The organism is Mucilaginibacter pankratovii (assembly GCF_014773265.1).
GTDB classification, from domain to species: Bacteria; Bacteroidota; Bacteroidia; order Sphingobacteriales; family Sphingobacteriaceae; genus Mucilaginibacter; species Mucilaginibacter pankratovii.
Map to the genome: position 1 here is coordinate 1 of NZ_JACWMY010000022.1, position 40,436 is coordinate 40,436.

The 40,436-nt window shown below is 45.4% G+C and carries 34 protein-coding genes and 2 tRNA genes; 24 read left to right on the forward strand and 12 right to left on the reverse strand.

Translation table 11 applies throughout. The annotated features are described in order from the left end of the window. A partial coding sequence (locus IDJ77_RS27140) for a 6-phosphogluconolactonase (RefSeq protein WP_262892807.1) occupies window positions 1-1,401 on the reverse strand: 1,401 nt, incomplete at its 3' end. 86 nt (window positions 1,402-1,487) lie between these two features. On the opposite strand from IDJ77_RS27140, the gene IDJ77_RS27145 reads away from it, so the two are divergent. From IDJ77_RS27145 to hflX, 7 genes are all read left to right on the forward strand, one after another. Beyond that, window positions 1,488-2,681: an anhydro-N-acetylmuramic acid kinase gene (locus IDJ77_RS27145; protein ID WP_317174376.1), complete on the forward strand. Its 1,194-nt coding sequence runs from the start codon at window positions 1,488-1,490 to the stop codon at window positions 2,679-2,681. A 325-nt stretch (window positions 2,682-3,006) separates the two neighbouring features. After that, window positions 3,007-3,453, forward strand: a complete 447-nt coding sequence (locus IDJ77_RS27150) for a cytochrome B (protein ID WP_191192146.1) — start codon at window positions 3,007-3,009, stop codon at window positions 3,451-3,453. A 211-nt stretch (window positions 3,454-3,664) separates the two neighbouring features. Beyond that, window positions 3,665-5,074 carry an anthranilate synthase component I family protein gene (locus IDJ77_RS27155; protein WP_191192147.1) on the forward strand — a complete coding sequence of 470 codons (1,410 nt, stop codon included), beginning with the start codon at window positions 3,665-3,667 and terminating at the stop codon, window positions 5,072-5,074. Window positions 5,075-5,159: 85 nt separating this feature from the next. Further along, window positions 5,160-5,729 (forward strand): anthranilate synthase component II, encoded by a 570-nt coding sequence (locus IDJ77_RS27160; RefSeq protein ID WP_191192148.1) that lies wholly within the window; start codon window positions 5,160-5,162, stop codon window positions 5,727-5,729. A 139-nt stretch (window positions 5,730-5,868) separates the two neighbouring features. After that, window positions 5,869-6,651 (forward strand): indole-3-glycerol phosphate synthase TrpC, encoded by a 783-nt coding sequence (trpC, locus tag IDJ77_RS27165; RefSeq protein ID WP_191192149.1) that lies wholly within the window; start codon window positions 5,869-5,871, stop codon window positions 6,649-6,651. Window positions 6,652-6,656: 5 nt separating this feature from the next. After that, on the forward strand, window positions 6,657-7,079 hold the full coding sequence (locus IDJ77_RS27170; protein ID WP_191192150.1) for a hypothetical protein: 423 nt from the start codon (window positions 6,657-6,659) through the stop codon (window positions 7,077-7,079). A 315-nt stretch (window positions 7,080-7,394) separates the two neighbouring features. After that, window positions 7,395-8,579, forward strand: coding sequence for a GTPase HflX (gene hflX, locus IDJ77_RS27175; protein ID WP_191192151.1), 1,185 nt, complete (start codon window positions 7,395-7,397; stop codon window positions 8,577-8,579). A gap of 146 nt (window positions 8,580-8,725) precedes the next feature. On the opposite strand, the gene pepT is transcribed toward hflX, so the two are convergent. Beyond that, window positions 8,726-9,979: a peptidase T gene (pepT, locus tag IDJ77_RS27180; protein ID WP_191192152.1), complete on the reverse strand. Its 1,254-nt coding sequence runs from the start codon at window positions 9,977-9,979 to the stop codon at window positions 8,726-8,728. 76 nt (window positions 9,980-10,055) lie between these two features. Between pepT and IDJ77_RS27185 the strand changes: the two genes are divergently transcribed. From IDJ77_RS27185 to IDJ77_RS27200, 4 genes are read left to right on the forward strand one after another with little or no spacing between them, the layout of a single operon-like run. After that, a complete protein-coding gene (locus tag IDJ77_RS27185) occupies window positions 10,056-10,775 on the forward strand; it encodes a hypothetical protein (RefSeq protein ID WP_191192153.1) in 720 nt (239 codons plus the stop codon). A 1-nt stretch (window position 10,776) separates the two neighbouring features. Continuing rightward, entirely contained in the window at window positions 10,777-11,133 is a 357-nt protein-coding gene (locus IDJ77_RS27190; protein ID WP_191192154.1) for an MmcQ/YjbR family DNA-binding protein, read from the forward strand. A gap of 35 nt (window positions 11,134-11,168) precedes the next feature. Beyond that, complete coding sequence (locus tag IDJ77_RS27195) at window positions 11,169-12,911, forward strand: M14 family zinc carboxypeptidase (protein ID WP_191192155.1); 1,743 nt, start codon at window positions 11,169-11,171, stop codon at window positions 12,909-12,911. Next, on the forward strand, window positions 12,908-13,513 hold the full coding sequence (locus IDJ77_RS27200; RefSeq protein ID WP_191192156.1) for a rhomboid family intramembrane serine protease: 606 nt from the start codon (window positions 12,908-12,910) through the stop codon (window positions 13,511-13,513). The genes IDJ77_RS27195 and IDJ77_RS27200 overlap by 4 nt, the downstream gene beginning before the upstream one ends. On the opposite strand, the gene IDJ77_RS27205 is transcribed toward IDJ77_RS27200, so the two are convergent. Beyond that, window positions 13,510-14,499 (reverse strand): hypothetical protein, encoded by a 990-nt coding sequence (locus tag IDJ77_RS27205; protein WP_191192157.1) that lies wholly within the window; start codon window positions 14,497-14,499, stop codon window positions 13,510-13,512. The genes IDJ77_RS27200 and IDJ77_RS27205 overlap by 4 nt on opposite strands. 61 nt (window positions 14,500-14,560) lie before the next feature. Between IDJ77_RS27205 and IDJ77_RS27210 the strand changes: the two genes are divergently transcribed. The 3 genes from IDJ77_RS27210 to IDJ77_RS27220 all read left to right on the forward strand — a co-directional run bounded on the left by IDJ77_RS27210 (window position 14,561) and on the right by IDJ77_RS27220 (window position 18,197). Continuing rightward, entirely contained in the window at window positions 14,561-15,106 is a 546-nt protein-coding gene (locus tag IDJ77_RS27210; RefSeq protein WP_191192158.1) for a hypothetical protein, read from the forward strand. A 2-nt stretch (window positions 15,107-15,108) separates the two neighbouring features. Beyond that, window positions 15,109-16,119 carry a dipeptide epimerase gene (locus tag IDJ77_RS27215; RefSeq protein WP_191192159.1) on the forward strand — a complete coding sequence of 337 codons (1,011 nt, stop codon included), beginning with the start codon at window positions 15,109-15,111 and terminating at the stop codon, window positions 16,117-16,119. Window positions 16,120-16,217: 98 nt separating this feature from the next. Continuing rightward, window positions 16,218-18,197, forward strand: a complete 1,980-nt coding sequence (locus IDJ77_RS27220) for a glycoside hydrolase family 97 protein (protein ID WP_191192160.1) — start codon at window positions 16,218-16,220, stop codon at window positions 18,195-18,197. 359 nt (window positions 18,198-18,556) lie between these two features. On the opposite strand, the gene IDJ77_RS27225 is transcribed toward IDJ77_RS27220, so the two are convergent. Together IDJ77_RS27225 and dinB are read right to left on the reverse strand one after the other, a co-directional pair. Continuing rightward, on the reverse strand, window positions 18,557-19,855 hold the full coding sequence (locus tag IDJ77_RS27225) for an ammonium transporter (RefSeq protein ID WP_191192161.1): 1,299 nt from the start codon (window positions 19,853-19,855) through the stop codon (window positions 18,557-18,559). Window positions 19,856-20,587: 732 nt separating this feature from the next. Further along, the gene (dinB, locus tag IDJ77_RS27230) at window positions 20,588-21,640 is read right to left on the reverse strand and encodes a DNA polymerase IV (RefSeq protein ID WP_224751263.1); all 1,053 of its coding nucleotides are present in this window, start codon (window positions 21,638-21,640) and stop codon (window positions 20,588-20,590) included. Between the two features lie 119 nt (window positions 21,641-21,759). Between dinB and IDJ77_RS27235 the strand changes: the two genes are divergently transcribed. From IDJ77_RS27235 to IDJ77_RS27245, 3 genes are all read left to right on the forward strand, one after another. Then, the gene (locus IDJ77_RS27235) at window positions 21,760-22,329 is read left to right on the forward strand and encodes a thiamine diphosphokinase (protein WP_191192163.1); all 570 of its coding nucleotides are present in this window, start codon (window positions 21,760-21,762) and stop codon (window positions 22,327-22,329) included. A gap of 379 nt (window positions 22,330-22,708) precedes the next feature. Next, entirely contained in the window at window positions 22,709-23,833 is a 1,125-nt protein-coding gene (locus IDJ77_RS27240) for a DUF6515 family protein (RefSeq protein WP_191192164.1), read from the forward strand. Between the two features lie 446 nt (window positions 23,834-24,279). After that, on the forward strand, window positions 24,280-25,467 hold the full coding sequence (locus IDJ77_RS27245; protein ID WP_191192165.1) for a class I SAM-dependent rRNA methyltransferase: 1,188 nt from the start codon (window positions 24,280-24,282) through the stop codon (window positions 25,465-25,467). Between the two features lie 164 nt (window positions 25,468-25,631). Here IDJ77_RS27245 and IDJ77_RS27250 read toward each other — a convergent pair whose 3' ends face one another. Then, window positions 25,632-26,108, reverse strand: coding sequence for an Lrp/AsnC ligand binding domain-containing protein (locus IDJ77_RS27250; RefSeq protein WP_067188338.1), 477 nt, complete (start codon window positions 26,106-26,108; stop codon window positions 25,632-25,634). 150 nt (window positions 26,109-26,258) lie between these two features. Here IDJ77_RS27250 and IDJ77_RS27255 point away from each other — a divergent pair. Then, window positions 26,259-26,370, forward strand: a tRNA-Asp gene (locus IDJ77_RS27255). 309 nt (window positions 26,371-26,679) lie between these two features. On the opposite strand, the gene IDJ77_RS27260 is transcribed toward IDJ77_RS27255, so the two are convergent. Both IDJ77_RS27260 and IDJ77_RS27265 read right to left on the reverse strand, forming a co-directional pair. Then, window positions 26,680-29,205 carry a WG repeat-containing protein gene (locus IDJ77_RS27260; RefSeq protein WP_191192166.1) on the reverse strand — a complete coding sequence of 842 codons (2,526 nt, stop codon included), beginning with the start codon at window positions 29,203-29,205 and terminating at the stop codon, window positions 26,680-26,682. 341 nt (window positions 29,206-29,546) lie between these two features. Then, complete coding sequence (locus IDJ77_RS27265) at window positions 29,547-30,134, reverse strand: porin family protein (RefSeq protein WP_191192167.1); 588 nt, start codon at window positions 30,132-30,134, stop codon at window positions 29,547-29,549. A 180-nt stretch (window positions 30,135-30,314) separates the two neighbouring features. Here IDJ77_RS27265 and IDJ77_RS27270 point away from each other — a divergent pair, with 180 nt between their 5' ends. The 3 genes from IDJ77_RS27270 (at window position 30,315) to IDJ77_RS27280 (ending at window position 33,099) form a co-directional block, all read left to right on the forward strand. Then, entirely contained in the window at window positions 30,315-30,530 is a 216-nt protein-coding gene (locus IDJ77_RS27270; RefSeq protein ID WP_191192168.1) for a hypothetical protein, read from the forward strand. A 63-nt stretch (window positions 30,531-30,593) separates the two neighbouring features. Further along, window positions 30,594-32,339, forward strand: coding sequence for a S41 family peptidase (locus tag IDJ77_RS27275; RefSeq protein ID WP_191192169.1), 1,746 nt, complete (start codon window positions 30,594-30,596; stop codon window positions 32,337-32,339). Between the two features lie 223 nt (window positions 32,340-32,562). Then, a complete protein-coding gene (locus tag IDJ77_RS27280; protein WP_191192170.1) occupies window positions 32,563-33,099 on the forward strand; it encodes a hypothetical protein in 537 nt (178 codons plus the stop codon). A 59-nt stretch (window positions 33,100-33,158) separates the two neighbouring features. Here IDJ77_RS27280 and IDJ77_RS27285 read toward each other — a convergent pair whose 3' ends face one another. From IDJ77_RS27285 to IDJ77_RS27295, 3 genes are all read right to left on the reverse strand, one after another. Then, window positions 33,159-33,773 carry a hypothetical protein gene (locus IDJ77_RS27285; RefSeq protein ID WP_191192171.1) on the reverse strand — a complete coding sequence of 205 codons (615 nt, stop codon included), beginning with the start codon at window positions 33,771-33,773 and terminating at the stop codon, window positions 33,159-33,161. 138 nt (window positions 33,774-33,911) lie between these two features. Then, window positions 33,912-35,612, reverse strand: coding sequence for a sodium/sugar symporter (locus tag IDJ77_RS27290; RefSeq protein ID WP_191192172.1), 1,701 nt, complete (start codon window positions 35,610-35,612; stop codon window positions 33,912-33,914). Window positions 35,613-35,753: 141 nt separating this feature from the next. Beyond that, window positions 35,754-37,265 carry a xylulokinase gene (locus IDJ77_RS27295; protein WP_191192173.1) on the reverse strand — a complete coding sequence of 504 codons (1,512 nt, stop codon included), beginning with the start codon at window positions 37,263-37,265 and terminating at the stop codon, window positions 35,754-35,756. A gap of 177 nt (window positions 37,266-37,442) precedes the next feature. Between IDJ77_RS27295 and IDJ77_RS27300 the strand changes: the two genes are divergently transcribed. Together IDJ77_RS27300 and IDJ77_RS27305 are read left to right on the forward strand one after the other, a co-directional pair. Then, window positions 37,443-37,516: transfer RNA gene (locus IDJ77_RS27300), tRNA-Asp, on the forward strand. A 250-nt stretch (window positions 37,517-37,766) separates the two neighbouring features. Next, window positions 37,767-39,002, forward strand: a complete 1,236-nt coding sequence (locus tag IDJ77_RS27305; protein ID WP_191192174.1) for a site-specific integrase — start codon at window positions 37,767-37,769, stop codon at window positions 39,000-39,002. A gap of 668 nt (window positions 39,003-39,670) precedes the next feature. Here IDJ77_RS27305 and IDJ77_RS27310 read toward each other — a convergent pair. After that, window positions 39,671-39,880, reverse strand: coding sequence for a helix-turn-helix transcriptional regulator (locus IDJ77_RS27310; protein WP_191192175.1), 210 nt, complete (start codon window positions 39,878-39,880; stop codon window positions 39,671-39,673). Window positions 39,881-40,187: 307 nt separating this feature from the next. Between IDJ77_RS27310 and IDJ77_RS27775 the strand changes: the two genes are divergently transcribed. Continuing rightward, window positions 40,188-40,436: hypothetical protein (locus IDJ77_RS27775; protein ID WP_224751264.1), on the forward strand; the 249-nt coding region annotated here is incomplete at its 3' end.

The following is a 40,436-nucleotide window of genomic DNA, read 5'->3' on the forward strand; positions in this document are numbered from 1 at the left end:
TTTACGGATAAACCCTTTCACGTTGCGGATCTCCTGGGTATCTATCTGATTAGGCAATTTATTCTCGATAAAATGGCGCATCTCGCCGTACAATTTCTTCAGTTCAGCTGCATCCTCACCAACGCTTTCTTTAAAATCGATGGCGAACTCTACATAGCGTAATACATCATCATCCCATACCGCAGTATTACCCGATGTTTGGTAAGCCACATGCACATCATGCCCCTGATCAACTAAACGGATAAAAGTACCACCCATGGAGATTACATCATCATCGGGGTGAGGAGAGAATACGATAGAACGTTTGCGTGCAGGCTCGGCACGCTCCGGCCTTTGACTATCATCAGCACCCGGCTTACCGCCCGGCCAGCCGGTGATGGTATGCTGTACCTGGTTAAAAATGTCGATATTGATATTGTAAACAGGCCCCTGCTCCACAGCCAGTTGTGCCATACCATGATTGTTATAATCCTCTTCGGTCAATTTCAGGATGGGTTTGCCCACCGTTCCCGAAAGCCAGATCACCGCTTTTTTCTTCAACTCATTCTCCCAAACACAATCTTTCACCAGCCATGGGGTATCAAAGCGCGTTAAAGCTGATGCAGCACCCTCATCCAGCACAAATTCCACATGGTCGGAGAGTTGTAAGAAGGTAGCAGGCACTTCACCCGAGATCTCGCCTTCCACGGCTTTGCGTACGATGGGGGCCTTCTTGGCGCTCCAGGCCATCAGGATAATTTCGCGGGCTTTAAAAATGGTACCCACACCCATGGTGATGGCCTTCGTTGGTACATTCTGCTTGCCACCAAAATCGCGGGAAGCATCACGACGGGTCAGATCATCCAAAGTCACCAAGCGCGTACCCGAGTTGGGCGCAGAGCCCGGCTCGTTAAAACCGATGTGGCCGGTACGGCCGATACCAAGCAATTGGAGGTCCAAACCGCCCAATTCCGACAGATGCCTCTCATAATCCAAACAAAAAGCGGCCACCTCATCCTGATCCAAGGTGCCGTCAGGGATGTGCACATTATTCTTATCGATATCTACATAGTCGAACAAATTCTCATTCATGAAAGTGACATAGCTTTGCACGGCATCGGGTTTCATGGGGTAGTATTCGTCCAAATTGAACGTGATCACATCCCTAAACGACAGCCCTTCCTCATGGTGCAAACGGATGAGCTCGGCATAAACACCGATGGGCGTAACGCCCGTTGCCAGCCCCAAAACGGTTTGCTGCCCTGCTGCCTGCTTATCACGGATCAGTTTGGCTATCCTTGCTGCTACTGCCAGCGATGCGGTCTTTTGGTCCGCATAAACGCTCACCGGCAGCTTCTCGTAACGTGTCTCTTCCAGTAAATTTAATCTTGCCATGTTGGTTTGGGTTGTATTGGTGTACAATGGGTTAAACAAATATATAGGATATTTACAAACAGGGCATTTTAATTTACATTTGCTATGCTGCCCAAAACTGGTAAATTACACGCATGCCGCCATTGAACAAAAACCTGCAAGAACTATTTGCCGTTGCCCAAAAAGAGGAGCGGCTGGGCATCGGGCTCATGTCGGGCACCTCGCTGGATGGTTTGGATATTGCCCTGTGCAGTTTCAGCGGCAGCGGTCTGCAAACGCAATTTAGGCTTATCAACTTCATCACCACACCTTACAAAGAAGCTTTTAAAAAAGAAGTACAGCAGGTGTTTGCCCAAAAGCAGGTAAGTTTGGAAAAGGTGACCCTGCTGAATGCCTATATCGGCAGCTTCCATGCGGAACTGATCTTACAGGCACTGGCCGAATGGCGCATTAACCCAGCCGAGGTAGATTTTATCGCCAGCCACGGGCAAACCATTTATCATGCGCCAAAGCGCCTGCATCAGCACCAAAACTACGGCAACGCCACCCTGCAGATCGGCGATGCCGACCATATTGCCGTTAAAACCGGCATCTTAACCATCAGCGATTTCCGGCAGAAACATATCGCCGCCGGCGGCGAGGGGGCACCATTAGCCTTATATGGCGACGTATTGTTAGGCAGCAAACGCGGCGAAAACCGAATTTTGCTCAATATAGGCGGCATAGCTAACCTTACCTATCTCCCAGCCGATGCCGATTATACCAACGTGATGTGTACCGATATAGGCCCCGGCAATACGCTGATAGATGCTGCCTGCCGCGCGTACTTCGATAAGCCTTTTGACGAGGATTCGGCGATAGCCTATTCGGGTACGGTAAATGAAACCCTTTTAGATGCCCTCTTGCATCACCCGTTCTTTAACGAAAGCCTGCCCAAAACCACCGGACCGGAGCTGTTCAATTTAAACTTTGTTGCAGATGCCCAGCAAGCCACCCGCACTTTAAATTTAACCAAAGCCGATTTAGTGGCCACCCTCAGCACATTCACCGGGCGAAGCATCGCCAATTTTATCCGCGCAAATTTTAACGAACCCGATATTAAACTTTTCACCAGCGGCGGCGGGGCCAGGAACCCCTTTGTAGTGGAATATATTAAGAAGGCGCTACCAAATGTGACTATCGCCAATACCAGCGAATTAGGCATCGACCCGGATGCAAAGGAGGCCATATTATTTGCCCTGCTGGGGAATGAGGCTTTGTGCGGCGAGCCAATTGCGATAGGCAATAATCCGAAAGTGCTGATGGGGAAATTTAGTTTCCCTGAGTGAGTTTTACCGCAAAGCGCCTGCATTAGGGATTGCAGTGAAAACCCCGGAACGAGGCGCTGCTTCTATCAGCAGTACCGAGTGAGGAGTTGTAACGGAAAGCCCGGGCCGAAGGCAATGCCATAATTTTTACTCTTTTTAGATAACACAGATTTAAAAGAAGATAAGCCAAACATTAAACGAGTAAGTCAAAGTCCTACTAAAGTTTGTAATCTTATAGATCACTATGTGTACCTGAACCACCTTTCTATTTTACGGCTAAATATCCATCGTATCTACCCATCCATATCAACCAAAACTTTTATATTCGAACCAAATTTTCACTCCAATGACTTTATATAAACTCACACTACTGCTGCATTCCGGTTTCCGGTACATCGTAATGGTATTATTGCTGCTGGCCGTTCTGCAATCGTTTGCCGGCTGGCTTAGCAAAAAAGAATATACAGAAGGTAACCGCAAGCTTAACCTGTTTGCTTTGATATCGGCACACACGCAGCTTTTGATAGGCCTGGCATTGTATTTTATCAGTCCGTTTGTAGTGTTTGCCAAAGAAACCATGCACGAAGCAACCGCCCGTTACTGGACGGTGGAGCACATCAGCATGATGATCTTCGCTATCGTGCTCATCACCATCGGGCACTCCAAATCGAAGAAAGAAACCCTGCCCGAGAACAAGCACCGCACCATCGCCATTTTTTATACACTCGCTATAATAGTGGTAGTTGTGGCAATTGTACAGAGCAAACGCGCCTTTTTTGGCATGAGTAATTAAAAAAAAGCAGAAAAAGTTTGCAGTATCAATTTTCTTTATAAATTTGCTCCCCGATCATGAAAAAAACTTTGAACAATATCTATTGGTGGCAACAAACAAAATTTGGCAGCCGGATAGTTTTTGACATGCATTACTAATCAAATATAAACCTATATTGAAACCCGGCGAGCACCAATTCGCCGGGTTTTTTCGTTTTAACGACTATTGAAAAATGACAACTTTTAAAATAAATACCACACATAAAAAGCTGCTTGCAGATACCACCACGCCGGTGAGCATTTACCTGCGCCTGCGCGATGTTTTCCCAAATTCGCTGCTGCTTGAAAGCTCGGATTATCACAGCCGCGAAAACAGCCTAAGTTATATTTGCTGCGCGCCCATCAGCGGTTTTGTGCTGGATAATGATGAGCTGAAAAAGAAATTCCCGGATGGCAGCACAGAAGTGAGCGCGCCCGGTACCTTTGAACTAACGGACGAGATCAACAGCTTTTTAAGCCGTTTTGAAACCGATGCGCAAACCGGTAAAGTTATTTCTAATGGATTGTTTGGTTATTTTACCCACGAGGCGGTGGAGCATTTCGAGACCATCAAACTGAAAGAAACTGCCGATAACCCGCGCAAGATCCCGGTGATGCAGTACCACATCTACAGTTACATCATAGCGGTAGATCACTTTAAGAACGAACTCTATATTTTCCATAACCAGGTAGAAGGCCAGCCGGAAACCAACGGACTGGAAAAACTGGAGTATCTCATTAAAAACAAAAACTTCCCGGAGTATACTTTTGAGAGCAAGGAAGCCGAGCAATCAAATTTGACCAACGAGGAATTTATTGCGATAGTTGAAAAAATGAAAACGCATATCTACCGCGGCGATGTTTTCCAGATAGTACCATCGCGGGCGTTCTCGCGCAAGTTTTTGGGCGATGAATTTAATGTATACCGGGCGTTGCGTTCTATCAACCCGTCGCCATATTTGTTCTATTTCGATTTTGGCGATTTCCGCATCTTTGGCTCATCGCCGGAGGCGCAGATCACCATCAAAAACCGCGTCGCCAGCATCTTCCCGATAGCCGGCACCTTTAAGCGCAGCGGCGATGATGAAAAAGATGCCGAAATAGCCCGTCAACTCGAGGCCGACCCCAAAGAATCTGCAGAGCACGTAATGCTGGTTGACCTGGCACGTAACGACCTGAGCCGCCATTGCGAGCAGGTGAGCGTAAAGGCTTTTAAAGAAGTGCAATATTATTCGCATTTGATCCACCTGGTATCGCACGTAAGTGGCAAACTAAAACCGGGCGTAAGCTCCTTTAAAATTGTGGCGGATACTTTCCCGGCGGGTACGCTGAGTGGTGCGCCAAAATACCGCGCCATGGAAATTATCGACGAGAACGAAAAAAGCAAACGCAGCTTTTACAGCGGCGCCATCGGCTACCTGGGTTTCAACGGCGATTTTAACCACGCCATCATGATCCGTTCGTTTTTAAGCAAGAACAACACCCTGCACTACCAGGCGGGTGCTGGTATTGTAGCCGGCTCGATTGCCGAAAGCGAGCTAAAAGAAGTAGATAATAAAATAGCTGCATTGCGCAAAGCGATAGAGTTGGCGGAAAGTCTTTAGAGATTAGAGGCTGGAGAATAGAGATTAGATTAAACACATTGGAATCAGGGAAATCCCTTAATCCGAAAAATCAAGGTTCAGACAAATGAGCAATATATTAATAATAGACAATTACGATTCGTTCACCTATAACCTGGTGCATTTGGTTAATGAGATTGGCCTGGAATGCGATGTTTGGAGGAACGACCAGTTTAAGATAGCCGACGTGGACGCTTACAGCCATATCATCCTGTCGCCGGGGCCGGGCGTACCATCTGAAGCTGGTTTGCTGCTGCAGGTAATTGAAAAATACGCACCAACCAAAAGTATTTTTGGTGTGTGCCTTGGTCAGCAAGCAATTGCCGAAGTTTTTGGAGGCAAGTTGTACAACCTGCCGCAACCTATGCACGGCATTGCCACCCCCATAAAGGTGACAGACGGTACCGAGCAGCTTTTTAAAGGACTGCCCGAAAGTTTTAAAGTAGGCCGCTACCACAGCTGGGTAGTGGAAAAAGATCTGCCGGAAGTGCTTACCGTTACCGCCATTGATGAGGAAGATAACTCCGTGATGGCTTTAAGGCATAAAGAATACGATGTGCGCGGTGTACAGTTCCACCCCGAATCGGTACTGACCGAATATGGTAAGGAAATGATGGAGAACTGGTTAAAAGGATAACGCGTTCAATAACTTGTCATTTCGAACGATAGTGAGAAATCTTGTTCGATATAACAAGTGGCGAGTTTTGCAAGCCGTATAAGATTTCTCGTCGCTTCGCTCGCTCGAAATGACAATTGTTATTTAAATTTGAAATGGCATGAACATACTCGATAAAATAGTCGCACATAAAAAAAGAGAAGTTGACCGCGATAAGCGCGAAACCACTTACATCGAACTGGAGGAATCTGAATATTTCCACCGGGAAACGTATTCCTTCCGTGATTTTTTATTAGCGGAAGACCGCACGGGCATCATCGCCGAGTTTAAACGCAAATCACCCTCCAAAGGCATCATCAATGATGAGGCCCTGGTAAAAGAGGTGACCAAACAATACGCCGATGCAGGCGCTTCGGCACTATCCGTACTTACCGACCGTAATTTCTTCGGTGGCCGTAAATTAGACCTGAAACGTGCCCGCCGCGCCAACACCATCCCGGTGCTGCGCAAGGATTTTATGATAGACGAGTACCAAATTGTAGAGGCAAAAGCGTTAGGCGCCGATATTATCCTGCTCATTGCTGCAATCCTTACCCCCGCAGAAATAAAAAACTTAGCCGCCCTTGCCAAAAGCCTGGAGCTGAATGTGCTTTTAGAAGTACATAACCTGGAAGAACTGGAACGCAGTATCGATACCAACCTGGATGCCATTGGTGTAAACAATCGCAACCTGGCCGATTTTACGGTATCGGTGCAAAACTCTTACGACCTGGTGGAGCACATCCCCAGCGAATTTTTAAAGATCTCGGAAAGCGCTATCAGCGATACGCAAACTATTAAGGACTTGAAGAAGGTTGGTTTCCAGGGTTTTCTCATCGGCGAAAACTTTATGAAACAGGCCGATCCGGGGAAAGCGATGCAGGAGTTTGTGAAGGGGTTGTAATAAAAATGATGAAGCAGATAGTTATAAAGTTTGTTGTTCCGCTTACAATCGTTTCTTTTTCATTAATTACTATGCGATCAATCGCATTTGTAGATGACATTGGGTCGATCGATTTTACCGGGTTTCCTTTTCTTTACACATGCAAAGGCTTTCACACATCAATGTCTCAGCAATTCTTTTTATTGCCGTTGCTTGTTGATCTTGTAGTTTATCTGCTAATTTGGTTTGTCATTTTTTTAAGCCTTAAAAATTTTGTGGATATCAATAAGGCTCCGCGATTTATACCGGTTACTTTAATTTTATTGGCGACAGTTTTTTTTGCAATAAATATTCTGCTTGCAAACAATCCGGATAATATTTTTCTTTTAAAAAGGGATTTTGAAATCAAGGTGGAACAGCGTGATTTTTATGTAGTTTCTTGGTTTTAACAACCTTAATTGTTGCGATAATCTGTGAATGTTTGTAATTAACTTCGCTTTCCATATCTTTGTGCCATCATGTTAATGTAATACTCCATACCACACTTTCAATTTAGCCGGGCCTGTGATGGTTTTGCACGAAAGTCTTTGTTACCAACTTACCTGTTTGTAACGCTCACCTTATTTAATGCTTCTTAATATTTATTAGAAGCGATATCGTTAATACAAAACAATTTTGCGCTATGTGAACATAACCACCACCCCGTGAGTTATAATAAGGTAAATTACATTTACCTTTATGGTTAAATGTTAATCATTTTTTGAATGAAACAGAAATTTTATGATACTGCTGTGAAGCAGGAAAAAGTTGTGCTGGTGGGTGTGATAACACCCAACGAAACAGAAGCACGAGAAAAAGAATACTTAGAAGAATTGGAGTTTTTGGTTGCCACAGCCGGCGGCCTCACCGTAAAGACCTTTACCCAAAAATTACAGCGCCCGGAACGTTCCACCTTTGTGGGGACGGGTAAGCTGGAAGAAATAAAAGAATATGTTGTTGCCGAAGAAATAGACATCGTCGTTTTCGACGATGAGCTTACACCCTCGCAAATGCGCAATATAGAGCGTGAGCTGCAGGTGAAGATCCTGGATAGGAGTAATCTTATCCTTGATATTTTTGCAAACCGCGCGCAAACGGCGCAGGCAAAAACGCAGGTGGAATTGGCCCAATTGCAATATTTACTGCCACGATTGACCCGTTTATGGACCCACTTAGAGCGCCAGAAGGGCGGTATTGGTATGCGTGGCCCGGGTGAAAGCCAGATAGAGACCGACAGGCGTTTGATCCTGAACAAGATCTCCCTGCTGAAAGAACGCCTTAAACTCATCGACAGGCAGAACGAAACCCAGCGCAAAAACCGCCAGCAACTCATCCGCGTGGCGTTGGTGGGTTATACCAACGTAGGTAAATCTACCATCATGAACATGCTGGCAAAATCTGATGTGTTTGCGGAGAATAAGCTGTTTGCCACGCTGGATACCACGGTACGCAAAGTAGTGATAGAGAACGTGCCATTTTTATTATCAGACACAGTTGGGTTTATTCGCAAATTGCCTCACCATTTGGTAGAGTGCTTTAAATCTACCCTGGATGAAGTGCGCGAAGCGGATATCCTGATCCACGTGGTGGATGTATCACACCTTACTTTTGAGGACCAGATCCGCACGGTAAATGAGACCTTGAAGGATTTGAAAGTGGTTGATAAAAAAACAATCACCGTGTTCAACAAGATAGATGCTTTTAACCCCGCCGACCACAACATCGACATAAAAGACACACCACTCACTATGGACGATTTTAACCACAGTTGGATGGCTAAGAATAACGCCCCGGCCATATTCATCTCCGCCACCGAAAAAGAGAACGTGGAAGAATTTAAAACGATGTTATACGATGCCGTAAAGAAGATCCATACGGAGAGATACCCGTATGATAATTTGCTGTATTAAGAGTTCTTTTCGCTTTGTCATGTTGAGCGATAGCGAAACATCTATTAACCAAATGCAAAGTAGCCACCATGCTGTCGCCGATAGCATGGTGGCTATTAGATCCTTCGTTCCTCAGGATGACAAGGGGCTCCGCCACTCTTCAGGGCCTACGTTTTCTCTTCCCAAATACTGCACAAATGCAATATTGTTTCCACTGCCTTTTGCATGTCCTGTACACTCACCCATTCCTGTTTGCCATGGAAGGCATGCTCCCCTGCAAAAATATTCGGCGTGGGCAAACCCATAAATGATAACCTCGAGCCATCCGTGCCGCCGCGGATGCTGCAAAGTTTAGGTTCCATACCGGCGCGGCGAATGGCCTCCATGCCGTAATCTACTATTTGCGGGTGCTGTGCCAGTACATTTTTCATGTTGCGGTACTGGGCTTTTACATCGAGGGTGTAGGTGGAATTAGGAAAACCTTTTAATACTTCTTCGGTAATTTTCCTGATCGCGTCCGCATGATTCTGTAACAATTCTTCCTCAAAATCGCGGATGATAAAATCTACCGTAGCGGTTTCTACGTGCCCGGCAATATCTACGGGGTGTACAAAACCCTGCATACCTTCGGTGCCCTCCGGCGATAGATCATAGGGAAGGGCGGCAATGATCAGGCCCGCAATTTTTATAGCGCTTTCCATTTTGCCTTTGGCGAAACCGGGGTGAGAGCTTACCCCGTTGATGGTCAGCCGCGCGCCATCTGCCGAGAACGTTTCATTCTCCATATTCCCCGCACTTTCGCCATCAATGGTATAGCAGGCAAAGGCGCCTATCTTTTCAATATCGGCTTTATCAACGCCGCGGCCTATCTCTTCATCGGGCGTAAACAGGATCTTAATATCGCCGTGCTTTATTTCGGGGTGATTAATGAGCTGGTAGCAGGCATCCATAATTTCGGCAACACCGGCTTTGTTATCGGCACCCAAAAGGGTAGTGCCAGATGCGGTGATGATGTCGTTACCCATCTGATTCTTCAGATCCGGATGCCCGGCCATGCGTAAAACCTGTGCGGTATCATCGGGCAAAACAATATCCGCACCGGTATAATTGCGGTGGAGCAATGGTTTTACATCCTTGCCGCTGCAATCGGGCGCGGTATCCATGTGCGAGCAAAAGCATATCACCGGTACGTCTATCTTATCAGTATTGGCTGGTATGGTGGCGTACACGTAACCAAATTCGTCCAGATGGGCATCGGTAAGGCCTATAGCTAACAGCTCTTTTACCAATAGTCGGCCAAGATCTTTTTGTTTGTCTGTTGAAGGGCAGGTTGGCGATGCCGGGTCGGATTGTGTATCGATGGTTACGTAGCGCAGAAATCTTTCGGTAACAGTAAAACTTAGCGGTGTGTTAAAATCCATATAAAGCCTATATTAGTGAAAATTTTTTGTGAAGCGTTCCGGGTACAAAATTGTAAATAATCTTAACTTAATTATTTTGAAAAAGTACATATTATTGGTTGCTGTTACGTTTGCTTCCTTTTTAGCGAAAGGCCAGGGCGGCTATAACTATAATTCTTTCGGTTTTGGTGTTGGGGCCAGCTATATCCACCCGCTTGCCGATCTGAAAAAAGGGTATAGCGACTTTGGCTACAGCGCCAACTTTACCTACTATTACAACCCTTACGTGCCAATTGTGTTAGAATTTCAGACGGGGAAATTAAGAGGCGGTGGTAATACCGTTGCCGAAGATAAAGACACCCGCCGGTTCGAAAACAAATATAAAGCCCTTATTCTACATGTAGATTATCAATTGGGAGATGCCATAGATTACTACCGCAGCGGGTTCTTAAATATCCTGAAGAATTTTTACGGCGGTATAGGTGTCGGGGCGATGTTTAATGATGTAAACACCAACAGGTTTAGCCTGATAGACCCGGGCTACCAGTTCCCGGGGAAGCAAAAAACGGTAAACATTGTTGTGCCTTTGCGGTTTGGTTACGAGTTTAAGATATTTGATTATACCGGTGTGCCAAAATTTGGTATTGATATCGGCTACCAGCATAATGTAACCTTTGGAGAAGGCCTGGATGGCTACGAGGACCCAACCTCTAAATTTAAAAATAACGCGCCCGACCAATACCGCCAGATAACCATCGGGCTGAAGTACAACTTTGGGGCAGAACATTCTTACGATAAATCTATAAGCGGCAACTAAGTTGAATATAGAAGAACTGCGCGATTATTGCCTTGCTTTGCCAGCAGTGGAAGAAGGTTTCCCCTTTGGGGAGGATACTTTAGTGTTTAAAGTTGGCGGAAAAATATTTTTGCTGGCCGGTTTGCAAGACGGGCACCATTTTAATGCCAAGTGCGACCCTGAACTTGCCATAGACCTACGAGAGCGCTATACCGAGGTGAAACCCGGCTACCACATGAACAAAGCCCATTGGAACACGGTTTACATGAACGGTACACTCACCCGCAAGCAACTTTGCGAAATGATAGATCATTCGTATCACCTGGTTTTTAAAAGCCTCCCAAAAAAGTTACAGGCAGAAATATCGCCCGCCAAATAATTATTCAACGCCTATTTTATATTTGCTGTACCGATATGAAAAGATCCCTGTTACTGGTGCTGCCCCTGTTTTGCTTTATACAGGCGCATGCCCAGCTTACCCCATTCGAACTCAGCAAAAATAAGAACTACTCGGCCACCCATGCCGAAGTAATTACTTACTACCAAAAACTGGCTAAACAGTACCCGCAGATGCGCACCGTCAATTACGGGATGACGGATGTGGGCAAGCCCTTAACGTTGGTGGTTTTATCTAAGGACAAGGTGTTCGATCTGGCGCGTATAAAAAAGCAAAACAAACGGGTGCTGCTCATCAACAACGGAATCCACCCCGGCGAACCCGAAGGCATCGATGCCAGCATGATGCTTACACGCGACCTGCTCAAAAACAATAAGTTGCCTGAGGATGTGGTGATCTGCATCATAGCCGTATATAACATTGATGGGAACATGAACCGGGGGCACTCCCGCGCTAACCAGAACGGGCCCGACGCTTATGGTTTCCGTGGCAACTACCGCAACCTGGATCTGAACCGCGATTTTATAAAAGCCGATAGCCGTAACGCGCTGGCCTTTGCGCAAATACTAAACACCTGGCAGCCCGAAGTACTACTGGATAACCACGTAAGCGATGGTGCCGATTACCAGTACGTGATGACGCTAATAGAAACGCAAAAGGATAAACAAAACCCGCTGCTGGCAGATTATACCGCCAAAGTAATGACGGCCGACCTGTACAAAGGCATGAAGAAAAGCGGCTTTGAGATGATCCCCTATGGTGCCGGCGAAAGCGGCCTGCCGGATTCGGGGATCGTAAGTTTTATGGAAACACCAAGGTTCTCCACCGGTTTTGCGGCTCAGCATAACATGATCAGCTATATGACGGAGACGCACATGCTGAAACCGTTCGACAAGCGCCTGTATGCCACCTATAACTTTATGGAGCACCTGATAGCCATTTGCCAGCGGGATGCAAAAGCAATAGGCGACCTGCGTAAAAAGGTAGATGCTGAAGTGAGTCAGCAAAAAACATTCGCCCTGGCCTGGGGCTTAGATGAAAGTAAAGTAGATACCATTACCTTTAAAGGCTACGAGGCCGGGTACAAAACCAGCGAGGTAAGCGGCTTGAAACGCTTGTATTACGACCGCGATAAACCTTACACTAAAATCATTAAATTCTTTAATACCTACAAAGCAACCGCCACAGCCGAAAAGCCGGTGGCTTACGTTATCCCGCAGGCTTGGGGTAAGGTGATAGAGCTGTTTAAGCTGAACAGGGTAGCCATGCGCCAACTGGCGCATGATACCACGCTGAGCCTGCAGATGTATTACATTGCCGATTATAAAACGGGCACCCGCCCTTACGAAGGGCACTATATCCACAGCGGTGTAAAGCTGAACCCTGTGGCTAATAAAATTAAATTTTACGCCGGTGATTACGTGGTATATGTAAACCAGCCCATTAACCGTTACATTGTAGAAACGCTGGAGCCGCAGGGCGTGGACTCGTTCTTCGCCTGGAACTTTTTTGATTCGGTGCTGGGGCAAAAGGAATATTTTTCCGACTATGTGTTTGAGGATATTGCCGCCGACCTGCTAAAAAAAGACCCGGACCTGCGCAAAAAACTGGATGATGAAAAAGCAAAGGACCCTAAAATGGCAAACAGCGCCGCGGCCCAGCTCAATTTTGTTTACCGTAATTCGCTCTATTTCGAAAAAACATACCTGCGCTACCCGGTAGGCAGGTTGCTAACTGATACCAAACTCGACCTTAAATGATAGAATACCTAACGCTGGCCCCCGTGGCTTCCTTTATATTTGTACTAACGCTTGGCACTTCGCTTTTGGCGTTCTCTAACCAAAACATCTATGCCAAATTTATCCTGAACCCTTACGAGGTTTCGCGCGGTTACCGGGTATATACCATCATCACCAGCGGATTGATCCATGCCGATTGGAACCACCTGTTCTTTAATATGCTGTCGTACTACTTTTTCGCCTTTCAGTTAGAGGCGGTGCTGGGGCACTGGCAGTTTGGGGTATTATACCTGGCAACCATGATACTGGCCGACCTTCCATCAATTTATAAGCACAAGGAAGATTCCTGGTATAACACCTTAGGGGCATCGGGCGCTATCAGTGCAGTAATTTTTAGCGCGATATTGTTCAATCCAAAAGGGCAAATGGGGCTCATATTTTTGCCCTTCATGATCCCCGCCTGGATCTTTGGCATCCTTTACCTGGTGTACTGCCACTTTGCATCCAAACACGCACGCGATAATATCAACCACGATGCCCACTTGTTTGGGGCCTTGAGCGGTATTTTAATAACCATCATACTGCATCACGGTATCATCAACGAATTTATCGCGCAGTTTTAGCGGGGCAATTCAATTGTCGATGCAGCAATGCGGGTGCCATCCGGGGTAAACAAAAAGCTCATGGGCTGGTTGGGGTTTTTGATGATCTCGAGCAGTAAGAAGCCCCAGTTTTTCCAAAAATTCTCCAGCACCTGGCCGTAGGTTTTATTCATCCATTCGTCAAACAAAGGCTTGCTGTTAAAGCCTCGCAGGGGCATGGCCTCTATAAAAATATCCTCGCCCAAGGGCATCACCTCGTACTCGGGCAGGCGGTTAAACAGGTAATTGGAGTAAAACACCCGTCCCGAAAACTCCTCGAATTGTATAGGGTGCAGGGTTTCGTCTTTTATCTTATCAAACAGTTCGCGATGATAATTGCCATTAGCACCATTATCCTGCAGGCACATCACAAGGCCAAAGTCTTTTATCCGCAGGGCAAAGGTTTGGGTGTTTATCTCGTCGCGGTAGCCAAATTCCTTCTCGTTATTATCTACCTTAAATAAAAACAGGCTGTAGGGCTTAAAATCTTCAAACTGTATAGGCAGGTTAATGCTTTGCAGCATCAAATGCAAATGGCCGAACTTGTGGATAATGGATTGCGAGATATTAAACTCCTCGCCCTGGGTGTGCTGCATTTTTATGCCGGCCTGCAATTCGTTAAAAATAATGCCGTACATCAGCTTGGCCACCCATAGAAAAAGCCGGTGTTCATCCAGCGCTTTCACCCCTTCGTAGCCCTTGCTAAAGGCCGCGGCTATCTCGGCCTCTAAGGGCTCTAAAAACGCCTCGTTAATGGCTGCAGAGCAGGGGATCTTGAGGTCTTTGTAGGTGGCGATGCTTTCATCGAGCAGTTTAAAGGGCTGGTCCTGCAGGTTGTACATGCTCATGAGCCATTGCGGAAAAACCTGGATCTTTTCTTCAGTGGTGCTGAGCGGCTGGCCGGTTAAAAAGCATTTAGTATTACCGAAGCTGAAATTGCTGAAAGGGTGATAAATTTGTACCGCCATGGCCGCAAAGATAAGCAGCTTTTAGAAGTATTATTTTAGCTTTGAGTTTTATGTAGTAAAAATGACTTTATCCCTTTTAAGCCTGTCGCAAAACGAGCATGAGATCTATAAACGGACTCAATATCGCTTGAATAGCGATGCATCGACTAAAGATGACTGGCAGGACGATAAACTGGTGTTGGATAATTACAAGGCTATACATGGTGAATACCTGAAAGTCTTCCACGAAGCGGATGATGAGTCGACGAAGCTTGAAGCCATGAAGAGATTGATTTACCTAAACTGGGAGTCGATAGTTGAACCCGACTGGCTCACCGGGGTAGACGACCTGGACGAGGCCGCAATCTTCGAATCCTACAGTATCCTGAACGACTACATGACCCAGGGAAAATTTGATGCGGAATTCACCTGGATGCTGAGCCACTACGCCGTTTGGGATTACGCCATTCTGCAGTTTGTGGAGGGTAAATTATTCGAGCTAACGCAGTTTGTAAAAACCATAGATATCTCCAAAAAGAAATTCCCCCAAGAACTCCCTGCCGGCACGTTTGAAAACCGCGGGCAAATGGGCATCTACTGGGAGCTAATGATCAAAACAGAAGAATAAGAATGAAGCTTACTTACCAGCAATTCGAACTCACTTTAAAACATACGTTCACTATCGCTAAATTTTCGCGCACCAGTACGCCGGTTATGCTGCTGCAGGTGGAGCATGAAGGTGTTGTGGGCTATGGCGAGGCATCTATGGTGCCCTACATGGGCGAGAGCTACGAAACCGCTAACGAATTTTTAAGCAAGGTAGATGCCGGGCAATTTCAATACCCCTTTGATTTTGGTTCTATCATCAGCTACCTGGATAGCATAGCGCCCGGCAACCCGGCTATCAAAGCGGGCATCGATATCGCCCTGCACGATCTGGATGGCAAACTGCAGGGCAAGCCCTGCTGGGAATTGCTGGGCACCGATCCGGCAAAAATGCCCATCACCAGCTTTACTATTGGGATTGATACCAAAGAGGTAATTATTCAAAAGCTGAAGGAAGCCGCGGATTTTAAAATTATCAAAGTAAAGCTCGGGCGCGATAACGATAAGGAGATCATCCAAACCATCCGCTCGGTAACCAATGTGCCCCTTTTTGTAGATGCCAACCAGGGCTGGACCGACCGCAAACAAAGCCTCGACCTGGTGTACTGGCTAAAAGAACAGGGCGTGGTTTTGATAGAGCAGCCCATGCTAAAAACCGATGTGGATAGCAACGCCTGGTTGACAGAGCATAGCCCCCTGCCGCTTATTGGCGATGAAGCCGTACAGCGCCTGGCCGATGTGGAGAAGGCCAGCGGTGTTTACCATGGCATCAACATTAAGCTAATGAAAGCTGCCGGCATGTACGAGGCTAAACAAATGCTGAATAAAGCCCGCGAACTTGGCCTGAAGGTAATGATAGGCTGCATGACCGAAACCAGCTGCGCCACCCTCGCTGCCGCAGCACTTGCCCCGCAATGTGACTGGGCGGACCTGGATGGACCTTTTCTTACGAGCAATAACCCTTATCAATTGCCGCAGTTTACCGATGGCAAATGGGTGCTGAATAATGCGCCGGGGTTGGGGATAGCGGTTTAAGTACCATTTTGAGCAAAATTGAACTATAAATGGTTAAATATTAACCGTCATCAAAACAATAAAAAACTTATTTTCATCCACCAATTTTTAATTCGCCCATGAAAACAAGAATATTACTGCTGCTGGCTGCCATGCCGTTCTTCGCCACGGCACAAACGCAAACAAAAACCTATCACATCAAATCGCCGGATGGCAAAATTGATATGACCGTGAACGCGGGTGCAACCATTAACTGGGCAGTAAAATACCAGCAAACGGATGTGATCATGCCGTCAAACGTATCGTTGGTGCTCAACAACGGCTCCGTTTTGGGATTAAACGCCATTGTAAAAAGCGACAAGACAAGTGATAAGGACGAGTATTTTAATACGCCCATATACAAGCGGGCAAAGGTGCATGATCAGTACAATCAGCTTGCCCTAAAATTCAACGGCGATTACGGCCTCATCTTCCGGGCGTACAATGATGGTGTAGCCTACCGCTTTACAACCGAGTTTAAGGAAACCATCACCTTAAAGGACGAGGAAGCCAACTTTAATTTTGCCACCGATACTAAAGCCTACCTGCCCTTTGTAAATGATTTCCGCGCAAAGGATAAATACAATACCTCGTACGAGGCACACTACGATACGCTGAAATTATCAACCGTAAAAAAAGATACGCTTGCTTTTTTACCGGTTTTAGTAAACGTAAACGATCAAATAAAAGCCGCCATTTTAGAGGCTGACATTGAAGATTACCCGGGCATGTATCTCATCAGCGGAAAAGGCAACAGCCTGCGCGGCACTTTCGCGCCCTACCCGCTGGAGCAGGCTGCGGGTGGTTATGCCGATATGAACTATGTGGTAAAACGCCGCGCCGAATACATGGCCAAAACAACCGGCACCCGCCAATACCCGTGGCGCGCGGTGGTCATCAGCACGGAAGACAAACAGCTTGCCGATAACGACATGGTGCAAAAGCTGGCATCGCCATCGCGCATTGCCGACCAAACATGGATAAAACCCGGCAAGGTTGCCTGGGACTGGTGGAACGACTGGAACATCACCGGTGTTGATTTTAAAGCCGGCATCAATGTGCCTACCTATAAGTATTATATCGATTTCGCTTCGGCTAATAAACTGGAATATATTATTATTGATGAAGGCTGGTCAAAGGATACCGATCTGAACCAAATCTCGCCGGATATCAATATTGAAGAATTGGTGACTTATGCTAAAGAAAAAAATGTAGGCATCATTTTATGGGCAAGCTGGTACGCCACCATGCAGCAAACCGAAGCCGTTTTTGATAAGTACGAAAAAATGGGCATCAAAGGCTTCAAGATAGATTTTATCGACCGTGACGATCAATTTGCCGTAAATTCCTTATACGAAATAGCGCAAAAAGCCGCCAACCATCATTTACTGGTAGATTATCATGGCATGTACAAACCATCGGGCCTGCAGCGCACATTCCCCAATATCCTCAACTTTGAAGGTGTAAAAGGCCTGGAGAATATGAAATGGGGCGTAAACAACCAGCCGGTTTATGATGTGAGCATCCCCTTTATCCGGATGCTGGCCGGGCCGATGGATTATACCCCCGGCGGGATGCGAAACGCCTCCAAAGCCAGTTTCCGCCCGGTTAACGGCAACCCCATGACACAGGGGACCCGTGCCCACCAGCTGGCCATGTTCACCATATTTGAGGCGCCGCTGCAAATGATGGCCGATAACCCTACCGCTTATAAAAAAGAGCAGGAAAGTACAGATTACATCGCATCGGTACCCACTACTTTTGATGAAACCGTAGCATTGGATGGCAAAGTTGGCGATTTTGTAAGCATCGCCCGCCGCAAAGGCACCACCTGGTATGCCGGCGCCATGACCAACTGGGATGAAAGAGAAATTACGATAGACCTCTCGTTTTTAGGCGAAGGAAGCTATAAAGCCATTTTATTCAGCGATGGGATAAACGCCAATCGTAACGGCGAAGATTATGTACGCAAAGAAGTAACACTAACCTCAAAGGATAAATTAACTGTAAAGCTGGCATCCGGCGGTGGCTGGGCAGCTAGGTTTGAGAAGGTGAATTAACGTGATGATGTAGAGATAGTTAATCCCCGCTGTCATTTCGATAGAGCAAGTGGTGGGTGTAAGCGGTGGCGCGAAAGAGAAATCCTATACGCGCCGCCGTTGCATTCTGCAAACCCGCTGTGCGTATCGCATAAGATTTCTCCTCACCCCATTTCATGGCCCTGCGCTTCTGTTCGTTCGGAATGACATCGGGTTAACACGCCCTCCCTCATATAAATAGACAAAGACGCGAAGTATCGTGTCTCTATGTTAAAATTTCGCCTCTCATCGAAGGGAAACCACCCCAAGCACCAATCCGCTGTAAAACAAAAAAGGGACGCAAATTGCGCCCCCTTTTTATAAACACGTTCGATGTATAGTTATAGCTCTTCGTCGTGCTGGCTCATATCCAGACCAGCGAGTTCGTCGGCTTCAGATACACGCAACTTGCTTATCATATCGGTGATCTTCAACAATAGCAAAGACCCGAAGAAAGCAAATGCGGAAACAACAACCAGTGCAATAAGGTGCTTTACAAATAATGATGTTTCGCCATAAGCTAAACCATCTGCACCTGCACTGTTAACACTTTTTGTAGCGAATACACCTGTTAAAAGCATACCCATCATACCACCAACACCATGGCAAGGGAAAACATCCAGCGTATCATCGATGTTTGTTTTCGAGCGCCATATAACTACTAAATTACTTACCACAGCGGCAACAATACCAACTATTAACGAGCTTGATACGGTAATGAAACCGGCAGCAGGGGTTACAGCAACCAAACCTACTACGGCACCTATACAAGCACCCATTGCAGACGGTTTTTTGCCTCTTAAAATATCAAAAAATATCCATGACATGGCAGCCGCAGCAGATGCGGTTGTCGTAGTTGCCAATGCAGTAGCAGCAAGCTCACCAGAGCTTAAAGCAGAACCTGCGTTGAAACCGAACCAGCCAAACCAAAGCAAGCCTGTACCTAATATTACGTAGCTGATACGTGCAGGCGTGTGAGCCTCTTCTGCTACGTTACGTTTTTTAAGGTATAATGCCGATGCTAATGCAGCCCAGCCAGCGCTCATGTGTACCACGGTACCACCGGCAAAATCCAGCACGCCCATTTTAAAGAAGTAACCCTCTGGATGCCAGGTTGCGTGTGCAAGCGGGATGTAGATGATTACGATAAAAAGGGTGATGAAAATTAAGTAAGAGTTGAAACGGATACGCTCTGCAAATGCACCGGTGATTAACGCTGGTGTGATAACCGCGAATTTCAGCTGGAACATTGCAAACAATACAACCGGGATAGTACCCCATGCAACACCAATGGTATTGCCCATCATAAAGAATGATTTAGGGTTACCAATAATACCGTAACCGCCAACGTCCTCGCCAAATGCCATGCTGAAACCAAATACTACCCAGATGATAGTGATAAGGCCCATACAAACAAAGCTCTGCAGCATGGTAGAAATAACGTTTTTCTTACGAACCATACCGCCGTAAAAGAAGGCGAGGCCCGGGGTCATTAATAATACAAGTGCGGTAGAGATAAGCAACCAGGCAACATCGGCTGGTGCAAATTCGGCTGGTTTGGCGGCGGCTACGTTACCCGGGTATATAAACGCCAGTATAACTACAATTACAAGTATGCCAAATGGTACAATTTTTTTCATTTTGTTGTTGTGATAAGTGATTAAATTAAATAGTCGGGGAGCCCTGGTGGTGGGCATTAAACAAAAGTGGAAACAATAACGGCATGTTATTTCCGGGTACTTTCAAAACGGTTGGCTACGTAAAGAGGCTTTTTGGTAATGTCAGTTCAGAAAAACTTGTAGTTTGTTGCTCCCTTGTTACCCTACCAAAAGGAATGGTACGGAAACAGCATCAGTTTAGTAAGCCGCCGGGCGGTTTGGTTATACTGACGGTAATCACTTCTCAGGAAAGAGAACCCTGAAGTTAAAATTGTGGATGCTTCCTTTTGTATGGATTGGAAGCGAATCCTATGCGTTTGAAAACTGTTCGACCGGTTTTTTAAATAAAAAGCCGCGCTGATGTGGCGTTTTTCTTGATTGACTCTTTGATTTGTAAGCGAATCAATAGAAGAGTTTTCTTTTTGTTCAAAAAATGGCAGGGATAATAGAAAAAGCGCCTCGCAGAGCAAGAAAAAAGTTAAAATATGTTTATATTTTCTTAGAGGCATAATCTAAAAGTAGAATAATAAAATGAAAATGACAAAAAAAATGACAAAAAATTGTTATTTTCTTACAAGGAATAAAATTTAATGCAAATTTCACTAAAATAACTACTAAAAAGATATAGCATATTGTTAAAATGATATCATAAGCTGTATTTATCAGTAATTTTATTAAAAGCAGTTATTTAGGAAGCTTTTTGGGGTAAATTGATCAGAATAATTTCAATTGAGTGGGTATTCCCAATGGTTTTATTTCTGCGGTGTTAAAATTTGATACCGTAATGCCCAGCAACCTTACCCGGCTGTTGTCTGCATCGGTGGTAAGCAGTAAGTTTTTGGCGATATCCAATATCATTTGCATATCATCCAGGCAATCGGGGTAAGATTGGCTGCGCGTTATCTGCCTGAAATCGCTGTATTTTATTTTGAGGGTGACGGTGCGGCCCTTCAACTGGTATTTAAGCAGGCGCTCGTTCACCAGTTTGGCTATCTTCTCCAGTTCGGCGTTCATTTCTTCCACCGTGGTAAGGTCGTAAGCAAAAGTATCCTCGGCACCCATGGATTTTGTTTCGCGGTGGGGCTGCACTTCGCGGTCATCAATACCGCGTACTATATTATAATAGAAGGCGCCGGCCTTACCAAAGTGCCCGGTGATCTGCTCCAGCGTCAGCTGTTTCAGGTCGCCCCCGGTAAAAAGCCCCAGCTTCTTCATTTTTTGGGCGGTGACTTTGCCCACGCCATAAAATTTTTCAACCGGCAGGTTCTCTATAAAGCTTTCGATAGATGAGGGGCCGATGAACGTTAGTCCGTCGGGCTTTTTCATGTCCGAAGCTATCTTGGCCACAAATTTATTTATAGACACACCAGCGGAGGCCGTAAGGTTCAGCTCATCTTTTATAGCCTGCTTTATTTCTTTCGCAATATCAATGGCCGAGCCGATGTTCAGCTTATCATGCGTAACATCCAGGTAGGCTTCATCAAGCGATAGGGGTTCTATCAGGTCGGTATAACGGCTAAAGATCTCGCGGATATGCTGCGATGCTTCCTTATATGCGGCAAACCGCGGCCGCAAAAAAACGGCATGCGGACAAAGCTGCAGGGCCCGTTTGCTCGACATGGCCGATCGGATGCCAAACTTCCGCGCCTCGTAACTGGCGGTTGCTACCACACCGCCGCGCCCCTCGGGCAGGCCGCCAACAACCAGCGGTTTGCCGCGCAGTTCCGGGTTATCGCGCTGCTCTACCGACGCGTAGAAAGCATCCATATCAATATGAATAATTTTTCGCCGGGCCGGTGTTTGCTTTTCTTCCACTGTGATGTGCTAACAAATATTAAGCTATTTATTTAAATTACCTTTGTTAAACAACACGGTTTTTATAAAAAATGTCGTCACACCACATCGTCCGCGAAAAACAGGAACCCGCCTTATTGGTCCTTGGGTTGGATACCTTTGATGCCGAATTGCTGGGCCAGCTGCTGGAGTGGAGCCCAACGGTAATTACCACGCCCGCCACCGCGGAGCAGATAAACGCCTACGGCATCAAGATAGATCTCGTTGTTGCTGATGCTTTGGAACCCGAAACGCAGTCTGATGTAAAGCTAATAGCGGCAGGCGGGGGGAGCACAGTAGAAACGGCTTTAAATTATTTGATAGCGGCGGATTATTCGGCCGTAAACATTGTTACCGATGAATTTAAGCTGGGCGATTTTTTATTTTATGCCGATAAAATAAACCTGGTGATATTTTGCCGCAATAAAAAGATCTTCCCGGTAACATCGGGTTTTAGCAAATGGAAACCTGCAGGGGAGCGGGTGGAGTTGCTTTCGGCAGCAACCGGCATAACGACCGAAGGATTAACAGCGGAAAGCGAAGCGGTATATATTACTACAGCAGACGGGTTTTATACGCTGCAATTTGAGGAGCCATTTTTGTTTGTGGCGGAGGAAATATAGAACCGAATGAGACGCTATGTTTTGCTTCTAAAATGAGTTACGACTGCTCGGAACGTAAACAGTCGTCATGTTGAACCTGTTTCAACACCCCATCATGAAAGTATCCACTACAACTTACTGCTAATGCATGCTGATTACCTACCATATGGGGTGCCGAAATAAATTCTGCATGACGGCATTTTGTAACTCTTCCGAACATCTGTGGCGACAACACATCAATGGTAAGAATAGGCAGTGCAGCAGCGCTTAAAATAGTCATAAAACCGCCTCATAATTTTCTTCAAAAAATAATTAAACAGCAATTAAACCGTTGATAATTATCTTAGTCTATACAATACATCGGTTTAAACACCGGTCGTTTACAATCATTCAAAACAAAATGACATATAAAAAATTCCTTTCGTTTGCTTTTGGTGCCCTTTTGTTGGGCTCATTAGCTTTACCTGCAGCTGCACAACGCAGAGGCGGCGGTGGTGGCGGCGGCTTTAGTCGCGGTGGTGGTGGATCGTCGGGCGGCGGGTTTAGCCGTGGAAGTAGCGGCGGCGGCGGTTTCAGTCGTGGCGGTTCTTCCGGTGGCGGTGGATTTAGTCGTCCGCAAGGGAGCGTTAGCCGTCCATCAGGCGGCGGTGGTTTCAGCAGGCCAAACAGCGTAGGTGTAGCGCCGCAACGGGGTGGCAGCTATTCGCAGGGCGGCGGTTTTAGCCGTGGTCCGCGTACCAATTCTGCAGGTGGTTTCAGTCGCCCGCAGGGTAGTTACAACCGTGGTGGTTTTGGCCGCCCGGGTGGTACTTATGCATACCGTGGTGGCAACTATGGCCGTGGGGCTAATGGCTACCGTGGTGGCGTTTACAGTTATCGCGGCGGTACTTACCGTGGCGGTGTGTACAGGGGCGGCACTTATGGCCGTTACTACGGCCCGCGCTACTTTAACCGTGGCTATTATAACTACCGTGGTTACTACAATTCTTACTACCGTCCGCGTATTGGCTTTAGCATAGGCGTATTGCCTTTCGGCTACTATCCGTTCTATTGGGACAATTACCAATATTACTATAACGACGGGCTTTACTATCGCCAGTATGGCGATCAATATACCGTAGTTGAACCGCCGGTAGGTGCAGCAGTAAACTCGCTGCCATCTGGTGCGGAAGAGATCACTATCAACGGCGAGCAATATTACGAAAGTAACGGTGTTTACTACCGCCAGGTAACCAAAGACGACGGTACCGTGGTATACGAGGTTGCCGGCAAAGATGGCGAGCTGAATACAGGCGATGCCCAGGACGATCAATCATACTCATCAGCAGACGATGCACCTTTAAAGATAGGCGATGTGGTTGACCAGCTCCCACAGGATAGCCGCAAAATAAAGGTAAACGGCGAAAAGCTATACGTAGCCCCTGATGGCACCTACTTCCAGGAAGCGCTTGACGAGGACAACAACAAAGTTTACAAAGTAGTGGGCCTGCCAACAGATGAGCAGCCTGCCGACGACCAAAAATAATTCTTAGTACTATGTTTTTATAAGGGCGCCCCGGATTGCGGGGTGCCCTTTTTTGTTTTGCAGTCAGTAATCACCGCAGGCGGGCGTAGTCTAACTTCGCTATTGCTAATGGCGTAAAGTGTAAATGCAGATCAGGATCTATGCTTCAGGTGTCCCACTTTTCAAAGCGGGACACCTGTTTTTCGTAAATAATTGTTTGTCAATTAATTGCAGTTTTTTAGTGAAACACTTTGGGACATCCCTGTTGTTTAATTGATAGCTGTAATTGTGTGATTATAAGCTATTTATTAAAAATATACTTGTTGGCCAAAACGGGAGCGGGCCGTAAAAGTGGGACACCAGTGCCCATTAATACTTCGAAGCGATAGTGCCATGGGGTAAACTGGGCAATACCACGGTACGCATATTATATACAACAGGTATCCGATGTTTATTAACTTTGCCGCATGATTGATGTGGTATTAAAAAAGGGAAAAGAAAAAGCGGTGCTGCACAAGCACCCCTGGGTATTTTCCGGAGCGATAGATAAGGTACAGGGCAAACCTGTTAATGGTGAAATTATCCGGTTGCTGAGCAGCCAGGACGCTTTTTTGGCTTACGGTTTTTATAATGATCAGTCGCGCGTGGCGGTACGTTTGCTGGAATGGGATGAAGCCGTTGCAGTTGATGCCGATTGGTTCCGCCAAAAGGTATGCACCGCTGTTGCCGGTCGCGCCCATATTTTGGCTGATGGCGATACGGATACCTGCCGGCTCATCTTCAGCGAGTCTGACTACCTGCCGGGGCTTATTGTAGATAAATATGCCGGGCATTTGGCCGTACAGGTGCTTACATCGGGTATGCAGAACGCCATGCCTGTTATTATAGCGGAATTGAACGCGCTGCTTAGTCCGCTAAGTATATTTGATAAAAGTGATGCCACATCCCGCGCACACGAGGGGTTGGAAACCAACAACGTATTACTTGCCGGTACTGAGCCGCCGGAATTGGTAATGGTAAAAGAAAACGGCATTACCTATGGCATCAACATCGCCGAAGGCCAAAAATCTGGCTTCTATTGCGATCAGCGCTATAACCGCAAATTGCTGGCCTCCTACGCCAGGGGCAAAAAAGTGCTGGATTGCTTTAGCTATACAGGCGGTTTTACCTTAAACGCCCTGCGCGAAGGCGCGGCATCGGTAACCAGTGTGGATAGCTCTGCCCTGGCCATAGAAACCCTGACCGAGAACATCCGCCTGAACGGATTTGAAGCATCGGCACATAATGCTATCAAATCTGATGTGAATGTACAGTTGCGCAAATTTCGCGAGGAGGGAGAGAAGTTTGATATCATCGTGCTCGATCCGCCAAAATACGCACCCTCGCGCTCCGCGCTGGATAGAGCCTCAAGGGCATATAAAGATCTGAACCGCCTGGGCATGCAATTGCTCAATAGTGGCGGCTTGCTGGCCACGTATTCCTGCTCAGGCGCAATGGATATGGAAACCTTTAAACAAGTGCTGGCATGGGCCGCGCTGGATGCCGGCAAACAGGTGCAATTCATCTACCAGTTCCACCAGCCCGAAGACCACCCGGTACGCGCCTCGTTCCCGGAAGGTGAGTATTTAAAAGGGCTTTTGTGCCGGGTTTGGTAATACAGGATTAAGAGACGGAGCGATTAATACGATAGTTTGCCGGGTATAGCATCACCGGATTTTAGCCAAAAAAATATCGAACAGCGAAGCATTTCGCCTCATTGTTCGATATTTTTGTAATTTATGAGGCAGCTGCTCTGCCCGGCGAAAAAGCTAAGTAAACGTTACTCCAAAGTGATCTGCCTTTTGATGCTTTCCTCTAAAGAAATAAACGTTTCGGTGCGCTGAATGCCCTTTACGCTCTGGATCTGCTCATTCAATACCTCGCGCAGGTGGTTGGTATCGTGGCAAACTATTTTGGCGAAAATGCTCCAGCTACCGGTAGTATAGTGCAGTTCTACTATCTCCGGCACCATTTTTAGCTGTTTCACAGCTTCGTTATACTGCGACCCCTTTTCCAGGAAGATCCCTAAAAAGGCAGTAACATCATACCCAAGCTTTTGCGGGTTCACTTCAAGGCTTGCACCTTTAATAACACCAAGCTCTTCCAGCTTTTTCATCCGTACGTGGATGGTTCCGCCGGAAACGATCAACTCTTTTGCGATCTCGGTGTAGGGAGTGGTCGCATTTTTCATCAAAATTGATAAAATCTGTATATCCAGATTGTCAATTTCTAAATTTTGGGGTTTCCTGTGAGGCATATATTTTAATATCTATATTCAAATACAAGTTTAATTAAAATTAAAGTAAAAATAAAAATATTTTGTTGAAATATTTGCAAGGAATAGCAAAGTCCTTTAAATTTGTATCAAGCAAATGAGAATTGCGGATTGTTCTTAAAGAAAAAAAATTGTTGGGTGGTGAAATTTTTGGCAGACACACCTCCTTGTCGCGGTGGCGGAGATAATGGGAAACCCGAAGCGGGCTAACCACTCTGTGAAGGTTCGATCCCTTCCCCAACAGCACGCTAAACGCAAGGTTTAGTTTTTATCCTGTAGGATGGTGAAATTTTTGGCAGACACACCTCCTTGTCGCGGTGGCGGAGAATATGGGAAACTCTTAGCAATAAGAATAACCACTCTGTGAAGGTTCGACCCCTTCTCCTACAGCTCTTCTCATAATTTAGGTTTATAATTGGTTAGTAAAGGCCCCTGCCCATCAGGGGCTTTGCTGTTTTATAAGGTTTTTGTTTTGGTAGTTTTCTTTCTGCCCGGCACATAAAAAAAGCCTCATGATACCCACGAAGCTTTCTGATTTGTTTATGTAAGATGCTTACCTTTCAAAATTACGCGTCATAAAATAAGTGCTTATCCAATAACCGTTTACTTTAATAGCGTTTCGCAATAGTTTTTCCATAAACCGGGTGTCACCAAATGCATGATCGGCTCTTCTGGCATTGGTAACAAAACCATTGTCGGCCCGGGTGTAATCTGCCACATCGGTGAGCGATTCTCGTTTGTAAGGCAGCCCCGAACTCCCATTCCAATAGCGTTGCTTAAAGTTTAGCAGGTCGGTGTAGTACCGGGCTCTAACCGCATCTATATCCATACCCTGAAGTGGCCTCTTGCTAAAAGCATTTTCTTTTAAGTAAAACAGTATATGTTCAGATGGCGCTACCTTATCGGCAAAATCTTTTAACAAAGCATCATCTTTACTATCCAACGCTTTTATAAGCGCCCACTTCAGTTCATCAAAGGTTTTATAGCCTTTGTGGGCTGCCATAGGTACCGCCGCGGTAGTAAAGGCTCCTTTATCATTCACCACCCGCATATTCCCTTTATAGAACGTTAGCGCCTGGTAGGCGTTGCTATAGGCGGCGGTAGCTTCATAATTTGCTACCTCATCAAATGGCCCTTTGTTTATAACCTGGTTCCTTGCGGTGATAATCTGGTAGCTGCCGCCGGTTTTAGCCTTATATAAGCCATTTTGCGATAACCGCTGAAGGTTACTGTATTGAAAGGGGATAACCACCCGGTTTTCTAAATTAACCGCACCAAACTTACCCGCCTTTGCTACAATGATGGTGTAAGTAGAAGGCATTTTTGTATAATCATCTGGATATACCAGGCTAATATCTATTGCATCGTACAATAAAGGAATCACTACCTTGTTGGCATCATCTATCAGCCCATATTTTTGCCCTTTGCGCACGCTATAATAAGTATGCTTGCCCCCTTCAAAACGCTGAATAATGTCGTCGTAAATCATGGGTACATCCAGCGCGCCGGTTATTTCGTTTAACATGCCCACCTTACCACTCTTTGCTTTCAGCAGCAGCAAAAGCTTGCCTCCCGAACTAAAGGGGTTGTATAAACCATCCTGAGTATTTACGTAGCCATAACTGCTTACGCTTTCCTTCAAGAGCGCCTGCTGTGTATTTTTGTTCAGGAAATTGTAGGTATTATTCGCTTTCTTCAGTATAATAACGTTACTATTTTCTGTGTCGCTATCTATTATCCACTTATAATCCGCAGGAATTACCACCTTCCCTGTTTTTTCATAAAGGCCGAAGCGTTTATCGGCAGTAACCACTTTCAGTAAGCCTTTTTCCTCGCCTATCCAATCAAATTCAACCGGAATAACGGTTTGCCCTTTTAAGTTAACAATACCGTATTTCTCTCCCAGCCTTACCTTTACTAAATCGTTCATTGCAGTTTCGTAAAAGGGGTCTACATCGTCGTAAATGGGTTGCACCAACACCGCGCCGTCTTTACTTACAATCCCTTTCTTCTGGTTTTTCTTCACGCCAAAACCTATGCGGTATTGCATAATAAACCCCGGGTCGTATTCAAAAGGCACTATCTGTTTTCCCTGTAAGTTAAACACCCCGCCTTTTTTATTTTTGTTGGCCATTACGTAGCCTACGCCATCGGCATAAACCATATCCAATTCAATTGGGGTTTTTACTTTGCTGTCTATAAAGTACACGCCAAACAAATTGCCTTTTTTAACGGAGTAGTACCTATACATTTCCTGGTTATAAACGGCATCATTATCAACAGGGTAAATAATGCTTCCGTCAGCATTGGCTAGCCCATATTTGTTGCTATTTTGGAGCGTTAGCAGCGTTACAACTTGATAGCTTTTGTTCTTATCAATTGGCCAGGGTGCTTTTATTACCCTTTTGGCCGGTTTTATTACCGTATTTATTTCCCGGTCGGCCACAAAGATGCTATCGTACAGCAAGGGTATAATCACTTGGTTTTTTACCGCGCCAAACTTGCCGTTAGCTTTTATGATAACCATATTGGCGTACATGGCGGCGTACTCTATTGGTGCCGAAAACGCCTTTTCATTGTCATTAAACAACATTTGGATTTTCCCGCCCCGGTTTTGAGCGAACGAAACAAAATCTGTAGTGGCCAAAATTTTATCGTATTTTACAGAAAGCACCTTACTTCCGTCGGCTGCAAGAGTACCGTACTTGTCGTTTTTCTTCAGTATATAGCCTTTCGGGTACATCGAGCCAATACTGTCGTATTCGATTTTGCCTATCACCTGCCCTTTCTTATCAGCAATTCCGTACGCGCCATCCTTCTTTACAATAAAACCATTGTTCGAACTAAAATCAATCTTGTCGTAAATGGCAGCTTGTTTTACATCGGCCGGGTAAACAAAACCATATTTACCATCCTTTTGGTAGTAGCCGGCATTCCTGTCCTGGGGTTTTGTGGAGTCGTCGGGAATCGGAATATCTATATCGCCACGGACATTGCCTGCAGAACCCTGCTGCCCCGGAACCTGTGCTTTTATTACATTGCAAAGCAGTAACAGTGGAATAATGAGAATCTTTTTCATTTTAGCATTACTATTCAGTCTCGCTAAAATATCTAATTTTGAAGAACTAACGGTTAATTTAAGTTAAGTTTTACCCCCGGTGGGCGCTTCCCTACTCGCTCTTCAAACTTTTAACGGGGTTTGTCATGGCGGCATTAATAGCCTGAAGGTTGCAACCAAACTTTCGGTTAGCCTGATTGCTGGTTTGAGCATTCTCAATCGTTTAGCAAGCTGTTTAAAAGCAAAATCAGGCAATCGCCATTGGAGTTTTAGAGCTACGTTTAATAAATTTATCAGATTTTGCTAAATAGAGAAAGCTACCAGGTTAGATAGCTTTCTCTATTAATACGTTTTGCCTTTCCTTAAAAAAACTTAAACCCAACGCTCAACGCCCATAAATTCTGGCGCTGGCCGAAGTTCTCGTTTATCTTGGTTAACCCTCCTTCGTAGCGGAAATCGGCAGTAATATGGCCGATATCAACACCTGCACCCGCCTGGAAACCCAGGGTACTTTTCTTGTAATCGCCAAAGTCCTGGTAAGCTCCATTTATTGCACTGGAGAAGTTGTCGTTTTTATCCAGCACGTAGCTGTAAACCGGTCCGGCCATAATCCGGAAGTTTAAATTATCGCCTCCAAAGCCTTTACCTATTAATAAAGGTAAATTTAGGGTGGTGAACTTTACTTTTCCCTCGGTAGTGGTGTTATTATTACTGGTTGGGAAGTTAAACTTACTACCGCTGCTACCCAGATAAAGCTCGGGCTGCAGGTATAGGCTGGACCCAAAACGGGCGAACAACCCTGCCTGGTAACCTGTTTTTGTAGATTCGCTTACATTATCGGTGCTGATTTTGGAGAAATTTACGCCTCCTTTAATACCCAGCGAAAACTGCGCTTTGGCGCTGATGGCAGCCGTTACAATAATTGCAATACTTAAGAATAACTTTTTCATAATTGTGTGTTTTTAGTTGCTATGCCAATCTGTAGTTTCATCACTACTGTTTGCGGCATATGGTTGTTGTTAGTTTATTAGCCCTTAGATGTAGCCTACACGTAAAAGTTTAACGCTAAGCCGCACATTAAACGCATGTGGCGCTGTATTTTTTATATTTTTGTTGAAATAATTTGTTTTATGGCAGAGATAACGATCAGCAATAAAGATTGGGAACGTATAAAAATAAAGGTGCAGCGTAAATATAACCACCTTACCGATGAACAGCTGGCTTACACAGAAGGGCAGGAAGACGGCCTGATAACCCGCATTATGCAGCTGGTAAACCGCGATAGGAACTACGTGGTGTTCACCCTGAAAAAAGCTTTGGTTAATATTGATAATAACCGCCTTTAAAATCAGTTAATTAGATAAAAGCAGTTTGCTTTTTGTAGCTTTATATTTCAACGGGGTTTTAAAATGGGTACTGAGAAAAGGATGTGGGTAAATTACAGGAAACCGGCTTTTTTTGCCGGCATGTTTGCTGTGGCCGTTGCGGCCTGGGGTTTTAATGACGACCTTTTCCAGATCACCAAAAACCTGGATGTTTTTGCTTCGGTTTATAAAGAAGTGAACATTAACTACGTTGACGACATCAATTCTGCAAAATTGGTTAAAACAGGCGTGGATGCCATGCTGGAGGGCTTGGACCCTTACACCGAATTCGTACCCGAATCGGAAATTGAAGATTACAAGCTGCATTACGTAAGCACACAATACGGCGGCATTGGCGCCAGTATTTTTATACGGGATAATAAAGTTTATATAGCCGATATTTTTACGGGCTTCCCGGCCCAAAAGGCCGATATACGGCAGGGCGACCAGCTGGTGAAGATAAATGATATCGACCTTGCCGGGAAAACAAACGACCAGGTAAGCCAATTACTAAAAGGATCTAAAGGAGCCGCCATACGCCTGGTTATAAAGCGCGGCAGCGAAGTAGCTGTTGAGAAAAACCTGGTACGCGACGAGATACGGCAGCCGAACGTGGTATACTCGGGCATGGTTGATGGCAATATGGGCTACATCAAGCTGAATAAATTCCTCGAAAATTCGGCCGATGAGGTAACCAGCGCGCTTGCCGCCATAAAAAAGAATAATCCCAACGGTATCATCCTCGATCTTCGCTCCAACGGCGGCGGTATTTTACAGGAAGCCGTAAAAATTGTGAACTTGTTTGTTGCCAAGGATGTTACTGTGGTATCGCAAAAAGGTAAAGTAAAGGAGAAGAACTTTACCTATAACACCATGGCTACACCTATGGAGCCAAACCTGCCGCTGGTTGTATTGGTGAACAGCCGCTCGGCTTCAGCATCAGAAATTGTAGCGGGAGCTTTGCAGGACCTCGATCGCGCCATTATTATCGGCCAGCGTAGTTATGGCAAGGGCCTGGTGCAGCAAACGTTTAACCTGCCTTACAACAGCCTTGTTAAAATAACCATTGCCAAATACTTTGTACCATCGGGCCGGTGCGTGCAGGCTTTGGACTATGCCCATCGCAAAGATGACGGCAGCGTAATCAAAGTGGCCGACTCGCTGATGCACGAGTTTAAAACAAAAAATGGCCGCTCGGTTTATGATGGCAGCGGTGTTTACCCCGATATTTTTGTAAAGCAGGACAGGTTTGCCAACATTACCCAAACGCTGGTGAGCAAACTTTTGATATTTGATTACGCTACGCTGTATCGTACCACTCACCCGCAAATAGGTGACCCACGCGCGTTTGTATTAAAAGACGCGGAGTACGCCGATTTTACAAAATACCTGGCAGGGAAAAACTATACCTACAGCACATTCTCCGAAAAGATACTTGATCAGTTAAAAACCGAGGCTACCAAAGAAAAACAATTCCCGGAGATCCAGGCGGAGTACGATGTGCTGAAAGCCAAAATGGCCGCAAGCAAGAAGAACGATCTGCAGCTGCATAAAGAAGAAATTAAACAAGTGTTGGAGAATGAGATAGCTTCCCGCTATTTTTACGAAAAAGGCCGCTACGAAGCGAATTTTAAATACGATAAAGAACTGGCCCAGGCCGTAAAAACCATGCAGGACAAAGTGCAGCTGGCATCCATCCTGAAGGGCGAAGGAACCTTTAAAGTAATAGGCAAGCCGGTATTGGCCATGGCCGCCAAGAACGACGACGATAAAGACGATAGCGAAGATTAGGGCGTAGCCCCCCAGCCTCCGTTGTTTAACGGAGGAGTTCTTGAAAAGCATAAACAAAGTGGCGCTCCGAAAATCGAAGCGCCACTTTGTAATTTAAATCCAGTTCGCAAATCAAAAGCTCCCCCTTCAGGGGGTTGGGGGCTCTGTAACATCCACGTTATACACCCATTTCGGGTTAAACTATGGTATCTGTTTGTATGTCATACCTGCAAAACATACAAACATGAAAAAGATAATTTTAACAACCGCAATATTCTTAAGCGCCCTGTCATTCCAGGCCGCTAAGGCACAAATAAGTTTTAGTATAAACATTGGCAGCCAGCCCGAGTGGGGCCCTGTAGGATACGATCACGCAGATTATTATTACATGCCCGATATCGATACCTATTACGATGTACCGGCCCATCAATATGTGTACTATGAGAACAACAGCTGGGTACGCAGGGCATCATTACCTGCCAGGTACAATAATTACAACGTGTACAATGGTTATAAGGTGGTAGTAAACGAGCGTAACCCATGGATGCGCAACAATGTATATCGTGCTAAATACTCGGGCTATAGGGGCCGTACCAGCCAGCCGATCATCCGCGATAGCCGCGATAACAAGTATCGTGATCATTGGATGGCAGATCGCCGCGAAGTGCGTGACGACCGCAAGGAATTACGTAACGATAGAAAAGAGATCCGTAACGACAGGAAAGACTTCCGCAAGGACGTAAGAAAATCAAACCGCGATAACCGTGGTCACGGACACTAATGATTTTTAAGGATAAGTTTTACAGAAGGGCATTACGGAAACGTGGTGCCCTTTTTTAATTACTTATACTCCAGTATCCCCTTCACAAGTGATTTCCATTGCGGGAAAGACAGGCCCTCCCGGGCCGCCAGTGCTATAATGGTGTTACGCACAGTATCGTATAAGTTGGTATTGGTATTTGGCGTTTCGTTACGGCCGTGTACAGCAACGCTTACATGGTTTTTATAACGCTCAACAATAAAAGTACTGGTAGCGCCGTGACTGTAAAAATGAGCAATAGGTCCCCCGGGTTGATGCCTTGGGTTGGCAACAGGCCTCACCGTCATGGTAAGGTATTCGCTTTCCGCTTTAGCATCTTCCAGCAGATCCATAGCCTCAATACGAACCCATTCCTTGCCATCGCCGGCTAAAGGGCCGGGGGCGGGTAGGTTGATGTAGAAGAGGTCGCCTTTTTCGGCCATTTTGTAAAGCTCTTTGCCCTGCGTATCGGTAATGGCAAACCTGGCCGAACCGACGCCACTGAACTGATGCCACATAGAGATATCCTTCAGACGGTCTTTAGCCAGCAGGAATAAATGGTGCGCCTGCTCCTGCGTTGGGCAATCCACAATATGTATGGTGTCGGTTTTTTCGCCCTCTACCTGCGGCGGGATGTTTTCGAAAGCGTTTGGCATGTTGTAATTGGTTGTAACAGCTAAACATGGGTGCTTTAATTGTGTTTTTATTCCGATTAAATAATATCTACTATAAAATAGCGCATAAAAAAAGCGGCCTGTGAACAAGCCGCTTTTGAAAATTTGGAACGAGTTCTGTTACCAGAAGAACGAGTAAAGGGCAACAATAATACCGCCTACAATTAAAGCGCCGGCTGTAAATGCGCGGTTGGTTTTAAACATAGAAGAATCTATCTCCAGACCGTTTGCCACAACGCCTTTAGCACCATCAATCTTGGAGATAATGTACATACCCGCTACGCAGATAAGGAATACAAAGCCCATCCTGTCGATAAAAGGGATCTCGTATAAATATGTCACTTTATCATTTTGCAGAGCCAACTTGGAAAAGCCATATGGCGATAAAAATTCCAGGTTTGCGAACTTTGGAAGGAACTTGAGGAATACCGAGAACACAAAACCGCCGATGGTTGCAAATAAGGCCGCGTTTGAAGTGGCCTTTTTCCAGAAGAAACCAAGAATAAACATGGCAAATATACCGGGCGATACAAAGCCTGTATACTCTTGTATGTACTGGAAGCCCTGCTTGCCTTCGCCCATTAACCGCTCGCCAATAATCAGCGACATGATAACGCCTAATGCCATAGCCACCACTACCGACCATTTACCTAACGAAACTAATTTTTTATCGGTTGCCTCGGGGTTAATAGCCTTTTTGTAGATATCTAAAGTAAAGATTGTAGCAATGCTGTTTGCTTTACCAGCTAAAGAGGCCACAATAGCCGCTGTAAGCGCTGCAAATGACAATCCCTTTAATCCGGTTGGCAGCAGGTTTAAAAGCGATGGATAAGCTTTATTTACGTCGGTAACGCCCGATGAGCTCATCATCTCCTGGTGAAACATGCCTTTTTGATAAAGCAGGTAAGCAGCAATGCCCGGTAACACTACAATTATCGGCATCAGCAACTTTAAGAAGGCCGCGAAAAGGATACCGGCACGTGCCGTTTTAAGGTTTGCACCCAGGGCGCGTTGGGTAATGTATTGGTTGCAGCCCCAGTAGTTAAGGTTCACTATCCACATACCGCCTATAAGCACCGATAAGCCCGGAAGGTCCATATAATTTGCGTCGTCTTTCTTAAATATCATATGGAAGTGGTCGCTTGCTTCACTGCGCATAATGTTAAGACCGTTCCACATGCCGGTTGTGCCGGATACTTCGCTGATCTTATTAAGCGCCAGGTAAGTAGCAACAAGGCCGCCTAATATCAAAACAAATACCTGGATAACATCGGTGTAGCCGATAACCTTCATGCCGCCCAGGGTGATGATAACCGCAAATACAGCCAGCAATGATATACACAGAGTAACATCAAGGCCCGAAATACCCGATATAGCCAAAGCGCCCAAGTAAAGGATAGACATTAAGTTTACAATGATGTATAGCAATAACCAGAAAATGGCCATTACCATTGCTACCGTGCCGTTATACCGCTGGTGCAAAAACTGCGGCATGGTGAAGATCTTATTTTTAAGATAAATAGGGATAAAGAATACCGCTACGATAATTAAAGTTGCCGCTGCCATCCATTCGTAAGTGGAAATGGCGAGGCCCATTTTAAATGCCGAGCCGCTGGTACCGATGAATTGCTCGGCAGAGATATTTGATGCGATGAGCGAAGCGCCGATTGCCCACCAGGTAAGCGATCCTTCGGCCAAAAAATAATCTTTTGAGGTAGCATCTGCATTGTGCTTGCGACGGTAGATCCAGTAACCGTAGCTCGATACGATCACAAAGTAGATGAAAAAAACGATGTAATCGCCGGTGGAAAGGGTCTTCATTTATCTGCTCAGTTTAAGTTATATTGTTTTAGTAATTGGAGGGCTAATAATACGCTATAAAATTGGTTAATCAAATTTTGAGATAGCGTTGTTACCAATTCGCGTGAAACTTGCTGCTATGCTTTAATACTTTGCCAATAATTAAGAATGGACAGGTTTAGCTTCAATTTGCGCCAAATGCTCGTTCAGTACTTCCTTCCAGCTTTGGTACACTTCCTCAAAAGCCGCCGTATCGGCTGGTTTCGGTTCGATATACGCTACGGCTTCAGTATTACTAAACGCCTCCGCAGCCGAAGCAAAGATCTCGGCACCTATGCCTGCGCCAATAGCCGCGCCGAGGCTGCCATCGTTATTGTAGAACTCTATGGGCACGCCGGTAGCGTTTACAAAGGTTTCGGTAAATACTTCGCTCAAAAACATGTTCGAACGGCCCGCGCGAATTACGGTTGGGTTCATGCCGTTCTCCCGCATAATATCCAGGCCGTAGCGGAAAGCACAAGCAATACCTTCCTGCGCCGCACGGTATACATGCGCCGACGTATGTAGGTTCAAATCGATATGATGAATATGGGCGCCAACCTGTTTATTGTTCAGCATCCGCTCGGCACCGTTACCAAAAGGCAAAACCCTGAGCCCGTTGCTGCCCAAAGGAGCCGTGGCCGCCAGCGTGTTAACCTGACTATAGCTTAAGTTGGGCGCGAAAGTATTTTTTACCCAGCGGTAAAGGCTGCCGGTGCCGTTTATGCAAAGCAAAACGCCAAGGCGCTTCCGCTCGTTGGCGTAATTAACGTGCGCAAAAGTGTTCACGCGCGATTGCGGATCATAAGCCAGCTGGTCGCTTACACCATAGATAACCCCTGATGTACCTGCCGTGGCAGCCACCTCGCCGGGGTTAAGCACGTTTAATGATAGCGCGTTGTTAGGCTGATCGCCCGCTTTGTAGGTAACCGGGGTGCCGGTATTCAACTGTAACGCGGCGGCAACGTCGGCTGTGATGCGACCGTGAGAAGAAAATACAGGTTTCACAACGGGGAATAAGCCGTCGTTGAACCCGAAATAGTCGATAATATCTTTAGAGAGCCCATTGAACTGGAAATCGAAGAAGATCCCTTCGGACATAGCAGATGCCGAGGTGGTGATCTCGCCGGTAAGCTTCATGGCGATGTAGTCGCCTGGCAGCATTATCTTATCCACCTGGTCGTATATCTCCGGTTCGTTTTGCTTTACCCAGGCCAGTTTGGATGCTGTAAAATTGCCGGGCGAGTTAAGCATATGCGACAAACAGGTCTCGTGCCCGATATCTTCAAAGGCTTTATCGCCAATTTCTACCGCGCGACTGTCGCACCAAATAATGCTGTTACGCAGCACATGGTGGTCTTTGTCCACCAACACAAGCCCATGCATTTGGTAGGCGATACCTATGGCGGCAATATCTTTTGGATCGTAACCGCCTTTTTTATAGCAAAGAGAAATAGCCAGGCCGGTTTGCTGCCACCACATATCCGGTGACTGCTCGGCCCACCCGGTTTTTAGTGCAATGATGGGAGATTCGTGTTCGGGATACTGCGCTGATGAGATAACTGCCTGTGTTACAGAATTAACAACGCTCACTTTTACAGACGAGGTGCCAATATCAATGCCTAATAAGAGCATGTTATTTAACTTTATAATTAGCGGACAGGTATAATTGGAATAACAACAACGAATTTAAATTAATTTTTGAATTTGATTGTATTTTGCTGTGAATTAGGCGATAAAACTTATTATCAGATAAATTTTTAAAAAGCACTTGTGTAAAACAAAAAGAGGCGTATATTTGCAGTCCCAAACGGAGTGGTAGTTCAGCTGGTTAGAATGCCTGCCTGTCACGCAGGAGGTCGCGGGTTCGAGTCCCGTCCATTCCGCTGATTATGTTATCAAAAACATCAAAAAGGCCTTTAATCGTAGATTAAGGGCCTTTTTCGTTTCAGTACTTTACCAAAACTCGCATATAAAAGCATAATTCTATTGCGTCATTCATTGCGTCTTTTATTTTTCAAACAAAGACGCAATGAAAATCACGTAGTAAATTGATAACGAGCTTGTTCGGCGCGTGGACATCTTGTTTTAGTGATGCTCTAAACCGACATTTGTTTAACCTTTAAATGTTAGTTTATGTTAGAAAAAAGCTTCGGACTGCTTTTTTATTTAAAACAGTCCAAAACTCAAAAGAAAGGCCCCCTTTACATTTACCTTAAGATCACTGTTGATGGTAAATCAGTTGAATTGTCATCCAAGAGAAAATGGGAAACGGCCAAATGGAGCTCTTCTGCCGCAAGAGCCGTTGGTACAAGAGAAGATGCCAGGGAACTAAATCATTTCTTAGATGCATTAGAATTACGAATCTTCCAGGCCAAAAGGTCACTCATAGAAGCGGACCGGGAAGTTTCTGCTCAAGTAATTAAGGACATACTTACCGGCAATGTGGAAAAACGAAAAAAGATCCTTGAGGTTTTTACTGAGCATAACGCCCAGATGAAAGCATTGCAAGGGGTTGACTTCGCTCCGAGCACCATGCAACGTTACAGCATATCCTATAACCATACTCGTGATTTTATTAAGTGGAAGTATAGGACTGACGATAGGGATATCAAAGATCTCGACCATGAGTTTATCTCGCAATATGCATTTTGGTTGAAGACCGTGAGGAATTGCGATCATAACACTACGATGAAATATTTAGTGAATTTTAAAAAAATAGTCCTGATCTGTGTAAGAAACAAATGGCTGCCGGGAGATCCATTTTCCAATTTTAAACTCACCAGAAAAACGGTTGAGCGGACAGCACTGACTGACATAGAACTTCAACGGATCGCTGAAAAGAATTTTGAAAATGTGAGATTAAGTAATGTCAGGGATATTTTCCTGTTTAGCTGTTATACCGGCCTGGCGTATGTTGATGTCAAAAATCTAAAGCGGGAAGATATACAAACTGGTGTCGATGGGGAACTGTGGGTTTTTATCAACCGGCAAAAGACAAATGCCTTATCAAAAATCCCTTTGCTACCGGAGGCCATGGACATTATAAAAAAATATAACGATCACCCTAAATGTATAATTAACGGCGTAGTGTTACCGGTTCTTACCAACCAAAAGATGAATTCCTACCTTAAAGAGATAGCAGACTGCTGTGCTATTCAGATGGAGCTAACTTATCATATAGCCCGCCATACATTTGCAACAACTGTCACCCTAAGTAATGGTGTACCGATAGAGACCGTTTCGAAAATGCTGGGTCATGCTACTATCAAGCAAACGCAACATTATGCAAAGACGCTCGACCTTAAGGTAAGTGAAGACATGAACAGGCTAAAGAAACGAATGGTTAGAAAAGGGCAGGCATCAGCATAGGTATAATAATGAAGTATAAACCAGAATGGTTTATACTTCATTTAAAAGCTTATCAAGCTATTTCTAAATCCGCCGACCTCACATTCAGTTATAACTATAAAACAACACTGGTCGCTCGTAAACACTCAGGAGAGCGGCCGTGGGAATTGGATGTCCGACTAATTCGATGCCGTTAATAGCACACGCGTTGGCGCAACCGGGTTATTCGGTAAAAACGCGGGGACTAAAGCTTTTTACAAAACCCCTAAATCACGCCATACCAAGTCATTGCACCGCTTAAACAGCTGGTAGCGGCAAGCCGGAAAAATGTCAAGGGTGGCGCATCCTTTGAGAAACAATTAACAATGCGCCATTTATGTACCCTTTACTTTTTTCCGGCGTTGCTAATTTTGTGTTGGCGGTGTGATGGGTAAACGACGCTGGGCAAACCAAACGAATGAATGATAACAGTTATCCAGTCTGATAATAAATTAGAGGCTGTGGGAAAGGAGGTGGTGTTCGAGGTACGAATAACATCACTGCGAGGGCGCAAAGGCTAATTGCGAAATGAAGCCCGGAGCGGATGAGTGTGGCGCAATAAAGCAATTTGCCTTTGCGTAAAGGGAGTAATCCAACTCAGGGTGGAACCCCATTTATTCTATAAGCTAATGGCTATTAAATCGGCGTAGTTACTGTTTAGTTGAAACCAATAGCACTCTTACATCTACGTCCAAAGCTTTAGATATCTCAAACAATCTCTTTACAGAAGGCTGGGCAGAATTTGTACACCAGCTAGAAACAGTTTCGGGAGTAATATTTAATGATCCGGCCAAATCTATGTTGGTTTTACCCTTTTCAGCTAAGACAGATTTAATACGGTTATAGATGGTTTTACTCATTCCTATTGATGTAAAACAAATATAACAAGCTGTAATAAAGCGAATTTTTATATAAATTGACTTTTTAACTTAATTAAATAATGTAAAAATTTATTTAAATTTGTTTTTACGTTATTAATTGCCTTTTTTAAAATAAATTAAATATTTAGAAAATTGATACTTTTGCAGTCAATTCTGTTAAGATAAGATTGCATACGAGCCTCGCAGCTAAATCTGGTAAATTTAACCTCAGCGAGCGTAAGTGCAGCATCACCCCCTATATAGCTATAGGGCTGGTGCTCGCTTGTGTTTATTGTTGAGGGTTATTTTGAAAAAAATAATAGGCTTACCAGAGCCTGGCTACAATAGACTTTGCGGGTTACCGGCCCTATTGCATAAGTTTCAGACCGGCACCATCATCTATTGGCTTTACATTGATTTTCTTATCAAATGCAAAGTTATGGCTTCGGAAAATGAACATCAGCTTTTAATCAACCAACTACGGCAAGATAACCAACTGGCTTTTACGCAGCTTTATGACCTTTACAGCCACAGGCTCTACAGGAATATCCTGCGT

Coding starts and splice junctions, on each gene's coding strand:
- IDJ77_RS27145 (WP_317174376.1), top strand. CDS start 1,488: ATGCCGCCATTGAACAAAAACCTGCAAGAACTATTTGCCGTTGCCCAA.
- IDJ77_RS27150 (WP_191192146.1), top strand. CDS start 3,007: ATGACTTTATATAAACTCACACTACTGCTGCATTCCGGTTTCCGGTAC.
- IDJ77_RS27155 (WP_191192147.1), top strand. CDS start 3,665: ATGACAACTTTTAAAATAAATACCACACATAAAAAGCTGCTTGCAGAT.
- IDJ77_RS27160 (WP_191192148.1), top strand. CDS start 5,160: ATGAGCAATATATTAATAATAGACAATTACGATTCGTTCACCTATAAC.
- trpC (WP_191192149.1), top strand. CDS start 5,869: ATGAACATACTCGATAAAATAGTCGCACATAAAAAAAGAGAAGTTGAC.
- IDJ77_RS27170 (WP_191192150.1), top strand. CDS start 6,657: ATGATGAAGCAGATAGTTATAAAGTTTGTTGTTCCGCTTACAATCGTT.
- hflX (WP_191192151.1), top strand. CDS start 7,395: ATGAAACAGAAATTTTATGATACTGCTGTGAAGCAGGAAAAAGTTGTG.
- pepT (WP_191192152.1), bottom strand. CDS start 9,979: ATGGATTTTAACACACCGCTAAGTTTTACTGTTACCGAAAGATTTCTG.
- IDJ77_RS27195 (WP_191192155.1), top strand. CDS start 11,169: ATGAAAAGATCCCTGTTACTGGTGCTGCCCCTGTTTTGCTTTATACAG.
- IDJ77_RS27200 (WP_191192156.1), top strand. CDS start 12,908: ATGATAGAATACCTAACGCTGGCCCCCGTGGCTTCCTTTATATTTGTA.
- IDJ77_RS27205 (WP_191192157.1), bottom strand. CDS start 14,499: ATGGCGGTACAAATTTATCACCCTTTCAGCAATTTCAGCTTCGGTAAT.
- IDJ77_RS27210 (WP_191192158.1), top strand. CDS start 14,561: ATGACTTTATCCCTTTTAAGCCTGTCGCAAAACGAGCATGAGATCTAT.
- IDJ77_RS27215 (WP_191192159.1), top strand. CDS start 15,109: ATGAAGCTTACTTACCAGCAATTCGAACTCACTTTAAAACATACGTTC.
- IDJ77_RS27220 (WP_191192160.1), top strand. CDS start 16,218: ATGAAAACAAGAATATTACTGCTGCTGGCTGCCATGCCGTTCTTCGCC.
- IDJ77_RS27225 (WP_191192161.1), bottom strand. CDS start 19,855: ATGAAAAAAATTGTACCATTTGGCATACTTGTAATTGTAGTTATACTG.
- dinB (WP_224751263.1), bottom strand. CDS start 21,640: ATGGATGCTTTCTACGCGTCGGTAGAGCAGCGCGATAACCCGGAACTG.
- IDJ77_RS27235 (WP_191192163.1), top strand. CDS start 21,760: ATGTCGTCACACCACATCGTCCGCGAAAAACAGGAACCCGCCTTATTG.
- IDJ77_RS27240 (WP_191192164.1), top strand. CDS start 22,709: ATGACATATAAAAAATTCCTTTCGTTTGCTTTTGGTGCCCTTTTGTTG.
- IDJ77_RS27245 (WP_191192165.1), top strand. CDS start 24,280: ATGATTGATGTGGTATTAAAAAAGGGAAAAGAAAAAGCGGTGCTGCAC.
- IDJ77_RS27250 (WP_067188338.1), bottom strand. CDS start 26,108: ATGCCTCACAGGAAACCCCAAAATTTAGAAATTGACAATCTGGATATA.
- IDJ77_RS27260 (WP_191192166.1), bottom strand. CDS start 29,205: ATGAAAAAGATTCTCATTATTCCACTGTTACTGCTTTGCAATGTAATA.
- IDJ77_RS27265 (WP_191192167.1), bottom strand. CDS start 30,134: ATGAAAAAGTTATTCTTAAGTATTGCAATTATTGTAACGGCTGCCATC.
- IDJ77_RS27270 (WP_191192168.1), top strand. CDS start 30,315: ATGGCAGAGATAACGATCAGCAATAAAGATTGGGAACGTATAAAAATA.
- IDJ77_RS27275 (WP_191192169.1), top strand. CDS start 30,594: ATGGGTACTGAGAAAAGGATGTGGGTAAATTACAGGAAACCGGCTTTT.
- IDJ77_RS27280 (WP_191192170.1), top strand. CDS start 32,563: ATGAAAAAGATAATTTTAACAACCGCAATATTCTTAAGCGCCCTGTCA.
- IDJ77_RS27285 (WP_191192171.1), bottom strand. CDS start 33,773: ATGCCAAACGCTTTCGAAAACATCCCGCCGCAGGTAGAGGGCGAAAAA.
- IDJ77_RS27290 (WP_191192172.1), bottom strand. CDS start 35,612: ATGAAGACCCTTTCCACCGGCGATTACATCGTTTTTTTCATCTACTTT.
- IDJ77_RS27295 (WP_191192173.1), bottom strand. CDS start 37,265: ATGCTCTTATTAGGCATTGATATTGGCACCTCGTCTGTAAAAGTGAGC.
- IDJ77_RS27305 (WP_191192174.1), top strand. CDS start 37,767: ATGTTAGAAAAAAGCTTCGGACTGCTTTTTTATTTAAAACAGTCCAAA.
- IDJ77_RS27310 (WP_191192175.1), bottom strand. CDS start 39,880: ATGAGTAAAACCATCTATAACCGTATTAAATCTGTCTTAGCTGAAAAG.